The organism is Methylobacterium sp. J-067 (assembly GCF_022829465.1).
Lineage (GTDB): Bacteria > Pseudomonadota > Alphaproteobacteria > Rhizobiales > Beijerinckiaceae > Methylobacterium > Methylobacterium litchii.
The window spans coordinates 165,088-220,618 of sequence record NZ_JAKSXZ010000110.1 but is presented as its reverse complement, the minus strand read 5'-3'; the positions used below and the strand labels follow the sequence as shown (position 1 = coordinate 220,618).

55 protein-coding genes and 2 tRNA genes (1 of these 57 cut by a window edge) are annotated in these 55,531 nt (G+C 69.6%); 23 read left to right on the top strand and 34 right to left on the bottom strand.

Annotation, left to right across the window (positions count from 1 at the left end; translation table 11 throughout):
• Positions 1-154, top strand: the final stretch of a protein-coding gene (locus MKK52_RS16150; protein WP_243955520.1) for an NADP-dependent isocitrate dehydrogenase. It extends 1,061 nt beyond the left edge of the window; the window shows 154 of its 1,215 coding nt (coding positions 1,062-1,215); the start codon falls outside the window, past its left edge; its stop codon occupies positions 152-154.
• A 230-nt stretch (positions 155-384) separates the two neighbouring features.
• Positions 385-615, top strand: coding sequence for a hypothetical protein (locus tag MKK52_RS16145; RefSeq protein ID WP_243955519.1), 231 nt, complete (start codon positions 385-387; stop codon positions 613-615).
• A gap of 4 nt (positions 616-619) precedes the next feature.
• Here the strand turns inward: MKK52_RS16145 and MKK52_RS16140 are convergent, their stop codons facing one another.
• Together MKK52_RS16140 and MKK52_RS16135 are read right to left on the bottom strand one after the other, a co-directional pair.
• A complete protein-coding gene (locus MKK52_RS16140) occupies positions 620-1,057 on the bottom strand; it encodes a DUF3429 domain-containing protein (RefSeq protein ID WP_243955518.1) in 438 nt (145 codons plus the stop codon).
• 171 nt (positions 1,058-1,228) lie between these two features.
• Entirely contained in the window at positions 1,229-4,381 is a 3,153-nt protein-coding gene (locus tag MKK52_RS16135; protein WP_243955517.1) for a tetratricopeptide repeat protein, read from the bottom strand.
• Positions 4,382-4,759: 378 nt separating this feature from the next.
• Between MKK52_RS16135 and MKK52_RS16130 the strand changes: the two genes are divergently transcribed.
• Positions 4,760-6,544 (top strand): acyl-CoA dehydrogenase C-terminal domain-containing protein, encoded by a 1,785-nt coding sequence (locus MKK52_RS16130; RefSeq protein WP_243955515.1) that lies wholly within the window; start codon positions 4,760-4,762, stop codon positions 6,542-6,544.
• 15 nt (positions 6,545-6,559) lie between these two features.
• Here MKK52_RS16130 and MKK52_RS16125 read toward each other — a convergent pair whose 3' ends face one another.
• The 5 genes from MKK52_RS16125 to aroA form a co-directional block, all read right to left on the bottom strand.
• Complete coding sequence (locus MKK52_RS16125; protein WP_243955513.1) at positions 6,560-7,840, bottom strand: O-acetylhomoserine aminocarboxypropyltransferase; 1,281 nt, start codon at positions 7,838-7,840, stop codon at positions 6,560-6,562.
• Positions 7,841-7,913: 73 nt separating this feature from the next.
• The gene (locus MKK52_RS16120; protein WP_243955511.1) at positions 7,914-8,537 is read right to left on the bottom strand and encodes a DUF938 domain-containing protein; all 624 of its coding nucleotides are present in this window, start codon (positions 8,535-8,537) and stop codon (positions 7,914-7,916) included.
• Positions 8,538-8,596: 59 nt separating this feature from the next.
• Positions 8,597-8,672, bottom strand: a tRNA-Lys gene (locus MKK52_RS16115).
• A 56-nt stretch (positions 8,673-8,728) separates the two neighbouring features.
• Positions 8,729-9,367: a (d)CMP kinase gene (cmk, locus tag MKK52_RS16110; protein WP_243955509.1), complete on the bottom strand. Its 639-nt coding sequence runs from the start codon at positions 9,365-9,367 to the stop codon at positions 8,729-8,731.
• A gap of 1 nt (position 9,368) precedes the next feature.
• A complete protein-coding gene (gene aroA / locus MKK52_RS16105) occupies positions 9,369-10,718 on the bottom strand; it encodes a 3-phosphoshikimate 1-carboxyvinyltransferase (protein ID WP_243955506.1) in 1,350 nt (449 codons plus the stop codon).
• A gap of 235 nt (positions 10,719-10,953) precedes the next feature.
• Here aroA and MKK52_RS16100 point away from each other — a divergent pair, with 235 nt between their 5' ends.
• The 5 genes from MKK52_RS16100 (at position 10,954) to MKK52_RS16080 (ending at position 13,038) form a co-directional block, all read left to right on the top strand.
• The gene (locus MKK52_RS16100; protein WP_243955504.1) at positions 10,954-11,334 is read left to right on the top strand and encodes a TIGR02300 family protein; all 381 of its coding nucleotides are present in this window, start codon (positions 10,954-10,956) and stop codon (positions 11,332-11,334) included.
• 138 nt (positions 11,335-11,472) lie between these two features.
• A tRNA-Ala gene (locus tag MKK52_RS16095) sits at positions 11,473-11,548 on the top strand.
• Positions 11,549-11,643: 95 nt separating this feature from the next.
• A complete protein-coding gene (locus MKK52_RS16090; protein WP_243955501.1) occupies positions 11,644-12,213 on the top strand; it encodes a hypothetical protein in 570 nt (189 codons plus the stop codon).
• Positions 12,214-12,223: 10 nt separating this feature from the next.
• Entirely contained in the window at positions 12,224-12,637 is a 414-nt protein-coding gene (locus MKK52_RS16085; protein WP_409564684.1) for a DUF2147 domain-containing protein, read from the top strand.
• A gap of 116 nt (positions 12,638-12,753) precedes the next feature.
• Positions 12,754-13,038 (top strand): hypothetical protein, encoded by a 285-nt coding sequence (locus MKK52_RS16080; protein WP_243955499.1) that lies wholly within the window; start codon positions 12,754-12,756, stop codon positions 13,036-13,038.
• Between the two features lie 55 nt (positions 13,039-13,093).
• Here the strand turns inward: MKK52_RS16080 and alaS are convergent, their stop codons facing one another.
• Positions 13,094-15,757 carry an alanine--tRNA ligase gene (gene alaS, locus MKK52_RS16075; RefSeq protein ID WP_243955498.1) on the bottom strand — a complete coding sequence of 888 codons (2,664 nt, stop codon included), beginning with the start codon at positions 15,755-15,757 and terminating at the stop codon, positions 13,094-13,096.
• A gap of 277 nt (positions 15,758-16,034) precedes the next feature.
• On the opposite strand from alaS, the gene MKK52_RS16070 reads away from it, so the two are divergent.
• From MKK52_RS16070 to MKK52_RS16060, 3 genes are all read left to right on the top strand, one after another.
• Positions 16,035-17,216 carry a transglycosylase SLT domain-containing protein gene (locus MKK52_RS16070; RefSeq protein ID WP_243955496.1) on the top strand — a complete coding sequence of 394 codons (1,182 nt, stop codon included), beginning with the start codon at positions 16,035-16,037 and terminating at the stop codon, positions 17,214-17,216.
• A gap of 116 nt (positions 17,217-17,332) precedes the next feature.
• Positions 17,333-17,932 carry a response regulator gene (locus MKK52_RS16065; RefSeq protein ID WP_243955494.1) on the top strand — a complete coding sequence of 200 codons (600 nt, stop codon included), beginning with the start codon at positions 17,333-17,335 and terminating at the stop codon, positions 17,930-17,932.
• A gap of 72 nt (positions 17,933-18,004) precedes the next feature.
• Entirely contained in the window at positions 18,005-18,823 is an 819-nt protein-coding gene (locus MKK52_RS16060; RefSeq protein ID WP_243955493.1) for a transglutaminase family protein, read from the top strand.
• 6 nt (positions 18,824-18,829) lie between these two features.
• On the opposite strand, the gene MKK52_RS16055 is transcribed toward MKK52_RS16060, so the two are convergent.
• Positions 18,830-19,423 carry a DUF3578 domain-containing protein gene (locus MKK52_RS16055; protein WP_243955492.1) on the bottom strand — a complete coding sequence of 198 codons (594 nt, stop codon included), beginning with the start codon at positions 19,421-19,423 and terminating at the stop codon, positions 18,830-18,832.
• Positions 19,420-20,553 carry an anhydro-N-acetylmuramic acid kinase gene (locus MKK52_RS16050; protein WP_243955491.1) on the bottom strand — a complete coding sequence of 378 codons (1,134 nt, stop codon included), beginning with the start codon at positions 20,551-20,553 and terminating at the stop codon, positions 19,420-19,422. The genes MKK52_RS16055 and MKK52_RS16050 overlap by 4 nt, the downstream gene beginning before the upstream one ends.
• A 113-nt stretch (positions 20,554-20,666) precedes the next feature.
• On the opposite strand from MKK52_RS16050, the gene tyrS reads away from it, so the two are divergent.
• Positions 20,667-21,935, top strand: coding sequence for a tyrosine--tRNA ligase (tyrS, locus tag MKK52_RS16045; RefSeq protein WP_243955490.1), 1,269 nt, complete (start codon positions 20,667-20,669; stop codon positions 21,933-21,935).
• Positions 21,936-22,059: 124 nt separating this feature from the next.
• On the opposite strand, the gene tatC is transcribed toward tyrS, so the two are convergent.
• From tatC to gltX, 8 genes are all read right to left on the bottom strand, one after another.
• Positions 22,060-22,860, bottom strand: a complete 801-nt coding sequence (gene tatC, locus MKK52_RS16040; protein ID WP_243955489.1) for a twin-arginine translocase subunit TatC — start codon at positions 22,858-22,860, stop codon at positions 22,060-22,062.
• Positions 22,857-23,402 carry a Sec-independent protein translocase protein TatB gene (gene tatB, locus MKK52_RS16035; protein ID WP_243955488.1) on the bottom strand — a complete coding sequence of 182 codons (546 nt, stop codon included), beginning with the start codon at positions 23,400-23,402 and terminating at the stop codon, positions 22,857-22,859. The genes tatC and tatB overlap by 4 nt, the downstream gene beginning before the upstream one ends.
• 91 nt (positions 23,403-23,493) lie before the next feature.
• Positions 23,494-23,769, bottom strand: a complete 276-nt coding sequence (locus tag MKK52_RS16030) for a twin-arginine translocase TatA/TatE family subunit (RefSeq protein ID WP_243955486.1) — start codon at positions 23,767-23,769, stop codon at positions 23,494-23,496.
• Between the two features lie 157 nt (positions 23,770-23,926).
• Positions 23,927-24,934, bottom strand: a complete 1,008-nt coding sequence (gene nagZ, locus MKK52_RS16025; protein ID WP_243955484.1) for a beta-N-acetylhexosaminidase — start codon at positions 24,932-24,934, stop codon at positions 23,927-23,929.
• 172 nt (positions 24,935-25,106) lie between these two features.
• Entirely contained in the window at positions 25,107-26,474 is a 1,368-nt protein-coding gene (locus tag MKK52_RS16020) for an SPOR domain-containing protein (RefSeq protein WP_243955481.1), read from the bottom strand.
• A gap of 51 nt (positions 26,475-26,525) precedes the next feature.
• The gene (gene argS / locus MKK52_RS16015) at positions 26,526-28,277 is read right to left on the bottom strand and encodes an arginine--tRNA ligase (RefSeq protein WP_243955480.1); all 1,752 of its coding nucleotides are present in this window, start codon (positions 28,275-28,277) and stop codon (positions 26,526-26,528) included.
• A gap of 166 nt (positions 28,278-28,443) precedes the next feature.
• Entirely contained in the window at positions 28,444-28,719 is a 276-nt protein-coding gene (locus tag MKK52_RS16010) for a hypothetical protein (protein WP_243955478.1), read from the bottom strand.
• 62 nt (positions 28,720-28,781) lie between these two features.
• On the bottom strand, positions 28,782-30,113 hold the full coding sequence (gene gltX / locus MKK52_RS16005; protein WP_243955476.1) for a glutamate--tRNA ligase: 1,332 nt from the start codon (positions 30,111-30,113) through the stop codon (positions 28,782-28,784).
• Between the two features lie 188 nt (positions 30,114-30,301).
• On the opposite strand from gltX, the gene MKK52_RS16000 reads away from it, so the two are divergent.
• Entirely contained in the window at positions 30,302-30,616 is a 315-nt protein-coding gene (locus MKK52_RS16000) for a hypothetical protein (RefSeq protein WP_243955474.1), read from the top strand.
• Positions 30,617-30,704: 88 nt separating this feature from the next.
• Positions 30,705-31,976: an NAD(P)/FAD-dependent oxidoreductase gene (locus tag MKK52_RS15995; protein WP_243955472.1), complete on the top strand. Its 1,272-nt coding sequence runs from the start codon at positions 30,705-30,707 to the stop codon at positions 31,974-31,976.
• A 7-nt stretch (positions 31,977-31,983) separates the two neighbouring features.
• On the opposite strand, the gene MKK52_RS15990 is transcribed toward MKK52_RS15995, so the two are convergent.
• The 7 genes from MKK52_RS15990 to MKK52_RS15960 all read right to left on the bottom strand — a co-directional run bounded on the left by MKK52_RS15990 (position 31,984) and on the right by MKK52_RS15960 (position 37,609).
• Positions 31,984-32,454 carry a hypothetical protein gene (locus MKK52_RS15990; RefSeq protein ID WP_243955470.1) on the bottom strand — a complete coding sequence of 157 codons (471 nt, stop codon included), beginning with the start codon at positions 32,452-32,454 and terminating at the stop codon, positions 31,984-31,986.
• Entirely contained in the window at positions 32,451-32,849 is a 399-nt protein-coding gene (locus MKK52_RS15985; protein WP_243955468.1) for a collagen-like protein, read from the bottom strand. Before MKK52_RS15985 ends, MKK52_RS15990 begins: the two co-directional genes overlap by 4 nt.
• A 58-nt stretch (positions 32,850-32,907) precedes the next feature.
• Positions 32,908-33,327, bottom strand: a complete 420-nt coding sequence (dksA, locus tag MKK52_RS15980) for an RNA polymerase-binding protein DksA (protein ID WP_243955466.1) — start codon at positions 33,325-33,327, stop codon at positions 32,908-32,910.
• Between the two features lie 156 nt (positions 33,328-33,483).
• On the bottom strand, positions 33,484-34,500 hold the full coding sequence (locus MKK52_RS15975; protein ID WP_243955464.1) for a hypothetical protein: 1,017 nt from the start codon (positions 34,498-34,500) through the stop codon (positions 33,484-33,486).
• Positions 34,501-34,502: 2 nt separating this feature from the next.
• Complete coding sequence (locus MKK52_RS15970) at positions 34,503-35,876, bottom strand: MBOAT family O-acyltransferase (RefSeq protein ID WP_243955462.1); 1,374 nt, start codon at positions 35,874-35,876, stop codon at positions 34,503-34,505.
• A gap of 100 nt (positions 35,877-35,976) precedes the next feature.
• Positions 35,977-36,141 carry a Flp family type IVb pilin gene (locus tag MKK52_RS15965; RefSeq protein WP_243955460.1) on the bottom strand — a complete coding sequence of 55 codons (165 nt, stop codon included), beginning with the start codon at positions 36,139-36,141 and terminating at the stop codon, positions 35,977-35,979.
• 202 nt (positions 36,142-36,343) lie between these two features.
• Positions 36,344-37,609: an Hsp70 family protein gene (locus tag MKK52_RS15960; protein WP_243955458.1), complete on the bottom strand. Its 1,266-nt coding sequence runs from the start codon at positions 37,607-37,609 to the stop codon at positions 36,344-36,346.
• Positions 37,610-37,743: 134 nt separating this feature from the next.
• Here MKK52_RS15960 and MKK52_RS15955 point away from each other — a divergent pair, with 134 nt between their 5' ends.
• A complete protein-coding gene (locus MKK52_RS15955) occupies positions 37,744-39,234 on the top strand; it encodes an ATP-binding protein (protein ID WP_243955455.1) in 1,491 nt (496 codons plus the stop codon).
• A 7-nt stretch (positions 39,235-39,241) separates the two neighbouring features.
• On the opposite strand, the gene MKK52_RS15950 is transcribed toward MKK52_RS15955, so the two are convergent.
• Positions 39,242-39,667, bottom strand: coding sequence for a flagellar assembly protein FliX (locus MKK52_RS15950; RefSeq protein ID WP_243955453.1), 426 nt, complete (start codon positions 39,665-39,667; stop codon positions 39,242-39,244).
• Positions 39,668-39,888: 221 nt separating this feature from the next.
• Between MKK52_RS15950 and MKK52_RS15945 the strand changes: the two genes are divergently transcribed.
• Genes MKK52_RS15945 through MKK52_RS15935 form a run of 3 tightly spaced genes read left to right on the top strand, consistent with a single transcriptional unit; the run spans position 39,889 to position 41,848 of the window.
• Entirely contained in the window at positions 39,889-41,019 is a 1,131-nt protein-coding gene (locus MKK52_RS15945; protein ID WP_409564683.1) for a flagellar basal body P-ring protein FlgI, read from the top strand.
• Positions 41,020-41,031: 12 nt separating this feature from the next.
• A complete protein-coding gene (locus tag MKK52_RS15940; protein ID WP_243955452.1) occupies positions 41,032-41,388 on the top strand; it encodes a rod-binding protein in 357 nt (118 codons plus the stop codon).
• Positions 41,375-41,848: a hypothetical protein gene (locus MKK52_RS15935; RefSeq protein ID WP_243955450.1), complete on the top strand. Its 474-nt coding sequence runs from the start codon at positions 41,375-41,377 to the stop codon at positions 41,846-41,848. Before MKK52_RS15940 ends, MKK52_RS15935 begins: the two co-directional genes overlap by 14 nt.
• Positions 41,849-41,852: 4 nt before the next feature.
• Here MKK52_RS15935 and MKK52_RS15930 read toward each other — a convergent pair whose 3' ends face one another.
• The 5 genes from MKK52_RS15930 to MKK52_RS15910 form a co-directional block, all read right to left on the bottom strand.
• Positions 41,853-42,167: a hypothetical protein gene (locus tag MKK52_RS15930; protein ID WP_243955448.1), complete on the bottom strand. Its 315-nt coding sequence runs from the start codon at positions 42,165-42,167 to the stop codon at positions 41,853-41,855.
• Positions 42,167-42,427, bottom strand: coding sequence for a hypothetical protein (locus tag MKK52_RS15925; protein ID WP_243955446.1), 261 nt, complete (start codon positions 42,425-42,427; stop codon positions 42,167-42,169). Before MKK52_RS15925 ends, MKK52_RS15930 begins: the two co-directional genes overlap by 1 nt.
• A gap of 158 nt (positions 42,428-42,585) precedes the next feature.
• Positions 42,586-44,157 (bottom strand): flagellin, encoded by a 1,572-nt coding sequence (locus tag MKK52_RS15920; RefSeq protein WP_243955444.1) that lies wholly within the window; start codon positions 44,155-44,157, stop codon positions 42,586-42,588.
• Positions 44,157-46,025, bottom strand: a complete 1,869-nt coding sequence (gene flgK / locus MKK52_RS15915) for a flagellar hook-associated protein FlgK (protein WP_243955442.1) — start codon at positions 46,023-46,025, stop codon at positions 44,157-44,159. Before flgK ends, MKK52_RS15920 begins: the two co-directional genes overlap by 1 nt.
• Positions 46,026-46,063: 38 nt before the next feature.
• Positions 46,064-47,449, bottom strand: a complete 1,386-nt coding sequence (locus MKK52_RS15910; protein WP_243955440.1) for a flagellar hook protein FlgE — start codon at positions 47,447-47,449, stop codon at positions 46,064-46,066.
• A gap of 298 nt (positions 47,450-47,747) precedes the next feature.
• Between MKK52_RS15910 and MKK52_RS15905 the strand changes: the two genes are divergently transcribed.
• Together MKK52_RS15905 and MKK52_RS15900 are read left to right on the top strand one after the other, a co-directional pair.
• Positions 47,748-48,215 (top strand): BLUF domain-containing protein, encoded by a 468-nt coding sequence (locus MKK52_RS15905; RefSeq protein WP_243955439.1) that lies wholly within the window; start codon positions 47,748-47,750, stop codon positions 48,213-48,215.
• 6 nt (positions 48,216-48,221) lie between these two features.
• Positions 48,222-48,683 carry a response regulator gene (locus MKK52_RS15900; protein WP_243955438.1) on the top strand — a complete coding sequence of 154 codons (462 nt, stop codon included), beginning with the start codon at positions 48,222-48,224 and terminating at the stop codon, positions 48,681-48,683.
• 13 nt (positions 48,684-48,696) lie between these two features.
• Here MKK52_RS15900 and MKK52_RS15895 read toward each other — a convergent pair whose 3' ends face one another.
• A complete protein-coding gene (locus tag MKK52_RS15895) occupies positions 48,697-50,310 on the bottom strand; it encodes a peptide chain release factor 3 (RefSeq protein WP_243955437.1) in 1,614 nt (537 codons plus the stop codon).
• Between the two features lie 177 nt (positions 50,311-50,487).
• On the opposite strand from MKK52_RS15895, the gene MKK52_RS15890 reads away from it, so the two are divergent.
• Positions 50,488-51,999 carry a DUF1800 domain-containing protein gene (locus MKK52_RS15890; RefSeq protein ID WP_243955436.1) on the top strand — a complete coding sequence of 504 codons (1,512 nt, stop codon included), beginning with the start codon at positions 50,488-50,490 and terminating at the stop codon, positions 51,997-51,999.
• Positions 51,996-53,168, top strand: a complete 1,173-nt coding sequence (locus MKK52_RS15885) for a DUF1501 domain-containing protein (RefSeq protein WP_243955435.1) — start codon at positions 51,996-51,998, stop codon at positions 53,166-53,168. Before MKK52_RS15890 ends, MKK52_RS15885 begins: the two co-directional genes overlap by 4 nt.
• Positions 53,169-53,175: 7 nt before the next feature.
• Here MKK52_RS15885 and MKK52_RS15880 read toward each other — a convergent pair whose 3' ends face one another.
• Entirely contained in the window at positions 53,176-54,222 is a 1,047-nt protein-coding gene (locus MKK52_RS15880) for a threonine aldolase family protein (RefSeq protein ID WP_243955434.1), read from the bottom strand.
• A gap of 250 nt (positions 54,223-54,472) precedes the next feature.
• On the opposite strand from MKK52_RS15880, the gene rpsU reads away from it, so the two are divergent.
• Positions 54,473-54,799 carry a 30S ribosomal protein S21 gene (rpsU, locus tag MKK52_RS15875; protein ID WP_243955433.1) on the top strand — a complete coding sequence of 109 codons (327 nt, stop codon included), beginning with the start codon at positions 54,473-54,475 and terminating at the stop codon, positions 54,797-54,799.
• A 103-nt stretch (positions 54,800-54,902) separates the two neighbouring features.
• Here rpsU and MKK52_RS15870 read toward each other — a convergent pair whose 3' ends face one another.
• On the bottom strand, positions 54,903-55,298 hold the full coding sequence (locus MKK52_RS15870) for a response regulator (protein WP_243955432.1): 396 nt from the start codon (positions 55,296-55,298) through the stop codon (positions 54,903-54,905).
• Positions 55,299-55,531: the final 233 nt, after the last annotated feature.

The window sequence follows — 55,531 nt, the reverse complement described above, 5'->3', positions numbered from 1 at the left end:
GGCCACGCTGGAGAAGGTCTGCGTCGACACCGTCGAGGCCGGTCACATGACCAAGGATCTCGCCCTCCTCGTCGGCCCGGACCAGAAGTGGCTCTCCACCACCGGCTTCCTCGACAAGGTCGATCAGAACCTCAAGACCGCCATGTCCGCCTGAGTGGGCGGCACGGTCTGAAAGCATGGGGCGGCGGGTGCGAGGCATCCGCCGCCCTTTTCGCGTCTGGATTGTATCCGGGCGTCATCCCGCGGCCTGCGGCACGGTATCTCGCCCTCCCCGAAGTGATCCGTATGCAACCTCAGGTGACATTCGGCATGGGGCTGCGCTAGGCTGCGCGGGTCGATCGGAGCCGCGCCGCGTGGGCGTCAGGTCGGACCTGGGGTTGAGCGATGGCCGTGGTCGAACCGCCGGAGACCCGGGAGCAGCTGACGCGCATCGCGGCGGTGCTGTCGGTCTCGCCCGCCGCCTTCCGATCTGCGCGCCCCGCCACCGACGATGGGCCGGATCCGGTCGAACGGGCCGAGGTAGCCCTGCTGTTCCGGCGATTGACGGCGCCGGACCAGCGGGCGGCGATCGTGGCTCTGCTGCGCGCCCTCACCCAGCCGGGCGACCGGCGCTAGACCCTCACGCCGCGACGAGCAGCGCCGCCCCGGCGACGCCGGACAGGACGAGGCGCAGGCGCCCGAGCCAGATGGGGGCGAGGCCGCGCCGCGACAGATCCTGGTCCACGAGGCCCCAGGCCAGGACGAGCACGCCGAGGATGCGCAGGTCCCACGGGGCGGGCGCCGCCATGGCGGCCCAGGCGACCAGGGAGGGGACGATCGCGATGAAGTAGTCGCCGTTGCGACCGCCGCGCGCCGCCGCCGCGCCCCAGCGGATGCCCCCGAGGAACGAGGCGATCACCGCACCGTAGGCCGACAGGATCGTGCGCGGCGACAGGCCGATATTGCCCAGCCCGCCGTCGCTCCCCGACACCGCGAGGGCGGCAAAGCCCAGAAAGGGAATCAGCCCGGCCACGCCGAGCACGATGGCGCTCAACGGCACTGCGGGTAGGCGCGCCATCCAACCTCCGGTTCCATGCCCGGCCATGGGACCGTACCATACCGGGCCGGACCGACCGCACTCTCGTGGGAGGCGTCACGCATCCCGTGTCTGCGGTCAAGGTCAGAACGGCCGTTGCGGCGCTGTGCCTCCCCGCCCCGTTCCGGAGGCCCGAACGGGGCGGATGAGGGCTCAGATCGCCTTGCGGGCGTTGGGCGGCGTGACGGCGGCGGTGGGGATCGGGGCGCCGAGGAGACTCACCGGACCCTGGCCAGCATCGGAGATCGCCGGGGGCTCGTTCACCGCCGGATCGAGCCGGCGCGGCTTGAACGAGGCGGCGAGGCTCTTGGCCCGGGCAAGGTCGCCCTCGCTCAGCTTCGTGGCGACGTCATCGCGCTTCTTGCCGGCATCGTCGTCGCCCTGCGCGGCGGCGGCGCCGAACCACACGAAGGACTGCACCAGATCCTGCGTCAGGCCGAGGCCACGGGCGTAGAGCACCGCGATGTTGTACTGGCTGTCGCGCACCCCGTGCTCGGCACCCTGGCGGAACCAGGAGGCGGCCGAGGCGAAATCGGGCTTGCCGCCGGCGGCCGGGTTCTCGGCATAGATCACGCCGAGGTTGTGCATGGCGCGGGCATGGCCCTGCTCGGCCGCGCGACCGTACCAGAGCTTCGCCTGGGCGAGGTCGCGGGTCACGCCCGAGCCCTTCTCGTAATGGGCGCCGAGCTTGTACTGGGCCGGGGCGTAGCCGACATTCGCCAGCTTCTCGAACAGCTTGGCGGCGGCGGCGAGGTCACGCGGCATGCCGCGCCCGTCCGCCTCGCGCATCGCCAGTTCCCACACCGCCGGGCCGTCGCCCGCGAGGGCGGCCTGCTTCACCTTGGCGAGGCCGGCGGGCACGTTGGCGAGGTCTCCGGCGAGACCGGCCATGTTCGGAACCTGCGGCACGGCGGGCTTCGCCGGGGTGGCGGGCTCCTGCACCTTGGGGCTCGCGACGGTCTGCGTCGTGGTCGGGTCCTGCGGGATCGCGGCGGGGGCGGCCTTCGGCGCCTCGGCGGTCTTCTGGGTGTCGGCGGGCTTCTCGGCCGTGGTGGCACCCGGCGTGGGGGCAAGCTGCGGCACGCCCTTCGGGTCGTCGTTGCGCACGCCGACCGCCTGGATCGCACCCAAGGTGAGGACGATGGCCGCCAGCCCCAGGAGGAGCGGCTTGCGGTGCTGGTCGATCTCAGAGCGCAGGCGGGTCATCCGCCCGGTCGTGGCAGCGGCCTGCGGGACGGCCCGCTGCCTGAGCGGCCGGTCGGCCGGCGTCTCGGCGGCCAGCTCCGCCTGGGCGGCCTGGGCCGCGCGGCGGGCGGCGGCGATGAAGCTCGTCTTGATGTCGCCGTTGGCCGACGTGGCCTTGTCGATGGACGGGGCCTTCGTCACCGGCTCGCGCTTCTCGACCGTGATCGCGGGAGCGCGGCTCGGGCGGGGCATGCCGGGTTCGAGCAGGGCGTCGCCGGCACTCAGGACCGGGGTCGGCTCGGCCTCCTCGCGCTGCGGCGCCCGCCACGTGGCGCGGGGCGCCTCGACGGTGGTCGTGGTCATTAGGCGCTCGTCCAGGGACGGGGCGCGCTGGGCCGGGGCCGTCTCGACGGAGCCGAGGCGGTTGACGAGCCGGTCGAGGGCCGATTGCACCCCTTCGAGGGTCGCGCTCAGGCGCTCATCCGAGGCGATCTGCCGGGCCTGCATCTCCGCGAGGCTCGCCCGGAGCAGACCGAACTCGCTCGGGTTGGCGGCGGGGTTCACCCCCCGCAGCGTCTCGGCGACGGCTTCCTTCGCGGCGCGGGTGATCACCGCCTCGCTGGGAGAGACATCCCGCAGCGCCTCGACCTGGTGCATCAGGTCGTTCATCGTGCGCTCGAGGCTGGTCAGCGCCGGATCGAGGGCGGAGGGCGCCTCGATCTTGTCGACCAGGGTCAGGACCTGCTTTTCGAGGGCGTCGAGCCCGTCCGGGCCGTTGCGCTCGCCGACGCGGTCCACCTTCTCCGCGAGGCTGTGCAGCATTGCCTGGATCGAGGCCATGTCGCCCGTAGCGGCGGCGGGTGCAGCCTTCCGGGGACGGGCGCCGGCATCGACGTCGGCGCGGGCCGACAGGCTGTCCACTCTCTCGGCCAGCGCGCTGATCTCGTCGGCCAGCTCCGCCTTCGGGGCGGGGCTCTCTGTGGGCACGGGCTCCGGCGTCGGCTCCGGCGCCGGGGGAATGCGGGCGATGTCGTCGCTCAGCGCCTCGACGCGGGCGATGACCCGGCCCAAACGCGTCGGCTCGGCCAGTTCGTCGGCGGCGGCACGGATGGTGGCGAGTTCGGCGGCGAGCGCGTCGAGGGCCGAACGGTCGGCATCGGCCTCCTCGAAGGCAATGGCGACGTCGAGGCGGTTCTTGAAGCGCTTCAGGCCGGCGGCGACCTGCGCATGGGCGGCCTCAGCGTCGGAATGGTCGAGTTCCTTGATCCGCGTGCGGATCACCGCCAACGGCAGGGCGAGCGCGGGCACCTCGGCATCCGAGCGGGCGCGGCCGATGCTGCCCGCGAGCGAATCGAGGGCGCTTTCCAGGGAAGCGATGTCGGCGTTCGTGGCGAGCGGCGCCATGGTCTCGGTGAGTCGGGCCGCCTCGCGGCGCAGCTCGTCCATGACGTAATCCGGCAGGGTGCTGGCGGACTTCATGGGCGCCTCGATCTTCGGCTCGGCCGGCGTCGCGACCTTGGCTTCGGTCTCGGTGACGAGACGGCGCTCCAGATCCCGGTGCATCGTCGCGACGGTGCCGGCTGGCTCGGCCTGCGCCGAGAGCTCGCGCTGGCGCTGGCGGATGGCCTGGACGGCCTCGCGCATCTCGGCGGCGGTGGACTTGCCGCGTTTGGCGGCCGGACGGACGGTGACCTGATCGCCGAGTTCGGCGACCCGGCGCTCGATGTCACCGAGGCGCTCGGTCACCTGCTGCACCGGGCTCGTCTGCAGGGCGCGGTCGATGCGCAGCTCGATCTCTTCGAGGCGCTTCTGCTCGGCCTGGGCCGCCGCGCGGCGCTCGGCTTCCATAGAGCGGTCCAGACCATCGAGGCGGGTCATGAGGGTGGCCAAACCTTCGGAGGAAGCGATGCCAGCCGAATCGTGTGCGGGGTCCTGCACCATCCGGGTCGCCTCCTGGGAAACCTGTCGCTCGGCGCTGCCGCCGAGCGGGGCGAGATGCTGCGGCACGACGGAGGCGATCCACGCCTCGAGGGGGACGCCGGCACGGCTCGCGACATCGCGGGCGGCTTCGATCACCTCCGGATCGAAACTATCGAAATGCGAGATCGCGTTGCGGTTCATCGTCGGCCTGTCGTCATCGGCGAGCAGCGCGGCGGCCGACCGTTCCAGTCCGGGTCATCCCCGGTGCTGCAACCTGTGGGCCGCCTTGGGGTAACCATTAAATTTGTTGGTAAACATCGGGTTAAGGTTGTGGCGACGATTGCGCCGAACCTGTTGATCCACCGGACTGCAACTATAGCGTGCTATCTCGCGGCCAATGCCGGTCCAATCGGCGGTATGGCTTCTCCGTCAATGGCTTACGCCTTGCGACATCGTGGCCGTGCGTCGTCCCGTGGCTTCGCGCGGGCATTGCTGAAGGGGGCTCCGGCCGTTTAATATTTACTTGTCGCAGGCGGTCCGGCAGATGGCCGCGCGAATCGTAAGGTGGGAAATCTTCGCATGCCGCAATACCGCGCTCCGGTGGACGACACGCTGTTCCTGCTCAACGATGTGCTGGGACTCCAGGGCCGCTCCAACCTCGCGGGCTTCGCCGATGCGACGCCGGATGTGGTCGAGGCCGTGCTGCGCGAAGGCGGCAAGCTCGCGGATGAAATCCTCGCCCCCGTGAACCAGGCCGGAGACCGGGAGGGCTGCACCCGCCATCCCGACGGCCGCGTGACCACGCCGACGGGGTTCAAGGCGGCCTACGACGCCTATGCCGGCGGCGGCTGGATGGGCCTGTCGGTGCCCGAGGCGTTCGGCGGACAGGGACTACCTCAGGTTATCAACACGGCGATCCAGGATTTCGCCTCCGGCGCCAACCTCGCGCTCAGCATGTATCCCGGGCTCACCCAGGGCGCGGTGGCCGCTCTGCTCGTCCACGGCTCGGAGGAGCAAAAGGCGCGCTACCTGCCGAAGATGGTCGAGGGGGCCTGGACGGGCACGATGAACCTCACCGAGCCGCATTGCGGCACGGATCTTGGCCTGCTCCGCACCAAGGCGGCGCCGCAGGGGGACGGGTCCTACGCGATCACCGGCACCAAGATCTTCATCTCGGCCGGCGAGCACGACCTGTCGGAGAACATCGTGCATCTCGTCCTCGCCCGCATCGAGGGCGCGCCGGCCGGCACGAAGGGCATCTCGCTCTTCCTCGTGCCGAAGGTGCTGGTGAACGAGGACGGCTCGCTGGGCGCGCGCAACGATGTCTCCTGCGGCTCCATCGAGCACAAGATGGGCATCCACGGGAACAGCACCTGCGTGATGAACTACGACGGCGCCACCGGGTGGCTCGTCGGCGAGGCGAACCGCGGCCTCAACGCCATGTTCGTGATGATGAACGAGGCCCGCCTCGCGGTGGGCGTCCAGGGGCTCGGCCAGTCCGAGGCGGCCTATCAGAGCGCCGTCGCCTACGCGAAGGACCGCCTTCAGGGCCGCGCCCTCACTGGGGCCAAGGCGCCGGAGAGGGCCGCCGACCCGATCATCGTCCACCCGGACATCCGCCGCACGCTGATGCAGATCCGGGCCTTCAACGAGGCGGCCCGCGCCCTGGTGCTCTGGACCGCGCTGCAAGGCGACGTGCTCCACCGAGCGGAGGACGCCAAGGAGCGGCAGACGGCCGACGACCTGATGGGCTTGATGACACCCGTGGTGAAGGGCGTGCTGACCGATCGCGGCTTCGCCAACGCCGTCGAGGCGCAGCAGGTCTTCGGCGGGCACGGCTACGTCGAGGAATGGGGCATGTCGCAATTCGTGCGCGATGCCCGCATCGCCATGATCTACGAGGGCGCCAACGGCATCCAGGCGATGGACCTGATCGGCCGCAAGCTGCCCAAGGACGGCGGCCGGGCGATGATGGCCTTCCTGGGCGAGGTCCAAGCCTTCCTGAAGGAGAGCGGCGAGGACGAGGCCGCCTTCGCCAAGCCGCTCCAGGCGGCGCTCGGCGATCTGCAGCAGGCGACGATGTGGCTGATGCAGAACGCCATGGGCAACCCGGACAACGCGGGCGCGGGCGCCACCGATTACATGCACCTGCTCGGGTTGGTGGCTCTCGGCTACATGTGGTGCCGCATCGCCCGCGCGGCGCTGGCGCGGAAGGCCGAGGGCGGCGACACCGCCCGGTGGGAGAGCAAGCTCGTCACCGGCCGGTTCTTCATGGAGCGCAGCCTGCCCGAGACGGCGCTCCGCCTCGCACGGATCAGGGCCGGCGCCGGCACGACGATGGCGCTGGCGGCGGAGGCGTTCTAAAGCGCCTCCCCGGCCCTAGCTCCGGAGGGCCCGGTCAAGATCCTCGATGAGGTCGGCCGGGTCTTCCAGGCCGATCGACAGGCGCACAACCTCAGGTCCGGCGCCGGCGGCGGTCTTCTGCGCGTCGGTGAGCTGGCGGTGGGTGGTCGAGGCCGGGTGGATGATGAGCGAGCGCGTGTCGCCGATATTGGCGAGGTGCGAGAACAGCTCGAGGTTCGAGACGAGCTTTACGCCCGCCTCGTAGCCGCCCTTCAGGCCGAAGGTGAACACGGCGCCCGCGCCGTTCGGCGTGTAGCGCTTTGCCAGCGCGTAATACTTGTCGCTCTCCAATCCGGGGTAGCTCACCCAGTCGACGGCCTCGTGCTTGGCGAGGAAGCTCGCGACGACGAGGGCGTTGTCGGAATGGCGCTGCATCCGCAGCGGCAGGGTCTCGATGCCGTTGAGAATGAGGAACGCGTTGAACGGCGAGAGCGACGGCCCGAGGTCGCGCAGGCCGAGCACGCGGCAGGCGATGGCGAAGCCGAAATTGCCGAAGGTCTCGGCGAGCACCATGCCGGCATATTCCGGCCGGGGCTGGCTCATCATCGGGTAGCGGGCATCGCCGGCCCACTGGAACGTGCCGCCGTCCACGATCAGGCCGCCGATGGAATTGCCGTGGCCGCCGAGGAACTTGGTGGCCGAGTGTACCACGATGTCCGCACCGTGCTCGAACGGGCGGATGAGGTACGGGGTGGCCATCGTGTTGTCGACGATGAGCGGGATGTTGTGCTTCTTGGCGATCACCGACAACGCGGCGATGTCGGTGATGACGCCGCCGGGGTTGGCGATCGATTCACAGAAGATCGCCTTGGTGCGCGGGGTGATCGCCGCCTCGAACGAGGCTGGGTTGTCCGTATCGGCCCAGACCACTGACCAGCCGAAGTTCCGGTAGGAATGGTTGAACTGGTTGATCGAGCCGCCATACAGCTTGTTGGCCGCAATGAACTCGTCGCCCGGCTGCATCAGCGCGTGCATCGTCAGGAACTCGGCCGCGTGGCCGGAGGCCACCGCCAGCGCCGCCGTGCCGCCTTCCAGCGCCGCGATCCGCTCTTCGAGCACCGCGTTCGTCGGGTTGGTGATGCGCGTGTAGATGTTGCCGAAGGCCTGGAGGCCGAACAGCGACGCGGCATGGTCCACGTCGTCGAACACGAAGCTCGTGGTCTGGTAGATCGGCGTGGCGCGGGCACCCGTCGCGGCGTCGGGGGCAGCGCCTGCATGGATCGCCAGGGTGTTGAAGCCGGGCAGCCGGTCGGTCATCGCGCTCACAAGTCTCCGTGGGCTCTCGCCCACAGCCTGTACGCCCCCTCGGGAGCACGGCGCAAGGCGGCCCTCAGGCAGCAGCCCTGCGGAAGACGAGGGTGAGGTTGTTCGCCGGCATCTCGACCCGTTCCGCGAGCGCGAGGCCGTGCGACTGCGCGAGCCGCGCGACCTTCTCCAACTGCCGAAGCCCCCAGCGCGGATCGCGCAACCGGAGGTCGGCGTCGAAGGCCTCGTTGCTTGGTGCGGTCGCCCGCCCCGCCTCCCGGAACGGCCCGTAGAGGACGAGGGGCGCCCCCGCCGGCAGAAGACGGCCCGCGCCGGCCATCAGCCCCTCGGCGGCGGCCCAGGGTGCGATGTGGATCATGTTGATGCACACGAGGGCGTCGGCCTGCTTTACCGGCCAGTCCGACGCGGCGGCATCAAGCTGGAGCGGGTCGCGTAGGTTCGGCAATCCAGCGAAGCGGGCATGGGCGGCGATGCTGCGCAGGGCCGAGGGCTCGGGATCGCTCGGCTGCCACACGAGGCCCGGCAGGGCGCGGGCGACATGCACGGCGTGCTCACCGGACCCGCTCGCCACTTCGAGCACCGTCCCGGTCGCGGGCAGGACCCGGCGCAGCACGGCAAGGATGGCGTCGCGGTTGCGGGCGACGGCGGGGGCGATCAGGGCATCGCCCTCGGTGGGCCAATTCAGCATGGCGCCATGCCTAGCACAGTCCGGTGAAGGCGGGTGGTTCGACGGATTGTTCGAAGATGTGGTGAGCGCGCTGGGACTCGAACCCAGGACCTACAGATTAAAAGTCCGTTGCTCTACCAGCTGAGCTACGCGCTCGCGTCCCCATCGAGCGGGGCCGAGGGCCACCGCAATAGGGGAGCGGATCGGGAGGGTCAACCGATGGTCGCGCGGGCCCGCTCCACGATGGCGCGGGCCTCGTCGAACGCCGCCGCCGCGTCGAGTTCGGTCGTGTCGAGCTTCACCGCGTCGTCGGCCATGCGCAAGGGCGCGGCGCTCCGTGAGGAATCGCGGGCGTCACGGGCCTCGATGTCGGCGAGGATGCCTTCAAGCGTCGAGGATTCGCCGCGGCTCGCCAGTTCCCGGTGGCGTCGGCGTGCGCGCTCCTGTGCGGAGGCCGTGATGAACAGCTTCACGCTCGCGGAGGGGCACACCACCGTGCCGATGTCGCGCCCGTCGAGGACGGCGCCCACCGGGTCGGCGGCGAAGCGACGCTGCCATGCGAGCAGCGCCTCCCGCACCTCCGGCACGGTCGAGATGCGCGAGGCCGCCTCGCCCATCGCACGGTCGCGCAGGCGCGAGTCGGTGAGATGCCGGGCGCTGAGGTTTTCCGCCGCCCGGATGGCCGCCCCGGTGTCATCCAGGGAATCGCCCGCCTGAAGCAGCAGGAAGGCGACGGCGCGGTAGAGCAAGCCGGTGTCGAGATGCGGCAGGCCGTAATGGGTGGCGAGGCGCTTGGCGAGGGTGCCCTTGCCCGAGGCGGCAGGCCCGTCGATGGCGATGACGAGGGACATGTCAGGCTCCGATCCGTCCACCGAGGGCGGACATGGTCGGCAGGAAGCTCGGGAAGCTGGTGGCGATCATCGCGCCGTCATCCACGGTCACGGGCTCGCGGGTCGCGAGGCCCAGGACGAGGAACGACATCGCGATGCGGTGGTCGAGATGCGTCGCCACCGTGCCGCCGCCCTTCGGCGCCGATCCGTCGCCTTCCACGATCAGGTCGTCGCCCTCGATACGGTGGGGAATACCGTTGGCCGCGAGGCCCGCCGCCACGGCGGCGAGGCGATCCGATTCCTTCACGCGCAGCTCGTGCAGCCCGTTCATCCGCGTGGTGCCCTCCGCGAAGGAGGCCGCCACGGCGAGGACGGGATACTCGTCGATCATCGCGGGCGCCCGCTCGGCGGGGACGTCGACGCCCTTCAGGCGGCTTGCCCGGACGCGCAGGTCCGCGACGGTCTCGCCGCCCTCTTCGCGCTCGTTCACGCGCGCGATGTCGGCGCCCATCTCGATCAGCGTGATGATGAGGCCGGTGCGGAGCGGGTTCATCATCACGCCCTCGATGACGATGTCGCTACCGGGCGTGATGAGCGCGGCCACCAGCGGGAAGGCGGCCGAGGACGGGTCGGCCGGCACGATCACGTCCGTGCCGCGCAGGGTCGGCTGGCCGGTGAGGGCGATGCGGCGGCCGTGCCCCTCGGGGCCGTGGGGCTCCACGCGCACCTCGGCGCCGAACAGGCGCAGCATCCGTTCGGTGTGGTCGCGGGTGGCGGCGGTCTCGATCACCGTGGTGATGCCGGGGGCGTTGAGGCCGGCGAGCAACACGGCGGACTTGATCTGCGCCGAGGCGGCGGGGGTCTCGTAGGTGATCGGGATCGCCTCCTGCGGGCCGCGCAGGGTCAGGGGCACGCGGCCGCGTTCCGCCTCGGACACGACCTGCGTGCCCATCTGCGCCAGCGGATCGAGGATGCGCCGCATCGGCCGCGAGCGCAGGGAGGCGTCGCCGTCGAAGGTGGCCGTCACCGGCTGGCCGCCGACCACGCCCATCATGAGCCGCGAGCCGGTGCCGGCATTGCCGAAATCGAGCACGTCGGCCGGATCGGTGAGGCCGCCGATGCCGACGCCGTCGATGGTCCAGCGTCCTTCGCCCAGCCGCTCGACCGTCGCGCCGAGCGCCTTCGCGGCGGCGGCGGTGCGCAGGACGTCGTCGCCTTCGAGCAGCCCCTCGACGCGGGTGCGACCCTGGCTGAGCAGGCCGAGGATCATCGCCCGGTGCGAGATCGACTTGTCGCCCGGCGGGCGCAAGCGCCCGGTGAGGGCGCCGCCGGGCGAGGCGGTGAGAGGCTCTGGGGGAAGGTCGTGCGACACGGGTCGAGTCCGTTCGGGTCTTCTGCGCCGGGTCTGTCCCGGAGGCCGGTTCGCGGCGCGGTTAACACGGGCGCCGGCCTTCGTCATCCGCGCGAAGGTCCGCGCCGGGCCCCCGGCGGACGAGGTTCGGGAAAACATTGGCGTTTCCCCTCTGCGGCCGCTTCGATTGACAGGCGCGGCAGCCGCGACTAACCGGGCGCCTTCCCAGATAAGTCTCGACGACGAGGTGTCCCCCGTGGCCCGACCGGAACTCGGCCTGAAACGGCAGTGCATGAGCTGCGGCGCGAAGTTTTACGACCTCGCCCGCGACCCCGCGACCTGCCCGAAATGCGGCGCGGTCTATCAGGCCACGACCAGCCGCGCCGCGCCGCCGGCGATCTCGCGCAGCACCGACGACGACGAAGACGAGACGGACGAGAAGGGTCCGGAGATGGTCTCCCTCGATGAGGTCGAGGCTGCCGAGGACGATGCCGATCCCACGCCCGAGGATGATTCCACGGAAGACGGGGATGCGGCGACCGACGACGACGACACCTTCCTCGAGGAGGAAGACACCGGCGACGACGACGTGGCCGACCTGATCGACGGCGACATCGAGAACGACGAAGAAGGCTGATCGCTCTGGCCAAGCTTCTTTCGCAGAATCTCGCGAAAGGGGCTTGAGTCCGGCCGGCGGGGCGCTTATAGAACCGCCCTCGCCGGACGCCAGCCGGATCGGCGAACCACGCGGAACCCAACCGCGGCGGAAAATAGTGGGGCCTTAGCTCAGCTGGGAGAGCGCTTCCATGGCATGGAAGAGGTCATCGGTTCGATCCCGTTAGGCTCCACCATTTCTCTTTCCGATCCCAGTGCTGCTTCTGCTCGGTCGCGCTCCGGATCCTCTTCCCTTGGCACTGTCTTGAGCGCGGTCGGCATTCTGTCCGCCGTGATCGCGACACCGACGACGGCGCAAGCCGAAGGCGTCGCGGAGAACCGCCCGGCCTCCCCCGTCGAGGCGCTGGTGGCCGATCTACGCGGGCGCATCCTGCGCTCCGACAGTGCGACCGCCGTCCTCGAATCATGGTGCGCCGAGAAGGGCCTCGCTGGCCAAGCCCGCCTCGTCGCCCATCGCCAGATCGGCGCGGAAAAGGCGCCCACGGCGGAGCAGCGCACACGCCTCGGCGTCGGGCCCGACGAGCCGGTCCGCTACCGTCACGTCCGTCTGGCCTGCGGGGACAGGGTCCTGTCCGAGGCGGACAATTGGTACGTGCCGGCGCGACTCACCCCCGAAATGAACGCGGCCCTCGACGGGTCGGACGTGCCCTTCGGCCGGGTGGTGCGCCCGCTGGCGCCCGTGCGCCGGGTCGTCTCGGTCGAGAGCTATCCGCTCGCCGCCGAGCCTGGCCCCGATGCGCCGCTGGTGCGGGTCGATGCCCTCCTCGTGACCGGCGCGGGCGCGCCGTTCTGCGAGGTCGTTGAAACCTATCTCGGCGCGACCCTGCCGCCATCCCGCTAGGAGCCCTGCCTTGACGCCCGTATCGCTTCGCCTCGCCGGTCTCGCGCTGCTCGTGGGCCTTGGCGCCCCTGCTCACGCCGCGCCGAACGATCCGAGCGGCCTGTGGCTGACGGAAACCGGCAAGTCGCGGGTGAAGGTCGTGCCCTGCGGCGGCGGCTATTGCGGGACCATCGTCAGCGCGCCGGGCAAGGCGCTCGATGCCAACAACCCGGACCCGTCCCTGCGCGGCCGCAGCGTGATCGGCGTGCAGATCCTGGACGCCCGCAAGCCCGACGGCGCGGGTTTCTCCGGCACGCTCTACAATCCGAATGACGGCAAGACCTATTCGGGCTCGTTGAAGCTCACCAAGCCCGACGCCCTGGAAGTCTCGGGATGCGTCCTCGGCTTCCTGTGCAAGAGCCAGACTTGGACGCGAACGAAGTGATCGGCTGCGGGAGTTAATCCCGCGATTTTGTGCGTTGCCGCACGCTGCGACGCAGCGCCCTGGATCGATAGCGCACAACCTTGGTTCCCCGTCCCACACAGTATCGGACGGACCACATGACCCGCTTCACCTCTCTGACGATCACCGCCGCGATGGCCTTCGCCATCGCCACCCCTGCCTTCGCGCAGGTCATCGAGAGCCCCACCGCCACAACCGTCGTCGTGCCGCGGGGCGCGCCGGGCGTCGTGACGCCCCTGAACAACACCACGGGTGGCGACGCGGCGATCTCGTACTCTCCGACCGGCCGTCCCGCCGATTCGATCTCGAACGACTCGGCCGCCGCCGGCAACGAGGGTCAGCCCTCGCGCGTCGCGCCGCAGGGTGGCGGCAGCAGCAAGTAAGCTCTCCTCACGGCAACGAAAAAGGCCGCGCTAGAAGGCGCGGCCTTTTTTCGTCTCAAGCTGCGGCGGCGAGCGCCTGTTCGATGGCATCGAGGGCCGCCTGGGCGCCCGTGCCGTTCGGGCCGCCGGCCTGGGCCATGTCGCGGCGTCCGCCGCCGCCCTTGCCGCCCAGCGCCTCCGCGCCGGCCCGCACGAGGCCTACCGCATCGAAGCGGCCGGTCAGGTCCTCGGTGACGCCGACAACGAGCCCCGCCTTGCCATCCGGCGCAACGCCGACGATGGCGACGATGCCGGAGCCGAGGCGGCTCTTACCCTCGTCTGCAAGGCTCTTGAGGTCGCGCATCTCCACGCCCTCGACCACCCGCGCCATCAGCCGCACGCCCGCGACCTCCTTCGGCGCGTCGGCGGCGTCCGTGCCGCCCCCGCCCATGGCGAGCTTCTTCCGCGCCTCGGTGAGTTCGCGTTCCAGCCGGCGACGATCCTCCATGAGGGCCGTGAGCCGGTCGGACGCCTCCGCGGCCGGGGCCTTGAGGATGCCTGCCAGCGAGGCGAGCGTGCGTGCCTCCTCGCCCCGGTGACGCCGCGCAGCGTCCGCCGTCAGGGCCTCGATGCGCCGCACCCCGGCGCCGACGGCGCTCTCACCTACGATGGTGATGGCACCAATATCGCCCGTGCGCCCGGCATGGGTGCCGCCGCAGAGCTCCACCGAGAACGCCTTGTTGCCGGCCTCGCCGGTCGGCAGGCCCATGGAGACGACGCGGACCTCGTCACCATATTTCTCGCCGAACAGGGCGCGCGCGCCGGACTCGATGGCGTCGTCAACGGCCATCAGCTTGGTCACGACCGGCTCGTTCTGGAGCAGGACCGCGTTGGCGATGTCCTCGACGCGGGCCATCTCCTCCGCTTCGATGGGCTTCGGGTGGCTGATGTCGAAGCGCAGGCGATCCGGCGTGACCAGCGAGCCCTTCTGCGCGACGTGATCGCCGAGCACCTGACGCAGGGCCTCGTGCAGCAGGTGGGTGGCGGAGTGGTTGGCGCGGATCGCCCGGCGCCGGGCATAGTCCACCTTCAACTCGACCGGCTGCTCGACCTTGAGCGTGCCTTCCTCCACCGTCACCGCATGGACGAAGAGGTCGCCGAGCTTCTTCTGCGTGTCGGTGACGCGCACCTTCACGCCGGCCGTGAGGATCGTGCCGGTATCGCCGACCTGACCGCCCGATTCCGCGTAGAACGGGGTCTGGTTCAGCAGGGCGAAGCCCGATTGCCCAGCCTTCAGTTCGGCGGTCTCCGCGCCCTCGAACAGCAGGGCAGTGACGACGCCCTCGGCGGTCTCGGTCTCGTAGCCCAGGAATTCCGTCGCGCCGACGCGCTCGCGCAGGCCGAACCACACCGCCTCGGTGGCGGATTCGCCCGAGCCCTTCCAGGCCTCGCGGGCGGCCTGCTTCTGGCGCTGCATCGCCGCCTGGAAGGCGTCGGTGTCCACGCCGATGCCGCGCGCCTTCAGGGCGTCCTGCGTCAGGTCGAGGGGGAAGCCATAGGTGTCATAGAGCGTGAAGGCCGTCTCGCCGGAGAGGTTCTGGCCGGGCTGCAGGTCGCGGCTCTCGGTGTCGAGGATGGAGAGGCCCCGCTCCAGGGTGCGACGGAAGCGCGTCTCCTCGAGCTTCAGGGTCTCGCCGATCAGCGCCTCGGCACGCATCAGTTCCGGATAGGCTTGCCCCATCTCGCGCACCAGCGCCGGCACCAGCCGGTACATGGTGGGCTCGCGGGCGCCCAGGATCTCGGCATGGCGCATGGCGCGGCGCATGATCCGGCGGAGCACATAGCCCCGCCCCTCGTTGCCCGGCAGCACGCCGTCCGCGACAAGGAACGCCGCCGCCCGCAAATGGTCCGCGATCACCCGGTAGGAGGCCATGGTCGCGGGCTCCGGCGCGCGGGACACCGCATGCGCCACCGCCTCGATCAGCGACCGGAACAGGTCGGTATCGTAGTTCGACTTCACGCCCTGCAGGACGGCGGCGATCCGCTCCAGACCCATGCCGGTGTCGATGGAGGGACGCGGCAGCGGATGGCGCGAGCCCGGCTCTACCTGCTCGTATTGCATGAACACGAGGTTCCAGAATTCGAGGAAGCGGTCGCCGTCCTCGTCCGGGCTGCCGGGCGGGCCGCCCCGAAGCTCGGGGCCCTGGTCGATGAAGATCTCCGAGCACGGGCCGCAGGGGCCGGTGTCTCCCATCTGCCAGAAGTTGTCGGAGGTGCCGATGCGGATGATCTTGTGGTCCGGGAAGCCGGCGATCTTCTTCCACAGCAAAGCCGCGTCGTCGTCATCCGCGTAGACGGTGACGAGAAGCTTCTCCGGTAAGAGGCCGAACTCCTTGGTGATGAGCGTCCAGGCCAGCTCGATCGCGCGCTCCTTGAAGTAGTCGCCGAACGAGAAATTACCGAGCATCTCGAAGAAGGTGTGGTGGCGCGCCGTGTACCCGACATTGTCGAGATCGTTGTGCTTGCCCCCGGCGCGGACGCATTTCTGCGCCGTCACCGCGCGGTCGTAGGGCCGCTTCTCGACGCCCGTGAAGACGTTCTTGAACTGCACCATGCCGGCGTTCGTGAACATCAAGGTGGGGTCGTTCTTCGGGACAAGTCCCGAGGACGGGACGACCGTGTGGCCAGCCTCCGCAAAGAAGTCGAGGAAGGTCGACCGGATCTCGTTGACGCCGCTCATCTGGCAGACTTTCAGGCTTCTCACGTCATTTGTCGGAGGCACGCTTGGGCGGACCTCCCTGTAGCGTCCTCTTAAGGATGGAACAGGCGGGAGTCACGAAGCGAGAGTGCGGCTTGCACGCGACAGCGCAGATTGGCCACCGGGCGCGGCCATGGCGCCGCGAATTCGCCTGGCATTGCCCCACGCTCGCCACAAGCACGGCCGTGTTGTCGCCACATCTGTCAAGCCAGATTAAGCCCATCGGCGCCACGTCGGCGCAGCGGGAAACGGAATCACGATGCAGGGCCGCGCGGTCGGATCGGGAAGGACGGGTAACGCGAAGTCCGGTGTGGCGCAGGTCCGCCGTTTCGGGAAGGGCAACCACGGCGCCATCGCGGCGCATTCGCCGGTCGGCGCCTCGCACGGCAGCACGACGGCTCTCGTCCGCTCGCTCCTGACGGTCACGTTCCTCGCCGGCTCGCTGAGCGCCGCGCTGATCGGCTCCGGTGTCGACCTGAGCAAGATCGGGCTGCCCCAGGCCGTCACCAGCGCCGAGGCCGCGACCGAGATCCGGATGCCGCGCCCGAACCTTCACCTCGTCGCCCTCAGCGAGGATCTGGAGAAGGCCACGCTCCGTGCCTCCGCGAGCTTCGCCCCGGTCCACGATCTCGACACCGAGGTCGGGTCGAGCGGTGTCGACCGGGTGTCCTACGATTACCTGTTGTCGCAATCCTCCGGCGGCGATCCGAACGACATCCTCGAATTCGGCCCGATGAAGATCCGGCGCCACCTGGTGCAGACGATCGTGAAGGCGGCCCAGGCCGTGCAGACCGACCCGGTGCTGCTCATGGCGGTCGCCGACAAGGAATCGAGCTTCATCACCGCCGTGCAGGCCAAGACCTCCTCGGCCACCGGCCTCTATCAGTTCATCGAGCGCACGTGGCTCGGCGTGGTGCGCGATTTCGGCGCCAAGTACGGCCTCGCCAAGGAAGCCGCCCTCGTCACCGCCGACGCGAACGACAAGCCGGTCATCACCGACGCCGCCGAGCGCGCCCGCGTCCTCGAACTGCGCCGCGATCCCTACCTGTCGGCCCTCATGGCGGGTGAGATGCTGAAGCGCGACGCCGCCCGCATCAGCCAGCGCATCGGCCGCGAACTCACCCTCGGCGAGGTCTACCTCGCGCACTTCCTCGGCCCGGACGATGCCGGCGACTTCCTCGACAAGGTCGTGAACAAGCCGGCCTCCGCCGCCGCCGTGCTGCTCCCCGGCCCGGCGCGTGCGAACCGCTCGATCTTCTTCGCGGCCAACCGCTTCACCGGACGCGGTCGCCACCGCAAGCCGCTGAGCCTCTCCGTGGCGCAGGTCCACGAGAAGTTCGAGGCGATGATGCAGACGCGCGGCACGCGCTATCAGAATGTCCGCGCCCTCTCCGGCATCATGGCCTACGCCGACGCGGAGTCCGCGGTCGAAACGCAGTAAACCTCTCGCGAGCCGCGCGACTTTCGGTGCGACAATCGCAACCGAGCGTGGATTACCGACTTCTCTACCCAGGTAGCCGCACGACAAAGCGGCGTGACGCTGTGTCGGGGGGATCTTTGAGGAAGCCGCATCCTGAGACGCCCGTCCCGTATACGGACACGCTGACGCCGGGCGTTCCGCTCGACCAGATCGGGCAGACGCTGGCCTCTTTCTACGACGACCTCATCACCGAGGGCGTGCCGGCGCATCTCGCCGCCCTCGTGAAGCGGGTGAAGCAGTCGCAGCCGGCCCCCGCCCCCGAGCGCAACGGCAGCGACCGCCCCGCGGGCGAAGCGAAGCCCGTCCATCTCGCCATCGTGGTCGAGGACGAGCCCGCAATCCGCCAACTGGCCGAGACCCTTCTCGAAGAGACCGAGCTGGAGGTCATCGGCTGCCCCAGCGCCGAGGAGGCCCTCGCGGTCCTGCGCCAGCGCGGCGGGGAAGTGGCCCTCGTCTTCGCCGATGTCCGCCTCGCCGGAGAGATGGACGGGATGCAACTTGCCCGCGCCGTCGCCACCCTTTGGCCGCGCGCACGGCTCGTCGTCACCTCCGGCCACGTCATCCGCCGCCCGGACCTGCCGCCCGACGCCGTGTTCATCGCCAAGCCCTGGCGCCCGATGGACGTGCTGGTCGAGGCCGAGCGCGCCGCCCGCGAGCCGGCGCCTCCCATCAGCTGAGGATTAATCGCACGGCCGACCGGAGCCTTGGCACGAGTCTCGCCTTGGGATTGCAAACACAAGGTGGGGACGATGCGGATCAGGACCGGCTTCGATATCGCGTTCGAGACGCTGCAACCGACACCCATGATCCTGATGGTGAGCGTGCATCCGAACCGGATGCCCGACGTGCTGACCCCGCACGTTCTCACCTTCGATCCGCCGGTGCAGACGCGGGAGTACCGCGACGATTTCGGCAACCTCTGCCACAGGATCCTCGCCCCGCCGGGCCGGCTGACCGTCTCGGCCGATTTCGAGGTGCAGGACAGCGGTCTGCCCGACCCGATCGTGCCCGAGGCCCGGCAAATTCCGGTGCAGGACCTGCCCGACGAAGTGCTCGTCTACCTTCTGGGCTCCCGCTATTGCGACACCGACAAGCTCTCGCAGACCGCGTGGTCGCTGTTCGGCACGGCGCCGGAGGGCTGGGGCCGGGTGCAGGCCATCGTGGACTACGTCCACAACCACATCCGTTTCGACTACCAGCGCGCCGACGCGACCCGCACCGCCCATGACGGCTTCCAGCAGCGGGAGGGCGTGTGCCGGGACTTCGCCCACCTCGCGATCACCTTCTGCCGCTGCATGAACTTCCCGGCGCGCTACGCCACCGGCTACCTCGGCGACATCGGCGTGCCCAAGGACCCGGCGCCGATGGATTTCTCGGCGTGGTTCGAGGTGTTCCTCGAAGGGCCGGACGGCCCGCGCTGGTACACGTTCGACGCCCGGCACAACCGGCCTCGCATCGGCCGCATCGTCATGGCGCGAGGCCGCGATGCCACGGACGTCGCGATCTCCACGAATTTCGGCTTCGCCAACCTCGCCCGGTTCGACGTCCACACGGACGAAGTCGGCTGAGGCACCTCAGAACGCGAGCCCGCCGCGCGCCTTGAGCGCCCGGTAGGCTTCGATGCCGAGCGCCAGATCGGCCCGCAGCCGCGCCTCGTCGCCGAGGTCGTCCAGCCCGTAGGACAGGCCGAGGATGTGCGCGACCTCGTAGCCTTCGGGCAATTCGCCCGCTGTCCCGAGGCTGAGGCTCGTCAGCGGCAACCGCTCCGCGAAATCCATCAGCCGCTCGCGCAGGCGGTCGCCGCTCGCGCGCAGATAGTCCAGGGCACGCGGGCCGTGCTCGCGCAGGGCCGCGACGGTGCCCTGCGCCAGTGAGAGATGCACCCGCTCCCGGTCGGCAGGGAAGAGGTAGACGAGGTAGTAGCCCCGCGTGGCGCTTGTCGTCACAGCAGGGTCGAACACTGCGAGCCACGGCACCGCCGCCCAACGGGTGCCGCGCCCTGGGCTGCCCTTCACGAGAAAGGTGCCGTCCACCGGCTCCAGCGCCCGGCGCAACTCGTCGGGGGCGCCCTTGCGGATCACGGTGGCGAGGACATGCCCGGCAGGCGGTTCGAGCTTGGCGAGGGGATATTCCTCGACGATACGCCGGAGGGCGTAGCCGAGGCTCACGGCAGGGCGAGGCTGCCGCCGCTGATCGGCTCGCGGACGCCCGTCGTCGCCGGGAAGGTGATGGGCAGGCCCTTCTGCGAGCGCACGGCGAGGTACGCGAAGGCCTGCGCTTCGAGATAGGCCGAGGACCAGCCGATGGCGTCCGCCGTCGTGATCTCCGAGCGCAGGTGGTAGTTCAGCAACCGCACCAACTCGCCGTTGCGCGCCCCTCCGCCGGCCACGATCCAGCGGGCCGGGATCTCCGGGGCGTGGTCGAGGGCGCGGGCCACCGCGCGGGCGGTGAAGGCGGTGAGCGTCGCGGCCCCGTCCTCGGTCGAGAGCTGGCCCGCGAGCTTGTGCGAGAACCAGTTCCGGTCGAGCGACTTTGGCGGCTTGCGGAAGAAGAACGGGTGCATGAGCAGCCACGCCAACAGCGGCTCGTCCGGGCGCCCGCGCGCGGCGGTTCGGCCGCCGTCGTCGAGGTTCTTGCCCTCGCGCTCCTGCATCCACTCGTCGATGAGAGCGTTGCCCGGCCCGGTGTCGAAGGCGATCACCCCGCCCTTCGAATCGATCAGCGTCGCGTTGGCCACGCCCCCGATGTTCAGGATACCCACCGGCCCGGTGAAGCCCGACGCCTCGGCCAGCGCCTTGTGGAACACAGGAACCAGCGGCGCCCCCTGCCCTCCCGCCTCGACATCGGCCCGGCGCAGATCCGACACCACCGGAATCCCCAGCCGGCTCGCCAGCGCCTGCCCGTCGCCGACCTGCACGGAGATGCGCTGGTCCGGCCGGTGGATCACCGTCTGGCCGTGGAAGCCGATCACGTCGATGTCGGAGGGCGTCAGGCCGTTCTCGGACAGGAAGCGCTCCACCGCCTCGGCATGGGCCGCGGTGACGAAGCTCTCAGCCTCGGGCAGCCGGCCCGGCCGGTCGCCCGGCTGGACGATGGCCTCGGCGTCCTTGGTGGCGGCGCGGAGGAGCGCCTTCTCGTCGTCGGAATAGCCGCGATAGCCGGTGGGGCCGAGCGGTTCGAGGAAGTTGTTGTGACCCTTCACCACGCGGACGGTTTCCCCGTCCGTCTCGATGAGCGCCACATCGACACCGTCGAGCGATGTGCCGCTCATCAGGCCGATCGCGCGCGACATCGCCATACCTTCCCCCGTGCCTTTCCCGGACCGGGCTGTTAAGAGCCCAGCCGATCCCCATGACGGGGAGCTAGCACGCGGGCCGCACCCTGTCGCCCGCCCCGAACTCCGTGAACCCGATGAGCGCCGACTTCACGCCCAAATCCGACTTCCTGCGGATCCTGACCGAGCGCGGCTATATCCACCAGGCCTCCGACATGGCCGGGATCGATGCCGCCGCCCAGGAAGGGCGCCTGACGACCTATGTCGGCTACGATTGCACGGCCGCCTCGCTCCATGTCGGGCACCTGCTCTCGATCATGATGCTGCACTGGCTTCAGGCGACCGGCGGCAAGCCCATCGCCCTGATGGGCGGCGGCACGACCCGCGTTGGCGACCCCTCGGGCCGCGATGAATCGCGGAAAATCCTCACCATCGAGCTGATCGACGCCAACAAGGCCGAGATCCGCAAGACCTTCGACCGGTTCCTGCGCTTCGGCGAGGCCGGCAACGACGCGGTGATGGTCGACAACGCCGAGTGGCTGACCAAGCTCAACTACATCGAGATGCTACGCGACATCGGCCGCCACTTTTCGGTGAACCGCATGCTCTCCATGGACAGCGTCCGTCTGCGCCTGGAGCGCGACCAAGAATTGTCGTTCCTGGAGTTCAACTACATGATCCTCCAGTCCTACGACTTCGTGGAGTTGAACCGGCGTTACGGGACGATCCTCCAGATGGGCGGATCGGACCAGTGGGGCAACATCGTCAACGGCATCGATCTCGGTCGCCGCATGGGCACGCCGCAGCTCTACGCCCTCACCTGCCCGCTGCTGACGACCTCCTCCGGCGCCAAGATGGGCAAGACCGCCGCCGGCGCGGTGTGGCTGAACCCGGAGATGCTGTCGCCCTACGATTACTGGCAGTTCTGGCGGAACACCGAGGATGCCGACGTCGCGCGCTTCCTCAAGCTGTTCACCCTCCTGCCGATGGACAAGGTGGCCCGGCTGGCCGCCCTCGGAGGCGCCGAGATCAACGAGGCCAAGAAGGTGCTTGCCACGGAGGCGACGGCGCTGATGCACGGCCGCGAGGCCGGCGAGGCCGCCGCCGAGACGGCGCGAAAGACCTTCGTGGAAGGCTCGCTCGCCGCCGACCTGCCGACCATCACCGTGCCGGGTTCGGTGCTGGAAGCCGGCCTCGGCGTACTCACCGCCTTCGGGCCCGAGCACGCCAAGCTCGTGCCCTCGACCAGCGAGGCGCGCCGCCAGATCAAGGGCGGCGGCCTGCGGGTGAACGACGTTCAGGTGATCGACGACAAGGCGGTTCTCCGCCTGTCCGACCTGACGGCGGACGGGGTCATCAAGCTGTCCTTCGGCAAGAAGAAGCACGTGTTGCTGCGGGTGGGCTGAAACCCGCCATCGTCATTGCGAACGCAGTGAAGCAGTCCAGGGGCAGCGCAAAGTTCGGAAGACGTGGCGCCGCCCTGGATTGCTTCGCTTTGCTCGCAATGACGGCGAAGCGGTAGACGGAGCCCTACGGCTCCAGCCCGTCCGCGATGCGCTGCGCCCTACGCCGCGCCTCGACCCTGGCCACCGAGAACACCGACGCCTCGTAGAGGAGGAGCATCGGGATCGCGAGGGAGAGCTGCGAGATCACGTCCGGCGGCGTCAGGATCGCCGCCGCGACGAAGACCAGCACAATGGCGTAGCGGCGCTTCTCGCGCAGGAACTTGGTGTCGATGATGCCGACCTGCCCGAGCAGGGTCAGGATCACCGGCAGCTGGAACGCGAGGCCGAACGCGAAGATCAGCGTCATGATGAGCGACAGATACTCATCGACCTTCGGCAGCAGCTTGATCGTCGGCTCGCCCGCGACCCCGACCTGTTGCAGCGACACCGAGAACTTGATGAGCAGGGGCATCGCCAGGAAGAACACGACCAGCGCGCCGAGAATGAAGAAGATCGGCGTGGCGACGAGGTAAGGCAGGAAGGCCTTGCGCTCGTTGCGGTAAAGCCCCGGCGCCACGAAGGCGTAGATCTGCGTCGCGATCACCGGGAAGGCCAGGAAGGCGGCCCCGAACACGCTAAGCTTGATGTTCGTGAACACCTGCTCGAGGAAGTGCGTGGCGATCAGCTCGGCGTTCTGCGCCCCCACGATGGAAACGTAGGGGTAGACGAGGATGTTGTAGATATCGCGTGAGAAGAAGAAGCACGCAAAAAACATCAGCACGAACGCGATCAGCGACTTGATCAGCCGCGAGCGCAATTCGATCAGGTGTTCGAGCAGCGGCGCCCGCGACGCCTCGATATCGGCCTCGTCGGCCTCGGTCATCATTGTGCGGCCGTCTCGTTGCGGTGGGAGACCGGCTCGGGCGTCCCGTAAGGATCGTCCACGGAGCCGGGCACGGGCGGGACGTCGCCCTGCGTCGCCTGCCGCTCGGCCTTCAGCTTCGCCGTCGCGTCTGCGAGGCTGCGCGGCTTCGGGACGGGCGGGGGCGGCGGGGGTTCGATCACCGGCTCGGGCTTCGGCGGGCCAAAGGTCTCGATCTCAGGCGCGGGAAGCGTGGCCGGTATTTCGGGCTTCGGGGTCCGTCCCTCGACGGCGCCGCGCAACTCGTCGCGGATCGTCTGGACCGGGTTGAACATCGATCCGCCGCGCATCGTGTCGCGGATGCCGTCGACCTCCTTGCGCACCTCATCGAGCTCCGCCTCGCGGATCGCCTCGTTGAACTGCATCTGAAACTCGCCGGCCATGCGGCGCAGCTTGGTCGTGACCTGGCCGACGGTGCGGAGCGCCTTCGGCAGGTCCTTCGGTCCGATGACGATGAGGGCGACGCCGCCGATCAGCATCACCTCGCCCCAACTCATGTCCAGCATGTCGTCGACGGTCCTGCGGCCGTGGGGGTCTCGCTCCCCTCACGCCTCTCTGCGAGGGGGCACGCGCGCCCCAACGGCTCCCGGTTGATCCTCAGATCGTCTTGCTCTCGCCGCCCGGCAGGTGGCTCGCCGGAACGGCGGTGCCCGGGCTGGTCTCGGCGGTGTGGGGGATGGTGCGCACCGGCTGCGGCGGCGGCGCGACCGGCTGGGCCGGCGGCGGCGTCGTCTCGTCCTCGGCCATGCCCTTCTTGAAGGCCTTGATGCCCTTGGCGACGTCACCCATCAGATCGGACACCTTGCCGCGTCCGAAAAGCAGCATCACGATGACCGCGACGATGACCCAGTGCCAAATGCTCATGCTACCCATGACGACCTCCTGCGCTCCGCAATGACCTTGAGGCCACGCGACCGGAGCACCCCGTCCACTTCAGGAATTTCCCGCGAACCTAGGGAGCGCGCCCTCGGAACACAAGCGCAAGCAGAGCGTGGAGGGGTGACGACAGTGGAGGGTCGTGGGCTTGCCGTCAGGCGGCCTGGGCGAAAGCCGCCGCAAAACGCGCCCGCGCCTCCGGCAGGTCGAGCCCGTCGGTGAGGCTCCCGAGGCGGGCCAAGGCGGCCTCGGCACGGCGGGCGGCGTCACCCGTCAGCAGGGGCGTGCCTTCGCAGACGGCCCGCATCTCGTCCATTTCCCCGTTGCAGTGCAGGGCGATGTCGATCCCCGCCGCGAAGGCGGCTTCGGCGCGGGCGCGGAACGGCCCGGTCAGGGCGTGCATCGACAGGTCGTCGGTCATGAGCAGACCGTCGAAGCCGATCTCGCCGCGGACGATGTCGCGGATCACGACGGGCGATTGTGTCGCGGGGCGATCCGGGTCGAGCGCCGTGAACACCACATGCGCGCTCATGGCCATGGGCAGGTCAGCGAGCAGGCGGAACGGCGCGAAGTCCCGGCCGCGCAGATCGGCCAGGGCGGCGTCCACCACGGGCAGGCCCTTGTGACTGTCGCAGGCGGCGCGGCCGTGGCCGGGCATGTGCTTCACCACGGGCAGCACGCCGCCCGCCATCAGCCCCTCCGCGACGGCCCGGCCGATGGCCGCCACCGCCTCGGGGCTGTCGCCATAGGCGCGGTCGCCGATGATGTCGTGCGAGCCCGGCGACGGCACGTCGAGGACCGGCGCGCAATCGACATTGATGCCGACCTCCGCGAGGTCGTGCGCGATGAGCCGGGCGCCGAGGCGGGCGATGGTCTCGGCCGAGCCGTTCAGGCGGCCGTAGCTGCCGCCGGCCGGGTATTTCGGCCAATGCGGCGGGCCCATGCGCTGCACCCGGCCGCCCTCCTGATCGATGAGGATCGGCGCCTCGGCCCGCCCGACGCAATCGCGCAGGGCGGCAGTGAGGGCGCGCACCTCGTCGGGGGTGCCGATGTTGCGCTTGAACAGGATGAAGCCCCAGGGCTGCGCATCCCGGAAGAAGGACGCCTCCTCGGGGAGGAGCGTCTTGCCGGCGCAGCCGAGAATCAGGGCGCGGGAGGTCATCGTGCGGCGTTCCGGGGCAAAGGGGCCGGGGGAGCGAATCGAGCTGTGGAGAATCGGGCCGCCCCCGCCAACGCGCAAGGCGGGAACCCGGCCGCGAGGGCCGGCTCCGTGCTTGCGCGGATCGGTGTGGCCGGGGGGACTCGGTCCGGTCGGCCGGATCAGTCGGCCGTGGTCAGTTCTTCGCCACGAAGCACTGGCCGCCGCCGCCCTGCAGCGAGGAGCAGAGGCTCGACGCCTCGTCCTTCGACAGCGGCCCTACGCGGACGCGGAAGATGGTCTTCCCGTTCACTTCGGCCTGACGGATCAGCTCGGGCTTGCCGGCGAGCTGGCTGTACTTCGACTGCAACTGCCGGAAGGCGGCGTGGGCATCGCTGGCCGAGCTGCGGACGCCGAGCTGCACAGAGAAGCCGCTGACCGGGGTGGTCGTGTCGACCGCCGAGGTGGCCTGCGTCGTCTCCGGGCTCGCGGCCGGCATCTGGTCCGGCGAGACCGAGGCCACGCGCTGAGGCGCCTTCTTCGGCGCTGCAACCGGCTTCGGCGCGGCGGCGACGGGCTGCTCGGGGGTGGTCGGCGCGGCGGGGGTCGCGTCGGCCGAGCGGACGACGACCGGCTTCACCGGCTTGGCGGCGACGGGCGCAGGCGGCGGCGCGGCGGCCGTGTCGTTGCCCGGCAGCACCATGGTCGGCACCGGGACCGGCGGGGGCGCCGCCTCGGCCTGCGGCGGGGGAGCCGGCGGGGCTTCGGGCTTCACCGAGACGGTGCGCACCCGGCGCGGCTCGCCGAACGCCTCGAACGGGCCGTTGCCCGGCGTGGTGCCCTGTGCGGCGGAGGTGCCCCCGGCGGCGCGGGCGGCCTCCGACACATCGAGGGGCTGCTCCTCGCGGTTCACGACCTTGATCTGGCCGCTGCTGTCCTTCGAGGTCGCGTTGCGGTCGTAGATCTGGCGGTTCTGATCGGGGATCTCGACACCGTCGGCCACCTTCGGGGCGACCTTGAGGGGGGTCGTGTCGGCCTGGACCACCGGCACGCTGCCGTCGCCCTTGCCGTGCATGCCCTTGTACGTCAGCGCGCCCGTCACCGCGATGGCGACCACGGCGAGGCCGGCGCCCACGGAGGCGAAGCGGCGGCGCGGGGCGGCCCGGCGCAGGGAGCGGGTGTCGTCGTAGGAATCGTCATGCTCGGGCGCGGCGATGCCGTCGGCCGAATGGTCGGCGGCCGGATAGGCCTGCATGTCGCGCTCGACGGAGGCGAGATACTGGTCGAAGGCGTCGGCCGGGGTCGCGCGGGGCGCTTCCTCCGGCGCGAAGCGGGTGTCCGTCCGCAAGGGCCACGCGGCCTCCGGGGCCGGCTCCTCGTCCTGCGCGGGGCGGGTGCCGTTGCGGGCGGCCAGCAGCGCGCGGAACGGGTCGTCCTGCCCGACGATCTTCGCGAGTTCGGCCAACGGGTCGGCCTTCGCCGCCGCCCGCGCCGCACCCTCTTCGTGACGCAGATCGCGCGCGAGTGCTTCCAGATCGATCTGAGCGCGCGACGCGTTCGTCATGGCAGCATCCTCAACCAGTGGCGGACCGGTGCCTCACCGGTACGATTTGGGCTAGCGCATCTCGTCCGGCGCGCTCACTCCGAGGAGGCTGAGACCGTCGGCCAACACCGATCGAACGGCCTCGACGAGCGCCAACCTCGCCCATGTGGACTTTCGATCCGTTGCATTAACAAACCGTAATTGCGGCAAGTCTTTGCCCTTGTTCCAGAAACCGTGCAGCGAAGCTGCCATCTCATACAAGTGGAACGCGATTCTATGGGGTTCGTGGGCCATCGCAGCCGATTCGATCACCCGTGGGTACTGGGCGATCAGCCGCATCATCTCGGCCTCGCCCGAATCGCTCAGCGGCGAGAGGTCGGCTTCCGCCAACAGTGACGCAGGCGTGAGGTCGGCGCCCGGAAACGCCTCGCGCGCCTGCCGCTGCACCGAGCGGACGCGGGCATGGGCGTACTGCACGTAGAAGACCGGGTTGTCCTTCGATTGCTCGACCACCTTGGCGAGGTCGAAGTCGAGGGTCGCGTCGTTCTTGCGGAAAAGCATCATGAAGCGGATCGCGTCGCGGCCGACCTCGTCGATCACGTCGCGCAGCGTCACGAACTCGCCGGCCCGCTTGCTCATCTTCACGGACTCGCCCGCGCGCAGAAGCCGCACGAGCTGGCAGAGCTTCACGTCGAGCACGGCCTTGCCGTCGCTCACCGCCTTCACCGCCGCCTGCATGCGCTTCACGTAGCCGCCATGGTCGGCGCCGAGCACGTCGATGATCTCTTCGGCGCCGCGCAGCACCTTCTCGCGGTGATAGGCGATGTCGGCGGCGAAGTAGGTGAAGCTGCCGTCCGACTTCAGCAGCGGACGGTCGGTGTCGTCGCCGAAATCCTTCGTGCGAAACAGGGTCTGCTCCCGGTCCTCCCAATCCTCGGGCAACTGGCCCTTGGGCGGGGGCAGCCGGCCCTCGTAGACGAGGCCGCGCTGGCGCAGATCGTTCAGCAGGGCGCCCACGGCGCCGCTCTCGTGAAGCTTGCGCTCGGAGAAGAACACGTCGTGCTTGATGCCGATGGCCGCGAGATCCTGCCGGATCATGTCCATCATCATCGCCACGGAGACGTCGCGCACCGCCGGCAGCCATTCGGCCTCCGGCCTGTCGAGGAGCGCCCGGCCGTGGCTCTGCGCCAGGGCCTCGCCCACCGGCTTCAGGTAATCGCCCGGATACAGCCCCTCCCCGATGGTGAAGGGTTCGCCCAGGGCCTCGCGGTAGCGCTGGTAGGCCGAGCGGGCCAGCACATCGACCTGCGCGCCCGCGTCGTTGATATAGTATTCGCGCGTCACGTCGCGCCCAGCGGCGACGAGCAGGCTCGCCAGGGCGTCGCCGAACACCGCGCCGCGCCCGTGGCCGACATGCATCGGCCCGGTCGGGTTCGCGGAGACGTACTCGACGTTCACCGGCCCGCCCGGCAGACGCACCCGGCCGAAGCCGGCGGGATCGGCCAGGACGGCGCGGACCACCTCGTGGAACACGCCCGGCTGCAGGCGCATGTTGATGAAGCCCGGCCCGGCGAGGGACACCTCGGCCACGCGGGGATCGGCGCGTAGTTCCTGCGCCAGCGCCTCGCCCAGCACCTTCGGGTTGGTCTTCGCCTCCTTGGCCAGCACCAGGGCGGCGTTGGTGGCGAGGTCGCCGTGGGACGGGTCGCGCGGCGGCTCGACGACCACGCGGCCGAAATCGAATCCCTCCGGCAGCGTCCCGTTCCGGGTCAGCGCCTCGAGGGCCTCGCGCACACGCGCCTCGAACTGGGCGAAGATGTTCATTCGAAAGTTCTCAGAGCTTCGGTCCGGCCCGTCCCCGCCGCGTCACGGCCGATTCGCGGACACCGCGATGGGGATCGGTCGATGGGGTACCGGACGCGTCAGCCGCATAGCAAGGGTGGGCGGTCCTGTCACCGACCGGCCGCCCTCCTGCCTGCCGCCGCTCTGCTCAGGCGGCCCTGGCCGTGGCCACCGGTCCGTGCGCCTGCTTCATGATGGCATCGAGCCGCGCGCCCACGGCGGTCACGACGCCCGAGGCGTCCTCGTCCCGTTCGATGCGCGTGAGGGTGTTGGCCACGCGCTGCTCCATCACCGCCAGGATCGCAGCGGCGGCCTTGGGCTGGGCGCCGCGCAGGACTGCGACCACATCGAAATAGGCGTCCTGCAACAGGTGCAGGGTCAGCCGGTCGACGGCGTGCGCATTCTCGTGCGTCAGTTCGGTCATGCCTGAATCACTCCCTTCCGGACGGCCGAATCTCGCGCCCGGATGGTTAAGGCGACCTTTCCCTAAACCGACAGTCGCGCGAGTGCCCGCTCCCGGCCGATCAGCGGCAGCAGGCCGGCGAGGTCCGGCCCGTGTTCGAGCCCCGTCAGCGCGAGGCGCAACGGCATGAACAGCCCCCGCCCCTTCGCCCCCGTGCGGGCCTTCACCGCTCCGGTCCAGGCCTTCCACGTTTCGCCGTCGAAGGGCTCTTCCGGCAGGGTTTCGCGGGCGGCGGCGATCAGGGCGGCATCCTCGATGCGCGACGCGACGGGACCTTCGACCACGCGCCACCATTCGGCGGCCTCCGCGACCTTGCCGAGGTTCGCGCGCACGGCGAGCCAAAAGGCTTCGGCCTGATCGTCCGGCACGCCCATCGCCCGCAGCCGCTCGGCGGCCTCCGCGTAGGGCATGGCGTGGACGATGCGGGCGTTGAGCCCATCGAGATCGCTTTCGTCGAACTTCGCCGGGGCGCGGGAGATCTCGGAGAGGTCGATGAGCCCAGCGAGTTCGTCGAAGCCCTCCACCGCCCGCACCGATTCCGCCGAGCCGGTCAGCACGGCCAGGGAGCGCACGGCGGCGGGCTCGTAGCCCGCCTCGCGCAGGCCGCGCAGGGACAGGTGGCCGAGCCGCTTCGACAGCCCCTCCCCGTCCGCCGTGGTCAGCAGGTTGTGGTGGCCGAAGACCGGCACGGGCGCGCCCAAAGCCTCGAAGATCTGCACCTGCACGCCGGTATTGGTGACATGGTCCTCGCCCCGGATCACATGGGTGATGCCGAAGTCGATGTCGTCCACCACGGAGGGCAGCGTGTAGAGGTACGTGCCGTCCTCGCGGATCAGCACCGGGTCGGAAAGCGAGGCGCAGTCAATATGCGCCGGCCCGCGCACGAGGTCGTCCCAGGACACGGTGCGGGCCTCCAGCAGGAAGCGCCAATGCGGGCGCCGCCCCTCGGCCTCGAAGGCGGCGCGCTCCTCCGCCGTCAGCTTGAGGGCCGCCTGGTCGTAGATCGGCGGCAGGCCCCGGCCGAGCTGGCGCTTGCGGCGGCGGTCCAACTCTTCCGGGGTCTCGTAGCAGGGGTAGAGCCGCCCCGCCGCCTTCAGCCGCTCGGCGGCGGCATCGTGCTCCGCTTTACGGTCGCTCTGCCGGGCGAACAGGTCCGGCACGATGCCGAGCCATTCCAGATCCTCGCGCGCGGCCTGCGCGAACGCCTCGGTGGACCGGGCGAGATCGGTGTCGTCCAGACGCAGGAGGAACTTTCCGCCGTTCCGCCGGGCGAACAGGGCGTTGAGCAGCGCCGGCCGAGCATTGCCGATGTGGAGATAGCCGGTCGGGGACGGGGCGAAGCGCACGAGGGTCATGGCCGCTCCTTAGCAAACCCCCGCGAAACTCCCAGCCCGGATCGTGCCGGCTCAGCGTGAAACACAACGCCGGTCTCGACGTTGACTGCGCGTGTTCACGGGAGCGTGAGCCATCCCGAGGGCACGCGACCCCGCCGACAGGGCGGGTGCCCGGCCGTTCTGGCGGCCTCCAACTTACGGGGTGACCGATGCGGACAGCGTTGATTCTGATCCTCTCCCTCGCAGCGGGCGAAGCCCTGGCGCAGGGGTCCAACAACAAGCCTGCGCCACCGCGCGACATCGGCCCGCCCCAGGCGGTCGCGCCGACCACACCGCCGAACAGCACGGTCGTGGTGGCGCCCGATACGCAGAATAGCGGCCCCGGCGCCAACACCACCATCGCCCGCTCCGGCACCGGCGCCGCCACCATCACCACCGACTCGGCGGTGGGCGGCAATGCCGGGCAGCCGAGCCGCGCTGTTCCGCAGGAGGGCGCCGGGGGCGCGGCCGGCGGCGGGTCCTGACAGCGGAGCCATTCCGCCAATGCATCTGTTCGGGACCGTCCGAATCCGCCACAAGGCGGCGTTCGGGCGGCCTGGCAGCGGTGGCGGAATGGTTGAGCGTGCGGATATCGCAGTCATTGGCGGCGGCATGGTCGGCCTCGCCTCCGCCCTGGCGCTCCGCGAGCGCGGCCTCGACGTCGTCCTCTGCGATCCCGGCGAGGCGCGGGCCCGCACCTCCTACGGCAATGCCGGGGTGGTGAGCCGGGGTTCGATCCTGCCGATGGCGAGCCCCGCGTTATGGGGCAAGTTCCCGGCCTATCTGCGCAACGCCGACCGGGCGCTGCGTCTCGACTACCCGCACCTGCCGCGCATCCTCCCCTACCTCACGCATTTCCTGGCGAGCGCGCGGGAATCGCGCTGGCGCGAGGCCGCCGCCTCGCTCCTGCCGCTCACCAGCGCTGCCTACGCCGCCCACGAACGGCTCGCCGCCAGGGCCGGGACCACGGATCGCCTCGCCCGCACCGGCTGGATCAAGGCCTACCGCACTGAGGAGGCATTCGCCGGCGCGGCGCTCGAACGCGACATCCTCCAACGCCACGGGGTCGCCTTCGAGATCCTGGACGGCGACGCCCTCCGCGAGCGTGAACCCGCCCTCGTGCGCCGCTACGCGTGCGGGATGCTCCTCACCGAGACCGGCTCCGTGCGCGAGCCCGGCCGGCTCATCGAGGCCTGCGAAGCTCTGTTCGCCCAAAGCGGCGGCCGGCGCATCCGCGGCAGCGTCACCCGCCTCACCCCGGGAAGCGAGGGCTGGAGCGTGACGCATGACGGCGGGACGCTCGCGGCGAAGCAGGTCGTACTCGCCGCCGGGGCCGCCTCGGGCACCCTCACGAGGGACCTCGGCTACCGTTTCGCGATCGCCGCCGAGCGCGGCTACCACCGGCATTACGCGCTGCACCCGGACAGCCCGCCGCTCACCTGCCCCGTCCTCGATACCGGGGCGGCGTCGATCATCGCGCCGATGGGGCCGGATCGGGTGCGCGTGCTCTCGGGCGTCGAACTGAACGCACGCCACGCCAAGCCGAACCATTCGCAGATCGAGGCGGCGAGCCGGGAGGCGGCGGAAACCCTGCGCCTCGGCGGTCCCCTCGACAACGAGTTCTGGCTCGGCTCGCGCCCCGCGACCCCGGACGGGATGCCGGTGATCGGCCATGCCCCCCGCCACACGGGACTGATCTTCGCCTTCGGCCACGGGCATATCGGGCTCTCGACCGGCCCGATCACGGGAGAGATCGTCGCCGACCTCGCCATGGGGCGGGAGCCGGCGGTGCCGATCGCGCCCTTCGCGCCGCAGCGGCTGCTCGGCTTCCCGCGCCTGCTCTGAACGGGCGCTATCGCCAGTCGTAGGGGTTGTACGGATCGAGGGCCGCCTGGATCCGGCGCAGCATCTCCGGCTGGCGCTGCAACGCGGCCTCGCGGGCGAGCGCCCTCAGGAAGGCGCGCGGCCCGTGTTCGAGATCGCGGCCGATCCCGTCATAGCGGTCGGACGGCTCGACATGGGGCGGGTAGGTGCCGACCAGATATTCCACCGGGCAGGCGGGCGGGTCGATGCCGAGCCGGTAGCAGATGCGGACATGCTTGAACGGCTCGTTCGGCAGCTGCTCCACCTCATAGCCCGTGAGGGCGAAGGCGCCCCGGCTGATCCGCTCCGCATGGGCGATGGTCCGCGCCACGGTGACGTAGCCGTCGGTGATGTGCGTCTTCACCAGATCGACCGCCTGCTGGTCGCCCGGCACGAAGGGCTCGGCGAGGGCGGGCGCCGTGGCGAGCAGGGCGGCGAGGAGGATCGGGGCGCGTCTCACGGCTTCCTCATGCACACGGCCACGGGTGTGGCGTCCTTGGCGGGCTTCGAGGCGAGGTCGATGCAGGCCACCGTCGCGACCCCATCGGTGACGCTCACCGAGGGCAGCACCGACATGCCCCGGCAATAGGCACCGATCAGTTCCTCGTCCTTGCGGCAGGCCACGTCGAGGCGGATCTGGCTGTTGGGCGAGGGGCCGGCTTGCCCCTGTTCGCCCTTCGGGCCTTGCGGGCCGGCGGGGCCGCTGGCGCCGGTCGCACCGTTGAGGCCGGCGGGTCCCTGCGGACCGGCGGGGCCTTGGTCGCCCTTCGGGCCGGGCGGGCCGGCGGGGCCGGGCTTCGACTCCCCGCAGGCGCCCAGGGCGAGGATCAGCGCGACGGCCAGCAGGGATCTCATGGAAGCTCCGAAAGGCGCGCCATCGCGCCCATCGAGGATAGGGTTGCCGAAGGCCCGATCAATCGTCGCGATAGACGCGCTCGCGGCGCTCGTGCCGCTCCTGCGCTTCCAGCGAGAGTGTCGCGATGGGCCGCGCATCGAGGCGTTTGAGGGAGATCGGCTCGCCGGTCTCCTCGCAATAGCCGTAGGACCCGTCTTCGAGACGCGCCAAAGCGGCGTCGATCTTGCCGGTCAGCTTGCGCTGGCGGTCGCGGGCGCGCAGCTCGATGGAGCGGTCGGTCTCGGAGGAGGCGCGGTCGGCGAGGTCGGGGTGGTTCTCGTTCTCGCTCTGCAGCGCCGTCAGCGTATCCTGGGCTTCGCGCAGGATCTCGCTCTTCCAATTCAGTAGCTTGCGGCGGAAATACTCGCGCTGCCTTTCATTCATGAAGGGCTCGGCGTCGGACGGGACGTAGCCGTCCTCCAGAGTCACCTTCGCCATGCGAAGCCCTCTTCCGAATAGGGTGGCCGGTGTGCGGCGATAATTCGAGTGCCGTATAGTCGAGGCTCGGAGCCACCACAACGCGGGGGTGACGTTCCATCCGGCCTCGGCCGCACTGCGTCGTTGCGTGCGGCTTGGTTGCCACGGTCACGAGCCTCAATCTGCGTCATTCGCCCGCAAATGAATGATCGCATTGGCGATCTCAGCGCCAATCTCCCGCGCCACCGGCAGGCGGTAATGGGTCTGGTCGAAGAACAGGCTCGGGTCCGTCAGCGGAGGGCGTCCGTCCCGCCAGTCCACCACCGCGCTCAGGCGGTGGCGGGCGAGTTCCGCGCGGATCGTCGCCCGGCAGGCGGCCTCGGCCTTCGCGCGGGGCGAGCCGGCCGGGGGCTCGCCGGCCGCGTAGACCGGTGGCATCAGCAGCACGACAGGCGTTTCCTGCGGGATTGCGGCGAGCGCGACGCGGAACGCCTCCGCGATGGGGAACGGCCCGCCCCGGTGGGGCTCCGGCTCCGCGCCGACGGGCTTGTCGAGCCGGGCGATCAGGACCGGATCGCGCCCGAAGCCGAGGGCGAGGTAATCCGGCTCGTAGTTCCACCAGCCGTCGGCGGGGGCCTTCGGACGCTTCTTCGAGAACAGCCAGCCGATGCGGCTCGCCACCTCTTCGGCGGCGGGCAGGCGCAGGAGGCCGACGAGATAGCCGGGCCAGTCGCCGATCAGCCAGAACGGGAAGGGGTTCGGGTTCGGGAAGCTGGGGTCGTCGGCGCACCAGAAGGCGTCGGCGCCGAGCACGATGGCCGCCGGCTTCGGGTGGTTGCGCAGGAACCAGCGCAGCACGGCGAGATGCTCGGCCGCGCCCGTGGCCGGGATGGTGAGCTGCACGAACGGGATACCCGTCCGCTCGGTCAGGACCGAGGGCTTGATCAATTGCAGGTGCGAATTGCCGATCAGCGCCCCCTCGAAGGCGGGGTCGCGGCCGCGCCACGCGATGGCGGTGCGCGGTCCCTGCGGCCGGATCGCCCCGCGCGACAGAAGCCTCACCCGCCCCGTCTCGTAGGGATCGACGATCACGGCGAGGGCCAGATAGCTCGCCAGCAGGCCGGCGGTGCCGAGCAGCACGGCCATGGCGAACCCGCGCCAGCGCCGCTCCGAGTTGAAGAGGCCGCCCGCCATCCTCAGAACTGGAAGTAGATAAATTCGTAGTTCGCGTCGTCGCCGATCTTGAGCAGCACGAGCACGAACAGCAGCGCGACGGCCAGGGCGAGGCTGCGCCGGGGCGGCAGGCGGTGGACCGCATTCCAGGCGGTCGGCCCCACCGTCGCGACGAGGCCCGCCACGGCGATGGCCCGCCACTTGAACTCCGAGACGCCGGGAGTGAACCCGAGGAGGCCCCTGTAGATGGCGAGCGCCGCGTCGAACGAGGTCGCGCGGAACAGCACCCAGGTCAAGGCGACGAACAGTCCGGTCATCAGCCAGCCGAGGGGCGCTGGGATGCGCCGGCCGGCACGACGGGTCAGCAGGCCGGCGCCGAGCCCCGCCCCGTGCAGCGCCCCCCAGGCGAGGAAGGTGAGGCCGGCGCCGTGCCACAGCCCGCCCAGCGCCATGGTGGCGAACAGCGCGCCGACCTGACGGGGCAGCCCGTGCCGGTTCCCTCCCAGCGGGATGTAGAGATAGTCGCGCAGGAACCGCGACAGGGTCATGTGCCAGCGCCGCCAGAAATCCTGGAGGGAGGTCGCGCGGTAGGGCACATCGAAGTTCTGCGGCAAGACGAGGCCGAACATCAGCGCGATGCCGAGCGCCATGTCGGTGTAGCCGGAGAAGTCGAAGTAGATCTGGAAGGTGAAGCCGAGGGTGGCCTGCCACGCCTCACCTAGCGCGATGGCCTTGCCCTGCGCCGCCGCCTGGAACACCGGGTTGACGTAGGCCGCGAGCGGATCGCCCAGGAACACTTTCTTGGCGAGGCCCAAGGCGAGGAGGATCAGCCCCCGCCCGAACCGCTCGGCGGCATCGGGGCGCGCGTAGGGGCGCTCCTCGAACTGGTGCATGATCTCCGACCAGCGCACCAGCGGCCCCGCCAGCACCTGCGGGAAGAAGGAGATGTAGAGCGCGTACTTCACCAGCCCGAAGGACGGCGCGCGGCCCGCCCGCAGGTCCGCGAGGTACATGATGTGGTGGAAGGTGAAGAACGAGATGCCCAACGGCAGGGCGAGCCCAAGGCGCGGCGCGTCGAGCCCTGGAATCCGGTTCGCGAGGTCGGCGAGGAAATCTGCGTATTTGAACAGGCCAAGCAGGGCGAGGTTGCCGGCGATGGCAGCCGGGATCAGCCACGCCAGCGGACGCCGGCCGAAGGCGCGGGCGACCAGCCAGTTGACGAGGATCGAGCCGCCGAGCAGCGGCACGAAGCGCAGGTCCCACCATCCGTAGAAGACGGACGACAGCAGGACGAGGAGCGGCAGCCGCCATTTTGGCGCGGCGCGCGCCACCAGCCCATGCAGCACGAGGGCGGCGGGCAGAAAGGCGAGCAGGAAGACGTAGGAGTTGAATAGCATTCGGCGGCGCGGCCGGGCCGCCTGACTCCCCTAAGCGGCGCGCCTTTTCGGAAATCGGGGCAGCCACGTCAACACGCGGCTTCGCCCCAAACCGGTCAGATCACTGCAGCTGGGCCGAGATCGAGCCGAACTTGGCGTTCAGCTGGGTTCCGATGACCTGCAGCGTCCCGATGATCACCACCGCGATCAGCGCGGCGATCATTCCATACTCGATGGCGGTGGCACCGCCCTCATCCTTTACAAATGCGGAAAAGATCTTCTGCATGGCCTTTGACCCCTTTGGACAGGTCAAAACCTAATCACAAATCGTTGATCAAGGACTAATACAATCTAAGGATCGAGGGTGAGTCGGCGAATTTACGGCAGGTCTTCCGTCACTGTGACGATAATGGTTTATGTCGCGACGTTTCCCGCGAAGGGGCGATGCCTTTGAGCGTCGCCGACAACTGAATTGCCTGCAATACAGTTCAGGCGTCGGCGCGGGAGCGCCCGGCGAGGGTTTCGGCCGCGATGGTGAGGCCGAGGCCCACCGACCCGAACGTGTCACCGGCCACGATCCGCGCCTCCGGCAGGCAGGCGGCCAGGGCGGCGCGCAGATGCGGCAGCCCCGTCGAGCCGCCGGTGAGAAACAGCGCGTCGATCCGCTCGGCCGGCAAATTCGCCTGTCGCAGGCACGTGCCGATTCGCGCGGCGACGGCGCGGGCGAGCCCGTCCGTCTGCGTGGCGAGGCCGCTCCGGTCGAGGGAGGCCGAGAGGCCGCGCTCGATGGGCCCGAGGTCGATGGCGGCATCGCCGGTCTCGGAGGCCGCGATCTTGGCGGCTTCGACCGTCCCGGCGAGGGCGTGGCCGCGCTCCTCCTCAACTGCCGTGCGCAGGCGCCCGACGAGGTCGGGCCGGGCGCAGTTGCGGAGTACGTCGTCGATCTCGCGCAAGGTGCGCCCGTCATACAGGCGGTTGATCGCCGACCAGGTGGCGAGGTCGTGGTAATAGGCCCCCGGCACGTCGAGGTCGCCGCGCTTCATCGGGCTGCCGAAGCCGAGCAGCGGCATCACCGTCGCGAGGCTGAGCTGTCGGTCGAAATCGGTGCCGCCGATCCGCACACCGTCGTTGGCGAGGATGTCCGCCGCCCGGTCGGCCTGACGCCGCCGCTCGGGGGAGAGCCGCACGATGGAGAAGTCCGAGGTGCCGCCGCCGATATCGGCGATGAGCGCGATCTCTTCCCGCTCCACCTGCCGCTCGTAGTCGAGGGCGGCGGCGATGGGCTCGTACTGGAACGCGATGTCGCGGAAGCCGACCTCGCGGGCGATCTCCCGCAGGACGTTCTCGGCGCGGCGGTCGCCCTCCGGGTCGCCGTCCACGAAATGGACGGGGCGCCCGTGGACCACCGCGTCGAAGGTCGTGCCGGCCTGCTCCTCGGCGCGGGCCTTCACGATGGCGATGTAGCGGGCGATGACGTCCCGCAGACGCAGCCGCTCGCGGCCGACCGGCGTCGCCTCCTCGATGAGCGGCGTGCCGAGCACCGATTTTAGCCCGCGCATCAGCCGGCCGGGCTTGCCCGCGACATAGGCGGCCGTCGCCGCGCGGCCGATCAGCGGATCCCGACGCGGCTCGAAGAAGATCGCGCTCGGCACCGTCACATGGCTCCCCTCCAGCGGCAGGAGGGCCGGGCCGCCGTGCGCACGGTGGCCGAGGGTCGTGTTCGACGTGCCGAAGTCGAGGCCGCAGGCCGCCATCGGGGGAATCCGATCGTTCGTGTGGGGTGGGGCGTGGCGATTACCCGGCCCTGTGCCGCCGGTCCAGGCGCGAAGCCGTGGACAGGCGCATGGCGGACCCGCCTCTCGGGCACAAGGCGTGGTAAAGGGGCGGCATGCGCTGCGACATCGATCTCGGACTGACGGGCGACCGCCCGGCTCTCCTCGACCTGACCGAACTGCTCGCCACGCGCCTTCTGGTGCAGGGCAATTCCGGCTCCGGGAAGTCGCACCTGCTGCGCCGGCTGCTCGAACAGAGCGCGGGCTACGTCCAGCAGGCCATCATCGACCCGGAGGGCGATTTCGCGAGCCTCGCGGAGCGCTACGGCCATGTCGTGGTGGAGGCCGATGGCGACGACGCCGCGCTTCAGCGCGTGGCGGCGCGGGTCCGCGTCCACCGGGTGTCCGTGGTGCTGACCCTCGACAACCTCGACGCGGACGGCCAGATGCGCGCCGCCGCCGCCTTCCTCGGCGGGCTGTTCGATGCCGACCGGGAGCATTGGTACCCGGTGCTGGTAGCGGTGGACGAGGCGCAGCTCTTCGCCCCGGCGGCGGCCGGCGAGGTCTCGGACGAGGCGCGCCGCCTGTCGCTCGGCGCCATGACGAACCTGATGTGTCGCGGGCGCAAGCGCGGGCTGGCGGGGGTGATCGCCACTCAGCGCCTCGCCAAGCTCGCCAAGAACGTCGCGGCGGAAGCCTCGAACTTCCTGATGGGCCGCACCTTCCTCGACATCGACATGGCGCGCGCCGCCGACCTCCTCGGCATGGAGCGGCGGCAGGCCGAGACCTTTCGCGATCTCCCGCGCGGCCAGTTCGTGGGGCTGGGGCCCGCCCTGTCTCGCCGCCCGATGACCATCGCGGTGGGGGCGACGGAGACGGTGAGCCGCGCCGCCGCGCCGGGCCTGCTTCCGCTGCCCAGCGACATCGAGGACGCCCGCGCCCTGATCCTGACGCCGGAGCCCCGCGGCGAGGCGCCGCCTGTGCGCCGCCAGCCCAAGCCCGCCCCGGTGCAGGACGTGCTGTCGCAACTCGCCTCCTACCGTCCGCCGGCTCCCTCCGAGGAGCCGGAGGGAGACGCCCTCGATCCGGCCGAGCGCGACGCGATCATCGCCGAGGTGATGCACTCAGTCATCACCGATGCGGATGCGGGCACCTGCACGCCCGCGACCCTCTACCAGGACTTCACCGTCCGCTGCCGCATCCGCCGAATCCGGGGCGAGGCCCTGTCGCTGCCCGAGTTCAAGCGCCGCCTCGCCGTGGCGCGGGCCGAGGGCGGGAGCGAGGTGAGCGACGGCTCGGGCTGGGAGAAGGCGCAAGAGATCGCCGCCGGCCTGCCCGACGACCTCGCCGGGCTGTTCCTCGTGGTTGCCCGCGCGGCCATCGAGGGCGCGCCCTGCCCCACCGATGCAGCGCTAGCGGAGGCCTACGGCACCAGTTCGGGCGGGCGGGCGCGGCGGATGCTCGCCTTCCTCGAAGAGCGCGGCGCCATCGTCACCCGCCGCGACCTGCGCGGCGCGCCGATCATCGCCGTGCCCGATCTCGGCGCGGAAACCGCCCCCGGCGCCCCGCAACCGGCGGCCGGCGGTCTGCGGCGGCGGTTGGGGTAGCGCGGCCTCACATCCCCCGCTGCATCTCCAGCTTCGCCAGTTCCACAGCCGTGCGAAGCTCGATTTCGGCCATTAGGCCGTCGAGGCGCGGATCGCCGGAAGAGCCGGCGCGTTCGGCGAGGCGGGAGGCCACGGCGCGCAGCTCGCCCGCGCCCACCCGGCCGCCGAGGATCGCCGCCTTGAGGCGGTCGAGCCCGTCGAGGAGGTCGTGGCCCCGGCGGGCGGCGCGGCGGCGGCGTTCCTGGGGAGTGTCGGTTTCGGTCTGAAGCAGGAGGACGGCGTCGAGCCCGGCGAGCGTCGCGGGGCCGGCGGGGGCCGAAGTGTGGGAGGGCGCGTCCGGCGTGGCGTCGAGGCTGAAGCCCCGCACCCCGTCGCGTCGCCCGGCCGAGACGCCGACGGTCGTCCGGATCGGCTGGCGGGAATCGACGCGCATCATCTCGTACGGTGCCGGAAGGGGTGAGCCGACACTCGGCCCGGCAGGGTTAAGCGGCAGTAAACGGGGCGGCAGAACCTGCCGGGTCGGCAAGAACCGGCCCGGCCACACCCAGGCGGCCCAACACGGAAACGGTGCGGAAACAGCGACTTACGGGTTTGGCCCGGTTGGCACGGCGCTGGCGTTATCGGAACAGGCCCCGCCACCTCACCGAACCCGGCATGCAATTCCGTCTTCCGACGACCCGCCTGATCCCGGTCCTCGCCGCAGCGCTCGTGACGCTGATGGCCTTTGCCGTGCCGGCCCTCGCTCTGTCGCGGGTCAAGGACCTCGCCTCCATCGAAGGCGTGCGCCAGAACCAGCTCGTCGGCTACGGCATCGTCGTCGGTCTCAACGGCACTGGCGACACCCTGAACAACATCCCTTTCACCAAGCAGTCGTTGCAAGCGATGCTGGAACGGCTCGGCGTGAACACGCGTGGCGCCACGATGCGCACGCAGAACCTCGCGGCGGTGATGGTGACGGCGAACCTCCCGCCCTTCGCCGCCCAGGGCACGCGGATCGACGTGACCGTGTCCTCGCTGGGCGACGCGAAATCCCTCCAGGGCGGCACGCTCCTCGTGACGCCATTGCTTGGCGCCGACGGCGAGGTCTACGCCCTGGCGCAGGGGTCCATCGCCATCGCCGGCTTCTCGGCCGAGGGCGACGCAGCCAAGATCACCCGCGGCGTGCCGACCAACGGGCGCATCTCGAACGGCGCGAACATCGAGCGCGAGATCGCGTTCAAGCTGAGCGACGCGCGCAACCTGCGCCTGTCCCTGCGCAACCCGGATTTCACCACCTCGAAGCGGATCGCCTCCGCGATCAACGATTTCATGGGCGCCGACACCGCCGAGCCCACCGACCCGGCCACCGTCACGATCCAGATCCCCGGCAAGTATCACGGCAACATGATGCGGCTCATCACCGAGGTGGAGCAGCTGAAGGTCGAGCCGGATCAGGCCGCCCGCGTGGTGGTGGACGAGCGCTCCGGCATCATCGTGATGGGCCGCGACGTGCGGGTCTCCACGGTGGCCATCGCGCAGGGCAACTTGACGGTCACGATCACCGAGCAGCCGCAGGTGAGCCAGCCCGCGCCGTTCTCGAACGGCCAGACGGCGGTGGTGCCGCGCACGGGGGTGAAGGTCGATACCGGCGACGGCAACAAGCTCGCCCTGGTGAAGGAGGGCGTCAGCCTGCGCGACCTTGTGGACGGGCTCAATGCCCTGGGCGTCGGCCCGCGCGACCTGATCTCGATCCTGCAGGCAATCAAGTCGGCGGGCGCGCTTCAGGCCGATATCGAACTCATGTGAGGGGGAGAGACCATGATCCAGCTAGCCAGCATCGCGGCGAGCGCCGCCATCGGGGTCGCGAAGTCCATCGCGGGAAGCGTCGCCGAAAACACCGCTTCGACGAATGTCAGCCCGGGCAGCGCGACGAAGGTCAAGAAGACCGCCACCGACTTCGAGAAGATGTTCCTCGAGAACAGCCTCGACCGCATGACCCAATCCGACGGCACGGACGGGCCGCTGGGCGAGAACGGCACGGGCGGCGGGGTGTACCGGTCGATGCTCACGAAAGAATACGCCAACAAGATCGTGCAGAGTGGCGGCGTGGGCATCGCCGATTCGGTGTTCCGCGAGATGATGAAGATGCAGGGGGCGACCAATGCCGGCGCCTGAACCGTTGCGGCTGGTGGACCGGGCCGGCGCCGAGGCGCTGGTCGCGGGCATCCTCGCGAACATGAACGCCCTGAAGTCCGTGCTGGACGAGGAGGCGGCCCATATCCGCGCCGGTCGCCTGAAGGCCGGCGTCGTGGCCGCCGAGCCAAAGACGGAACTCGCCGCCGCCTACATGCAGGGGCTGGAGGCGGCCAAGGCGAACGCCGTGGCGATGGCGCGGCTCTATCCGCAGGGCGTCACCAGCCTGCGCGAGGCGCACAAGACCTTCACCACCGCCGTCGAGGCGAACCAGGCCGTGCTCGCCACGGCCCGGACGGTCTGCGAAGGGCTGATCCGCTCGCTGGCGGACGACATCGCCAAGTCGCGGGCGCCCGCCGGCTACGGGGCCGCGCGGACGGCACCCTCCCCCTACGGACGCGGCTCGCGCAGCGGCCCGCTGGTGGTGTCGCGCTCGCTCTGACGGTTCAGCGTCGGCCGTTGCCGACGCGGACATAGGTGCGGACCTCGCCGAAATCGGTGTCCGCCCTGTTGTCGATGGCGATGCGGCCGGCCACGACCGGCCGCGTGGCAGTCCCGCCCGTGCCGGTCCGACCATCGACGCCCGCCGCGACCCGGCCCGATAGGCGGGTGCAATTCGGAGCGCCCGGCATCCGCACGAAGCCCGGACGGCCGGGGCAGGCCTCCATGGTCGGCGCGATCTTCGCCAGATCGAGGTCGAGGGCGTTGGCGCCCGCGCTACCGACGAGCAGGGAGGCGAGAGCCAGCAACGCCCGGCGCATCAGGCTGCGAGCCCGACGAGGTCGCGGTGGAGCGAGTCGAGGTAGCCTTCGATCTCGGTGATGAACCCGTCGAGGCGCGGCTCCCGGCGGCGCAGCCGGGCGAGGTCGCGAAAGAGCGCGTCGAGGGCCAGCGACCGTTCCGCCCTGTTCGCGAAGCCGGCGACATGCGTGTCGACGACCTCCTCCGCAAGCACGATGGCCCCGATGGCGTTGGCGGCCCCGAGACGGCGGATCTCTTCGACAGGCTCGCGAGACGTCATCCGACACCCGATCACTAGCGGTCTTATCCGGCTTTCCGCCGATGGAGAGGCTGGTTCGGCGCGGTCACGCCACGCGCGAACCGTCCGATGCCGTCAGACACGCCTCAAAAACGGCGACAGTGTGAAGTTTCACCGTCGTCCGGCGATCCCGTGATGCGTTACGAGATGTAATTGACCAATGACAACTTCGAGAGCGAGGCCGTGATCTGGTAGCTTGCCTGCAAGCGTGTCTGCAGATCGAGCAGCTTCGTGGCCACCTCTTCGGTCGAGGCCTGCTCGATGCCGTCCACCGTGTCCTGCAGGGTGCTCTGCTGGGCGGCGTTGGCGGTCTTGGCGTTCGACATCCGCGCCGAGGCGAGGCTGAAGTCGGTGACCATGTCCTGAACGCTGTCGCCGGTGGCGTTGGCCGCGAGCAGCGGCGTCGCCTGGGCGACCACGGCCTGATAGGCCTCCGCGTTGCTCGCCGTGCTGCCGGTCGGCATGCCCAGGGCAACCGTGGCGAGGCCCGCGAGCACGTTCTGAATCGGCGTCTCGTTCGCCCGCGCGCCGAGCTGAACTGTGGCACTGGAGCCGATCTGGAAGGATTGCGACGCGCGGGCGGTGGCGTCGGTGCCGCTCTCGCCCTGGTACCAGACCACGGATTGCTTCACCGCCGTCGCGGGCGTGGTGGTCGGGTAGGCGTAGGTCGGCCCGCCCGTGGTCGGATCCGTGTAGACCCGCCGGGGCGTCGTGCCGGCATCGCTGGAGGCAGCGAAGAAGTTTGTGGAGGCGCGCGCCGTGGCGCTGGCCGAGAGCGTCGTCGTGGCGGCGTTGCCGATGGCGCTGGCGAGGGCGGCCTTCAGGTTCGAGGCGGTGGCGTCGGTGTTCGCCCCGATGGCGAAGGTGTTCGCCCCCGACGTCGTGGCCGAGGACGTCGCGGTCAGGGTGATCGAGGTGGTCGATTTGTCCGGCAGGGTGAGCGTCACCGTCACCGTGTCGCCGGAGGCGGGCTGGTTCGCCACCGTCAGCGAGGAGGTGCCGGCCGTCGCATTCTGCGCGAAGGTGATCGAGGCGGTGTTGCTCGCCACGGCGCCGCCGACGGAGAAGCCGAAGGGTCCGTTCGGTGCCGCTAAGCGTGAGCTGGCGCCCTCCGTCAGCGAGACGACGCTGCCCGTCACGCTCGAGGCGAGCCGGCCATCCTGGTTCGGGCCGAGATCGGCGGCGACCTGCTCTTTGACGATGGTCGAGAGGCCATCGACCGTCCCGTTGGCGTTGCTCGTCCCGTAGAGGATCGTGCTGGCATCGAGCACCGGCGGGGTGGACCCATTCTTGCCGCCGAACAGGTAGACGCTGCCATCCGACTGGTTGAGGGCATCGAGCGCGGCGTTGAGGTTGTTGAGGGCGGTCGATTTGGCCGCCTGCGTATCGGTCGAGGTGCTTTGCAGGCCGTTCTGAAGGGTCGTGTTGGTGTCGGCCGCCACCGTCGCGACCTGCGTGAGGCTGGCCGTGCCGAGCTTGGCGCGGGTCTGCGCGGTGTCGATGACGGCGCTGTAGCCATTAAGGGCGCTGATCGACGCCTGCGCCGAGAGCGCGGCGGTGCGTCCGCTGCCGAGGCCGCCGTAGCTCTGCGCGGTAAGGCCGCTGCTCAACTGGTTCGTGAGGTCGCTCAGCTGCGACTTCAGCGTGAGGAGCTGAGAAGTGTTGCGGCTGGCGATGTAGCTGCCGGCCGCGAAAGGCGCGATGGTTGTCATCAGATCTGCAGCAGCTGGTTGAGCATGTCGCGGGCGGCCGTGAGCACACGAGCGTTCGCGCCATAGGCCGTCTGAAGGGCGATGAGGTTCGACATCTCGGAGTCGATGTTCACCCCGGCGGAGGCGGAGAAGCGGCTCTGCGCGGTGGAGAGCGCCACCTGCTGGGTGCTGTCGAGGGACGTGGCCGCGCTGGCGGCGGCGCCCTGCGCGGAGATGATGTCCTGCGCGAATTGCGACACGGACGACGAGTAGGGCGCGGTGACGCCGCCGATCCCGCTTGCGGAGGAAAAGGTCTGCGGCGTCACGGTCAGCGATGTGAACAGCGCCTGCGCACGCGTCCCGGAGGCGGTCAGGTCGCTGGCACCGGACGCCGTCAGGTAGGCGGAATTGTTGGTGAGGTTCGTGTTCACCGCGATCCGCTGGGCGAACCCGGTGATCTGCGCGCTGGAATCGACGCTGCCGGTGTAGAGGGCGCTCGCGCCGTCGGTGAATAGGGCGATCTGCGGGTAGCCGGTGGCGAAGTCCGAAACGCCTTTCGGCTGGGTGATGCTGGCGGTCGCGCCGCCGACCGTCGTGTTGGCGCCGCCGGCGAGGCTCACGGTCGTGCCGGTGACGCTCGCCGTGATCGACGGGACGTTCTTGTAGCCGGCCTTCGTCGCATCCGCGCTCATGGCGGAGAGGGCGGCATTGATCGAGGTCTGGAGGTCGGTGCCCGACGAGATATCGAAGGTCCGCGCGAAGCTCGTGGCGTCGGTCGTCAGCGACGGATCGACGGCCTTGCTGGCGCCGTTGGCGGCCACGAGCGTCACGTTGCGCACGCTGCCATCCGTGAAGGTCACGGGGATCGTCAGCGTGTTGCCGGCCTGGATGCCCGACAGGTTGACCTGGGCCGGGTTCGTCGTGGACGTGACGGTCTTGTTGGTGAGCGAGGTCGCCATGCCGGCGGCGAGGTCATCCAGCTGGCGCTGCGCCTGCGGCAGGGTCGTGTCGCGCAGTTCGAGCCCGGCGGCGAGCGAGCCCGAGCGCAGGGCGCCGGGGGCGCCGAGATCGATCTGACCGCCGCCGGGCGTCGTGGCGGTGATGGTGCCGACCGTGCGCTTCGACGAATCCGTCGAGTAGCTGGACGACGCGTTCAGAGTGCCGTGCCCGTCGAAACTGAGGGTCGCGGCGTTGCCGCGGTCCACGAGCGTCACGCCCGACCCGGTGAGCACGGTCACAGTGCCGTCGCGCTGATCGACCGTGTTGAGGTCCATGTAGCTCGACAGGCTGTTGATCGACTGATCGCGCTGGTCCTGAAGGTCGGCCTTGGACGAGGCGTCGGTGGTGTTCTGGATCTTGGAGTTCAGCGCCGCGATGTTCTTCAGCAGCGAACTCGCCATCGCCGTGTCGGTGCCGAGCTGCGCCTCGATGCCGGTGCGGAGATCCTGCACCGTGGAGGCGGCGCTGTTGATCTGGCTCGCCAGGGTCGTGGCGTTGCTGAGCACGGTGCTGCGGGCGGCGGCCGAGGTCGGACTCGCGGAGAGTTCCTGTAGCGATTGGGTGAAGGTGTTGAACACGCCGTCGAGGGCGCTCGACGTGCCCGGCGTGCCGTAGAGCTTGTCGAGCTGGCTCGTGATGCTGGAGCGGGTGGCCGTGTAGGCCGCCCCGGCCGTCTCGGAGCGCAGCTGCTTCAGGGCAGCAGCGTCGAAGCTGCGCGTCACCGCGCCGGAGGCCACGCCGGTATTGCCCGGCGCCGTCGACACGGTGTCGATGGTCCGGCGGACGTAGCCGGCCGTGCCAGCGTTGGCGACGTTCTGCGAGACGACGCTGATCGCCGCCTGGGTCGCCTTGAGGCCCGCCGTAGCGGTCCAGAGCGCGTCCATGCCCACGGGCGTGGCCCTTTCCTACGAGACGAGAGTGTGTCCGATCACCGGATCACGTTCAGGAGGTCGCTCATCATCGTCTGCGCGGTCGACATGACCCGCGTGTTCGCAGAGTACGCCTGCTGGGTTACGATCATCTTTGAGAATTCCGAAGCAATGTCCGTATTGGATTGTTCGGTGCTCTCCCCGACGATGGTGCTGCCGGAGAGGCCGGCGAGGGGCGAGCCGGAATCCACCGTCTGGAAGTAATGGCCGTTGGTATCGGGCTTCAGGCCGTCCGGGTTCGTGAACCGCGCGAAGCCAACCGAGGCGAGGCCCACCACCGACCCGTTGGAGAAGGTCCCGTTGATCTTGCCGTCAGCGGTGACCGCCACGCTGGACAGCGTGCCGGAGGTGTAGCCGTCCTGCGTCAGGGTGTTGGTGGTCGCGGAGCCGGAGGCGTCGGCGTACTGCGTCAGGCCGGTCTGTCCGTAATTCAGGGAGACGTTGCCGAGGTTGGTGCCGCTAACCGTCAGGTTCGGGATGCTGATGCTGCCGCCCGTCGGGCTGGTGAGCTGCCCGGCCGAGTCGAAGGTGAAGGCCGAGCCGGCATTGGTCCACGCGCTCTTCGAGGCCGAGGCCGTCGTGTCCGATTGGTAATAGAGGTTCCAGACGGACGGCGTCGCCGGGCTCGTGCCGGTGTTGGAATCCTGGACCTTGGCCCAGCGGGTCGTGACCGTGACCGGAGCGCCGGTGGAGGTGTAGCCCGTCACCGCCGGCCCGGCGATGCTGCTGTTGACGAAGTTGGCGGCGTCGCCGCTCGCGATCTGCGTGGCCGTGCCGGTGGAGCTCAGCAGGACCGAGGCCGGATCGGCCGGCGTATAGAGGTCCGAGCCGGAGGTGGTCGAATTCGTCGTGGTCGGCGTCGCCGGCAGATTGGCCGCATAGGAGATCGTCGTCGTCGCCTTGGCCGGCAGGGTCGAGTTCGCGATCTTGATGAGGCCGGTGCTCGTGGCCTGCCCCGTGGCCGGGTCGATGTTCTGGCCGGTCAGGTAATCACCCGCCCCGTTGACGAGGTAGCCGTCCTTGTCCGGCGCGAAGTCGCCGCGGCGGGTAAAGAGCGTCTGGCTGCCGAAGCTCGCCTGCCCGTTGGCGTCGCCGGTCTTCTGCAGCACGGTGAAGAAGCCCTGGCCGTTGATGGCCATGTTCGTCGCCACCTGTGAGGAGACCACGTTCCCCTGGATCGTGTTGGTGAGCTGCGCCTGTGCCAGCACCGTGCCCGCGACCTCACGCTTGGAGGTCTGCTCGGCCATGAGGTCGATGAAGCTGGTGTCGACGCGCTTATAGCCGGTGGTCTGGGAGTTCGCGATGTTCCCGGAAATGTTACTGATCGCGTAGGACTGCGCCTGGAGACCCGACACCGAGGTCTGCAAAGCGGAAAAGATATCCATGGCACATGGTTCCCGGCACGAGGGCCAACGCAACGGCTTCCCGCCGCAACCCCCATGCCAAACCTAAACCATTGTAATAGATCGATCTTTTCCAGAAGCGCCTGGCCAACCCGGCATCCGGCGCCGGGCAGTCGCGGCCGGGCCGGCAAAAATTGCAGGGTCTGGCGTCGATTCTGATCGGGGAGAAGATCGCTTTGTCGCCCGGCGTTTACGGCACGTTATTTCACCTCAGCGATCATCCCGCGAGGTGCCGGCTTCGGGTCGAGTCGCGGCCGGCCGGGGATGCGGACAGCGGGACATGCGGGCCAAGCGGACGAGCCTCGTCCACATCATCTACTTCTCGCGGCTCACCCTGTCGGCCGATCTGGCCAAGCGTTCGGCTCAGATCGACGACATCACCCGTGTCGCGCAGAAGAAGAACGAGTTCGCGGTGATCACGAGCTTCCTGATCATCGAGGCCAACTTCGCCGCGCAGATCGTGGAGGGCGAACGCACTTCGGTGCAGGAAACCTTCGAACGCATAAACGCCGACCAGCGGCACCGGGAGGTGCAGATTTGCGAGTGGCGGGAAATCGCCAAGCGCGAATTCGTCCATTCGTTCAAGTGTGCTCAACGCGGAGCGCCGAACGACACGCTCTTCGCCAAGGCCAACCTGCTGCCCATGTTCCAACGCGGAACGCCCAAACCGTCCGCTATCCAGAGTCTGGCGATGGCGCTCCAGGCCGACGCGATGTCCCGCCAGGGCATCGATCATCTTTTCGTCTGAGGTTCCATGAGCGAGCCCATCGAACACCCGCCGATCCTCGTCGTGGACGACCAGGAGAAGCTGCTGCGCCTCGTGGTGATGTTGCTGTCGCGCATCGGCTTCCCCGATGTGGAAGGCGTGACGAACGGGCCCGAGGCGCTGGAGAAGCTGCGGACCCGCCGATACGCCCTCGTGATCTCCGATCTCGACATGGAGCCGATGGACGGGCTGACGCTGCTACGGGAGATCCGCGGCGACGACAACCTGATGAACACGCCCTTCATCCTGACCGAGTCGTCCTTCGAGTTCGAGGATATCAACCTCGCCCACCAGGCCGGGGCGGACGCGTTCATCCTGAAGCCGTTCGACATCGCCGTCCTCAAGACGAAGCTGAAGAACGTCATCAACCGGAAGCCGCGCAAGCGCGAGGCGCCGATCGCGGCGCAATCGACCCTCTCGCAGGAATTCCCGATGCTCGGGAAATACTAGGCGGCGCGGCCTCTCACTCCGCCCGCTTCTGGTAGTCCTTCACGTCGGTGAAGCGCACGTCCGGGTAGCGCTCTTCTTCATACCGCAACGAGAACGCGGTTGAGGCCATGAAGACCGGCGCCCCGTCGAGGTCGCTGGCCATGGCCGAGCCGTGGCTGTCGATGAACTTGTCGAGCGCGACGTCCGAATCCGACGACACCCACCGGCAGACGGTGAAGCGCGAGGTTTCGTAATCGACGGGCAGGCCGTATTCCGCCTGCAATCGCTCCTTGAGCACATCGAGCTGCAGGGCGCCGACCACGCCGACGATGGCCTGGCTGCCGTCGTAGGGCACGAAGACCTGTACCACGCCCTCCTCGCCCATCTGCTGAAGCGCCTCCTTCAGCTTCTTGGCCTTCATGGCGTCCGTGAGCTTGATCCGGCGCAGGATTTCCGGCGCGAAGCTCGGGACGCCCCGGAACACGATCTCCTCGCCCTCCGTGAGGGTGTCGCCGATGCGCAGCGTCCCGTGGTTCGGGATGCCGACCACATCGCCGGCGAAGGCCTCGTCCGCGATGGCGCGGTCCTGCGCGAAGAAGAACTGCGGGGCCGAGAGCGAGATCGGCTTGCCGGTGCGCACCAGCTTCGCCTTCATCCCCCGGTTCAGCTTGCCCGAGCAGACCCGCATGAAGGCGATGCGGTCCCGGTGGTTCGGGTCCATGTTCGCCTGGATCTTGAACACGAAGCCGGTCATCCGCGCCTCGGTGGGCTCCACCCGGCGCTTGTCGGCATCCTGGCCACGCGGGGCCGGCGCAACCTTGGCGAGGCCGTCGATCAAGTCGCGAACGCCAAAATTGCGCAGCGCCGAGCCGAAGAAGACCGGCGTCAGGTGGCCCTCGCGGAAGGCGTCGAGGTCGAAGGCCTTCAGGCCGCCCTGAGCGAGTTCGACTTCCTCGCGCCACGCGTCGGCGGCGCCGTTCTCGGTCAGAAGCTCATCGAACAGCGCATCGTCGGGCCCCGAAACCGGCACGGTCCCGGCGTCGTCGGCGGCGTCCAGGCGGCGGACCCGGTTCATGCCGAGTTCGTACGTGCCGGAGAAGTTGCGGCCCGAGCCGATGGGCCACGTCACCGGGGCGGCGTCGAGGGCGAGCGTCTTCTCGATCTCGTCCAGCAGGTCGAACGGGTCGCGCGATTCGCGGTCGAGCTTGTTGACGAAGGTGACGATCGGGATGTCGCGCAGGCGGCAGACCTCGAACAGCTTGCGCGTCCGCGCCTCGATGCCCTTGGCGGCGTCGATCACCATCACGGCCGAGTCGACGGCGGTGAGGGTTCGGTAAGTGTCTTCCGAGAAGTCCTCGTGGCCCGGCGTGTCGAGGAGGTTGAAGACGCAATCGCCGTATTCGAACGTCATCACCGAGGTGACGACGGAGATGCCGCGCTCTTTCTCAATGCCCATCCAGTCCGAGCGGGTGGAGACGCGGTTGCGCTTGGCCTTCACCTCGCCCGCGAGCTGGATCGCGCCCCCGAACAGCAGCAGCTTTTCGGTGAGCGTCGTCTTGCCCGCATCCGGGTGGGAGATGATGGCGAAGGTCCGCCGCCGGGCCACCGGATCGGCCGGAGGCGCCTCGGTTCGTGTCTGCATCAACATGGGAAGGTCTTCGTCGCGCGGGTGCGGTTTGCGCCGGGTGTACCCCGAGCGCCGCAACCGGCCAAGGGCGCCCGTCGCGGCTGCAACGCAACGCAAACTTCGCGACACATCGCGGACACTCTCCCGCTTCACCGTCACGGTTGCCGGCAACGACGGGCGTGGAAAGGACCCGAACCGATGATGCGACCCGCCTGGACGTCGATTCTGGCCGGTGCCGCGCTGTGGCTGGCCGCCTCGCCGCTATCGGCCGCGCCCTCGGCAACTGAGGACGCCGCCTTCCTCGACGCCCTCACCTGGGGCGTCTCGCCGACCTCCTTCGGGGAGCTGCGCGCCAAGGGCCGCGAGGCATGGCTGAGGGAGCAGCTTCATCCGCCGGCCGTCTCGCCGCTCCCCGCCGCCGTGCAGAGCGTGGTGAACGAGAGGCCACGGGACGGGCTCTACGAGCACACCCTCTATCTGTTCGCTCTGAGACGGGCCGCCGACGCCGAGCCCGATCCCGAAGCCCGCAAGAGCGCGCACCAGTATCACCAGGCGCTTCTGAATGCCGACGCCCGCCATTCCACCTCCGTCGCGATCCTGCGCGCCCTCTACGCGCCGGACCAGTTGCGCGAGCGTCTGACGTGGTTCTGGTTCAACCGGTTCAACGTGCATCAGGCCAAGGGGCCGGTACGCATCTGGGTCGGCGATTACGTCGACACCGCCATCCGCCCGCACGCGCTGGGCCGCTTCCGCGACCTGTTGGAGGCCACGCTCCGGCACCCGGCGATGCTGCGCTACCTCGACAACACCGACAACGCGGCAGGCCACATCAACGAGAACTACGCCCGCGAGATCATGGAACTGCACACGATGGGCGTCGGCTCCGGCTACACCCAGGCCGATGTCGAGGCCCTGGCGCGGATCCTCACCGGCGTCGGCATCGCCCCCAACCGCGACGAAATCAAAGTGAGGCCGGAGCACCGGGCCGACCTGCTGCGCGAGGGGCTGTTCGTCTTCAACCCAAACCGGCACGATTACGGCGACAAGCTCTTCCTCGGCCATACGATCAAGGGCCGTGGCTTCGGCGAGGTCGAGGAAGCCCTCGACCTGATCGCCCGCTCCCCCGCGACGGCGCGCAACGTCACCCGCGCATTGGCCACCTACTATCTCGGCCATGCCCCCGACGACGCCTTGGCGAGCACGCTCGCGGCGGTCTTCACCCGCACGGACGGCGACATCGCCTCCGTGTTGGACGCCCTGGTCCACAGCTCGCCCTTCGCCGCCACGCGGGACGGCGGATTCAAGGACCCGATGCGCTACGTCCTCTCGGCCCTGCGCATGGCCTATGACGGCCGCGTGATCCTCAACACCGGCCCGGTCATCGGCTGGCTGAACCGCCTCGGCGAGGGTCTGTTCGCCCGCACCACCCCGGATGGCTACCCGATCGATCCGGCGGCCTGGATGGGGCCGGGGCAGATGTCCGCCCGGTTCGAGGTGGCCCGGCAGATCGGCTCCGGCCCGGCGGGCCTGTTCAAGGCTTCCTCCGGCGACGAGCCCGACGCGCCGGCCTTTCCGCTTCTCGCCAACGGCCTGTTCTTCACCACTCTCGAAGCCGGCCTCGGCACGGCGACCCGCGCGGCCCTGGCGCAGGCGATTTCGCCGCAGGACTGGAACACGCTCTACCTCGCCTCACCGGAATTCGCCCGATGAACCGTCGCGATCTCCTCGGCCTCGGCGCCGGCCTCGGCCTCTCCACCGTCGCCGGCCGCGTCTGGGCCGCACCCAAGGCGGACGCCCGGCTTCTCGTCGTGTTCCTGCGTGGCGCCTACGACGCGGCCAACGTCGTGATCCCGACCGGCAGCGACTTCTACTATCGCGTGCGGCCGAACCTCGCCGTCTCGCGGCAGGACGCGCTCGCCCTCGACGGCGATTGGGGCCTTCACCCGGCGCTGCGCGACACGATCATGCCGCTCTACGCCAAGGGACAGGCGGCCTTCGTGCCCTTCGCCGGCACCGACGACCTGACCCGCAGCCATTTCGAAACGCAGGACACGATCGAACTCGGCCAGACGGTCGGCGCCTCGCGAGACTACAATTCCGGTTTCATGGCGAGGCTCGCGACCGAGCTGACCCGCGTGCGGCCCATCGCCTTCACCGAGCAATTGCCGCTGATCTTCCGGGGCGGCGGGGAGCCGGTGCCGAACATGGCCATCACAGGGGTCGGCAAGCCGGGCATCGACGAGAGGCAGGCGAAGCTCATCGCCGCGATGTACCACGACACACCCCTGGCTGGCGCCGTCTCGGAGGGATTCCGCGTCCGGGACGAGGTCTACCAGTCGATCTCGAACCACGCCGAGCAAGCGGATCGCGGCGCGACCTCGCCGCGCGGCTTCGAACTCTCCGCCCGGCGGATTGGCCGCCTGATGCGCGACACGTTCAATCTCGGCTTCGTGGATGTCGGCGGCTGGGACACCCACGTGAACCAGGGCGGGGCCAAGGGTTACCTCGCCGAACGCATGGGCGAACTCGGCCGGGGCATCGCCGGCTTCGTGGAGGAGATCGGGCCGGGCTGGTCCGACACGGTGGTGGTGGTCGTCTCGGAATTCGGCCGCACCTTCCGCGAGAACGGCTCGCGCGGCACCGATCACGGCCACGGCTCGGTCTATTGGGTGCTCGGCGGCGGGGTGCGGGGCGGGCGGATCGCCGGCCCGCAGGTCCGCGCGGACGAGGCCCACCTGTTCCAGAACCGCGACTGGCCAGTGCTGACCGATTACCGCGCGCTGCTCTCGGGCCTGCTCGGGCGCCTCTACGGCCTCGACCAGAACGCCCTGCGACGGATTTTCCCCGGCAACGATCCGGCCAATCTCGCGCTGATCTGAACGGGCGTCAGGCCGCAACCGCAGCGAGCGACCGCAGGTCGGCGATCAGCGCATCGACGCGCTGGTCCTGCGCGTCCCAGCCGAACATGAACCGGGCGCCCCCGCCGATGAAGGTGTAGAAGCGCCAGCCCCGCGCCCGCAGCCCCTCCGCCATGGCCGGCGGCAGGCTGAGGAACACCGCGTTCGCCTCCACCGGGAACAGGGCGCGCACGCCCGGCAGACCCGCCACGGCCTCGGCGAAGCGCGTCGCGCAAGCGTTGCCGTGGGCGCCGTTGCGCAGCCACGCGCCGCTCTCCAGCATTCCGACCCAGGGGGCCGCGAGGAAGCGCATCTTCGAGGCGAGCTGGCCCGCCTGCTTGCAGCGGTAGCCGAAATCCTCCGCGAGCTTGGCGTCGAAGAACACCACCGCCTCGCCGGCATGCATGCCGTTCTTGGTACCGCCGAAGCACAGCACATCGACGCCCGCCCGCCACGTCATGTCGGCGGGGCTGCAGCCGAGGCTGGCGCAGGCGTTGGCGAAGCGCGACCCGTCCATGTGGAGCGCGAGGCCGAGGCGGCGGCACTCCTCCGACAGGGCGCCGATCTCGCGCAGCGAATAGACCTGACCCGTCTCGGTCGGCTGGGTGATCGTCACCACGCGCGGCCGGGGGAAGTGGATGTCGTTGCGGTTGGTGGCGAGCGCGCGGATCGCCTGCGGCGTCAGCTTGCCGCCTTCGGTGCGGACGGTGAGCAGCTTCGAGCCGTTGGAGAAGAATTCCGGCGCGCCGCACTCGTCGGTCTCGACATGGGCCGAGTCGACGCAGATGACGCTGTGGTAGGATTGGCACAGGGCGGCCAAAGCGAGCGCGTTCGCGGCGGTGCCGTTGAAGGCGAAGAACACCTCGCAGGGAGTCTCGAACAGGGTGCGGAAGGCGTCCGCCGCACGGACGGTCCAGGCATCCTCGCCATAGGCCGGGGCGTGGCCGGAATTCGCGGCCTCCATCGCGGCCCAGGCCTCCGGGCAGATGCCGGAGTAGTTGTCGCTGGCGAATTGCTGCGATTGGTCGTGCGTCATGGCCGGAGCATAGCATCTCCCGCCGCACGAAGGCCAAATCGACCTCGCATGTCAGGCGCGAACGCTACGCGCGTGTCTTGGAACTCGGCGGCGCTTGGTGTAGAAGCCCCGCCAAGGCGCGTTCCACGTGCCGATTCGTAGACCGATCCGTGCATCCCTCCCCGGTTCGATCCGGCCGAGGGACTTTGTCGGTTTACGCATCGGCGACTGGTCGCGCGTTCCACAGACTTAGGCCAAAGGATCTTTTCCGTTGCAGGTACTCGTCCGCGATAACAACGTCGACCAGGCGCTCCGCGTCCTCAAGAAGAAGATGCAACGCGAGGGCATCTTCCGCGAGATGAAGCAGCGCAAGGCTTACGAGAAGCCGTCCGTGCGCCGCGCTCGCGAGAAGGCCGAGGCCGTCCGCCGCGCCCGCAAGCAGGCCCGCAAGACCGCGATCCGCGAGGGGCTGATCGCCGCTCCGAAGCCGAAGCCCCGGGTTGCCGGCGCCGGTCGTCGTCCCGGCCTGCCCGCCGCCACGCCGCAGCAGAACAATCAGTTCTCGGCTGCCAACGCCGCTCCCGCCACAGCGGCCTAATTCGGCTCTCCCGCCGTCACGGCGGGATGACCAACCGGACTTGGAAAAGGCCCGGACCGTTCGACGGTCCGGGCCTTTTCCGTTTGGCGGTGAGAAAGCGGCGTCAGGCCGCCTTCTTGGTTTCCATCGTGGCGCGCTCGGCCTGGACGAGCACGTCGAGGGCGCGCCACGGCTTCTGCATGAACACGGCGCCGCGCGGCAGGGCCACGTCCTGCTTGGCGCCGGAGGTGACGATCACCCGCACATCGGGCCAGCGCCGCTCAACCGCCTTGGCAAGGGTGACGCCGTCCATCTTGCCGGGCAGTCGGATGTCGGCGAACAGCAGCGCGACGGTCACGTCGTCCCGCTCCAACACGGAGAGGGCGTCTTCCGCGCTCTCACAGGCGATGACGCCGAGATCGGTTTCCTCAAGGACCGCCGTCGCGAGGTCTCGGATCGCCGCGTCGTCCTCCACCACGAGGGCGACGGGGGCGTGACTCTCGGTGCGTGCGCAGTCCATTGAAGGCTCCTGTCTATGAAGGGGGCAATGCCTCTCGCGGGGGCAACACGCCGAAACCCGCGAGTGATTCCCCGATTCGGCCATGCTGGCCCGCCATGAAGCCGCCTACAAGAGTCGCAGAAGCGTGGCTCATGCCTGCCCAGCGGTCAGCTCGCCGCCCACGCAGGCGTGACGCCTCAAATATGCGCAGGGCGGGGGCGGTTAAGAAACTGTTCACCGAACCGGCGCGACGA

Coding starts and splice junctions, on each gene's coding strand:
- alaS (WP_243955498.1), bottom strand. CDS start 15,757: ATGAGCGGCGTCAACGAGATCCGGTCGACCTTCCTCGACTTCTTTGCG.
- MKK52_RS16120 (WP_243955511.1), bottom strand. CDS start 8,537: ATGCTGAATTGGCCCACCGAGGGCGATGCCCTGATCGCCCCCGCCGTC.
- MKK52_RS16140 (WP_243955518.1), bottom strand. CDS start 1,057: ATGGCGCGCCTACCCGCAGTGCCGTTGAGCGCCATCGTGCTCGGCGTG.
- MKK52_RS15870 (WP_243955432.1), bottom strand. CDS start 55,298: ATGGACTGCGCACGCACCGAGAGTCACGCCCCCGTCGCCCTCGTGGTG.
- MKK52_RS15975 (WP_243955464.1), bottom strand. CDS start 34,500: ATGGCGGGCGGCCTCTTCAACTCGGAGCGGCGCTGGCGCGGGTTCGCC.
- MKK52_RS15945 (WP_409564683.1), top strand. CDS start 39,889: ATGCAATTCCGTCTTCCGACGACCCGCCTGATCCCGGTCCTCGCCGCA.
- MKK52_RS15960 (WP_243955458.1), bottom strand. CDS start 37,609: ATGGCGGCCTGCGGCCTCGACTTCGGCACGTCGAACACGACCCTCGGC.
- MKK52_RS15925 (WP_243955446.1), bottom strand. CDS start 42,427: ATGACGTCTCGCGAGCCTGTCGAAGAGATCCGCCGTCTCGGGGCCGCC.
- MKK52_RS15895 (WP_243955437.1), bottom strand. CDS start 50,310: ATGTTGATGCAGACACGAACCGAGGCGCCTCCGGCCGATCCGGTGGCC.
- gltX (WP_243955476.1), bottom strand. CDS start 30,113: ATGACCCTCGTGCGCTTCGCCCCGTCCCCGACCGGCTATCTCCACATC.
- tatC (WP_243955489.1), bottom strand. CDS start 22,860: ATGATGACCGAGGCCGACGAGGCCGATATCGAGGCGTCGCGGGCGCCG.
- MKK52_RS16000 (WP_243955474.1), top strand. CDS start 30,302: ATGCGGACAGCGTTGATTCTGATCCTCTCCCTCGCAGCGGGCGAAGCC.
- tyrS (WP_243955490.1), top strand. CDS start 20,667: ATGAGCGCCGACTTCACGCCCAAATCCGACTTCCTGCGGATCCTGACC.
- MKK52_RS15970 (WP_243955462.1), bottom strand. CDS start 35,876: ATGCTATTCAACTCCTACGTCTTCCTGCTCGCCTTTCTGCCCGCCGCC.
- tatB (WP_243955488.1), bottom strand. CDS start 23,402: ATGCTGGACATGAGTTGGGGCGAGGTGATGCTGATCGGCGGCGTCGCC.
- nagZ (WP_243955484.1), bottom strand. CDS start 24,934: ATGACCTCCCGCGCCCTGATTCTCGGCTGCGCCGGCAAGACGCTCCTC.
- MKK52_RS15920 (WP_243955444.1), bottom strand. CDS start 44,157: ATGACAACCATCGCGCCTTTCGCGGCCGGCAGCTACATCGCCAGCCGC.
- MKK52_RS16060 (WP_243955493.1), top strand. CDS start 18,005: ATGCGGATCAGGACCGGCTTCGATATCGCGTTCGAGACGCTGCAACCG.
- MKK52_RS15910 (WP_243955440.1), bottom strand. CDS start 47,449: ATGGATATCTTTTCCGCTTTGCAGACCTCGGTGTCGGGTCTCCAGGCG.
- MKK52_RS15890 (WP_243955436.1), top strand. CDS start 50,488: ATGATGCGACCCGCCTGGACGTCGATTCTGGCCGGTGCCGCGCTGTGG.
- MKK52_RS16070 (WP_243955496.1), top strand. CDS start 16,035: ATGCAGGGCCGCGCGGTCGGATCGGGAAGGACGGGTAACGCGAAGTCC.
- MKK52_RS16080 (WP_243955499.1), top strand. CDS start 12,754: ATGACCCGCTTCACCTCTCTGACGATCACCGCCGCGATGGCCTTCGCC.
- MKK52_RS15905 (WP_243955439.1), top strand. CDS start 47,748: ATGCGGGCCAAGCGGACGAGCCTCGTCCACATCATCTACTTCTCGCGG.
- MKK52_RS16130 (WP_243955515.1), top strand. CDS start 4,760: ATGCCGCAATACCGCGCTCCGGTGGACGACACGCTGTTCCTGCTCAAC.
- MKK52_RS16050 (WP_243955491.1), bottom strand. CDS start 20,553: ATGGCGATGTCGCGCGCGATCGGCCTGATGAGCGGCACATCGCTCGAC.
- dksA (WP_243955466.1), bottom strand. CDS start 33,327: ATGGCGAAGGTGACTCTGGAGGACGGCTACGTCCCGTCCGACGCCGAG.
- MKK52_RS16030 (WP_243955486.1), bottom strand. CDS start 23,769: ATGGGTAGCATGAGCATTTGGCACTGGGTCATCGTCGCGGTCATCGTG.
- MKK52_RS15985 (WP_243955468.1), bottom strand. CDS start 32,849: ATGAGATCCCTGCTGGCCGTCGCGCTGATCCTCGCCCTGGGCGCCTGC.
- MKK52_RS15930 (WP_243955448.1), bottom strand. CDS start 42,167: ATGCGCCGGGCGTTGCTGGCTCTCGCCTCCCTGCTCGTCGGTAGCGCG.
- MKK52_RS15950 (WP_243955453.1), bottom strand. CDS start 39,667: ATGCGCGTCGATTCCCGCCAGCCGATCCGGACGACCGTCGGCGTCTCG.
- MKK52_RS15995 (WP_243955472.1), top strand. CDS start 30,705: ATGGTTGAGCGTGCGGATATCGCAGTCATTGGCGGCGGCATGGTCGGC.
- MKK52_RS15940 (WP_243955452.1), top strand. CDS start 41,032: ATGATCCAGCTAGCCAGCATCGCGGCGAGCGCCGCCATCGGGGTCGCG.
- MKK52_RS15935 (WP_243955450.1), top strand. CDS start 41,375: ATGCCGGCGCCTGAACCGTTGCGGCTGGTGGACCGGGCCGGCGCCGAG.
- MKK52_RS16145 (WP_243955519.1), top strand. CDS start 385: ATGGCCGTGGTCGAACCGCCGGAGACCCGGGAGCAGCTGACGCGCATC.
- argS (WP_243955480.1), bottom strand. CDS start 28,277: ATGAACATCTTCGCCCAGTTCGAGGCGCGTGTGCGCGAGGCCCTCGAG.
- cmk (WP_243955509.1), bottom strand. CDS start 9,367: ATGTCCCTCGTCATCGCCATCGACGGGCCTGCCGCCTCGGGCAAGGGC.
- MKK52_RS15965 (WP_243955460.1), bottom strand. CDS start 36,141: ATGCAGAAGATCTTTTCCGCATTTGTAAAGGATGAGGGCGGTGCCACC.
- MKK52_RS15880 (WP_243955434.1), bottom strand. CDS start 54,222: ATGACGCACGACCAATCGCAGCAATTCGCCAGCGACAACTACTCCGGC.
- MKK52_RS15885 (WP_243955435.1), top strand. CDS start 51,996: ATGAACCGTCGCGATCTCCTCGGCCTCGGCGCCGGCCTCGGCCTCTCC.
- MKK52_RS16135 (WP_243955517.1), bottom strand. CDS start 4,381: ATGAACCGCAACGCGATCTCGCATTTCGATAGTTTCGATCCGGAGGTG.
- MKK52_RS16010 (WP_243955478.1), bottom strand. CDS start 28,719: ATGACCGAACTGACGCACGAGAATGCGCACGCCGTCGACCGGCTGACC.
- MKK52_RS15955 (WP_243955455.1), top strand. CDS start 37,744: ATGCGCTGCGACATCGATCTCGGACTGACGGGCGACCGCCCGGCTCTC.
- MKK52_RS16125 (WP_243955513.1), bottom strand. CDS start 7,840: ATGACCGACCGGCTGCCCGGCTTCAACACCCTGGCGATCCATGCAGGC.
- MKK52_RS16020 (WP_243955481.1), bottom strand. CDS start 26,474: ATGACGAACGCGTCGCGCGCTCAGATCGATCTGGAAGCACTCGCGCGC.
- MKK52_RS15900 (WP_243955438.1), top strand. CDS start 48,222: ATGAGCGAGCCCATCGAACACCCGCCGATCCTCGTCGTGGACGACCAG.